We start from the raw sequence: 47,587 nt of genomic DNA, 5'->3' as shown, positions 1-47,587 counted from the left end.
TCCGTGAATGTTTACCCGTAATCGGGTGCGCATCCGCGTTGAGCGGAACCAGGAAGAGGAATAATCTTCCGGTTCACAGCGTCCTCGCTGATGTTTTCTTCAAAGGAACCTCGCCGTCAGAACAATGTTCCGACAGACGGGGTATCAACATATCTGGCGTTGACTTTTGGCACGCTGTTGAGTTCTCAAGGAACGGACGCTTCCTTTGTACTCACCCTCTCGGGCTTTCCTCCGGGCGCTTCCTTCGTTGTGTTCCAAACTCTATCAGGTCTTTTTCGACTCCCTGACCACTCATCTGCGAGCACGCAGAAGCTGACCCAGGGATTAGGATCTGACTTGATAGATGCCGCCGAGTCCGGACGCTTGACCGCGTCGCTTGCCTCAGGCAGGAGTCCGACTGTACATGGGGCGTTGGGCGGGCGCAAATCGTTTGTGCAGTGCCCCTAGTCAGTCAACCGGGACCTCTCACGCGGAACCGGGACTTTTTATGACTTACTCTTCTGCACAGTGCGTCGTCCCGGACAGGTAGTGACGGCGGCTACGACTCTCCACCCCCTGGGAGGCTTGCCATGACCACCGTGACGTCCCCGCTTGTCGGACGCGCCATCGGGCTCTCCGCTGTACCGGACCCCGTCTTCTCCGGCGCGATGGTCGGGCCCGGCACGGCCATCGACCCCGCGCGCGAGCCCTCTGAGGCTGTCGCCCCCGTCGACGGCATCGTCGTCTCGCTCCACCCCCACGCCTTCGTCGTCGTCGACGACCAGGGGCACGGCGTGCTGACGCACCTGGGCATCGACACCGTCCAGCTCAATGGTGCGGGCTTCGAGCTTCTCGTGAACAAGGGTGACACCGTGCAGCGCGGTCAGTCCATCGTGCGCTGGGACCCCGCGAGCGTCGAGGCGGCCGGCAAGTCTCCGATCTGCCCGATCGTGGCGCTCGAGGCCACTGCCGAGTCCCTCTCCGGTCTCGTGGAGGATGGCGACGTAAAGGCTGGGGACGCGCTCTTCAGCTGGAAGTGACGTCATCGCCGTCCCTGACGGCAGGTAGGACATCCACCGCGGCGGCTGGGCCCGTCGCTCTATCGGAGACGGGTGCAATGGAGACAACGCTGCGAGGCGTCGGCGTGAGCCACGGTGTGGCGATCGGCGAGGTTCGGCACATGGGGACGGCGGTGCTCGAACCGCCCGCCAAGCAGATTCCCGCGGAGGAAGCAGAGCGCGAACAGGGGCGCGCTCGCCAGGCCGTGGAAGCTGTGGCGGCCGACCTGAATGCGCGCGGAAACCTGGCCGGCGGTGAGGCGCAGGCGGTGCTCGAGGCACAGGCCATGATCGCCCAGGACCCCGAGCTCATGGCGGACGTCGACCGCCGCGTCACCGTCGGAAGCTCTGCGGAGCGCGCCATCTACGACGCGTTCTCGCACTACCGCGAGCTGCTCGCGGGCGCCGGTGAGTACATGGCCGGTCGCGTCGCCGACCTCGACGACGTGCGCAACCGTATAGTCGCCCGGCTTCTCGGCGTTCCGATGCCCGGTGTTCCGGACAGCGACGAGCCCTACGTCCTGATCGCGCGTGACCTCGCGCCGGCGGACACGGCGCTGCTCGACCCCGCGCTGGTACTCGGCTTCGTCACCGAGGAGGGCGGGCCGACCAGTCACAGCGCGATTCTCGCGCGGGCGCTCGGTGTGCCCGCCATCGTCGCCCTGCCGGGCGCGGGCGAGCTGGCCGAGGGCACGGTTGTCGCCGTGGACGGCAGCACCGGTGAGATCTTCGTCGAGCCGAGTGCCGAGAAGCGCGCTCAGCTCGAGGCGTCGGCCGCCGAGCGCAAGGCCGCGCTCGCCGCGTCGACCGGTCCGGGTGCGACGTCCGACGGGCACAAGGTGCCGCTGCTCGCCAACGTCGGCGGTCCCGCGGACGTGCCGGCGGCCGTGGAGGCCGGGGCCGAGGGTGTCGGTCTGTTCCGGACCGAGTTCCTCTTCCTCGACGACAGCACCAAGGCGCCGTCGGAGGAGAAGCAGGTCGAGGCGTACCGCGCGGTGCTCGAGGCCTTCCCCGAGGGCCGCGTCGTCGTGCGTGTGCTCGACGCGGGTGCCGACAAGCCGCTCGACTTCCTGACGCCCGCCGATGAGCCGAACCCGGCGCTCGGCGTGCGCGGTCTCCGTTCGCTGCTCGATCACCCCGATGTCCTGCGTACGCAGCTGACGGCGCTGGCCAAGGCCGTGGAAGGGCTGCCGGTCTACCTCGAGGTCATGGCGCCGATGGTCGCCGACCGTATCGACGCCAAGGCGTTCGCCGACGCGTGCCGTGAGGCGGGGCTGCAGGCCAAGTTCGGTGCCATGGTGGAGATTCCGTCTGCCGCGCTGCGGGCGCGCTCGATTCTCCAGGAGGTCGAGTTCCTCTCGCTCGGCACCAACGACCTTGCGCAGTACGCCTTCGCGGCCGACCGTCAGGTGGGCGCCGTGTCCCGGCTCCAGGACCCGTGGCAGCCCGCGCTGCTCGACCTGGTCGCGCTGTCCGCCGAGGCGGCAGCGGCCGAGGGCAAGAGCTGTGGCGTATGCGGTGAGGCGGCGTCCGACCCGCTGCTCGCTTGTGTGCTGACCGGTCTCGGTGTCACCTCCCTTTCGATGGGTGCGGCGTCCATTCCCTACGTGCGGGCGACGCTGGGCAAGTACACGCTGGCCCAGTGCGAGCGTGCGGCGTCCGCCGCGCGTGCCGCGGACAGCGCCGAGGAGGCCCGGAAGGCCGCGCAGGCGGTTCTGTCCGGCGAGTAGCCGGAAGCCAGGTCTGTGAGGGGCGCTCCATCCGACACGGGTGGGGCGCCCCTTCGGCGTTCAGTGCCGGTGTCCCCCTTCGGGCTCGTCCTCGCCGACGGGCGGTGCGGCGCAGTAGTCGACGCCGGATTCCGGGGCCACTAGGTCGCCTGACACCGCGTCGGTGCAGTAGGCGTCGAAGACTTCGGCCGCCGTGAGGGGCAGCAGTCGCTCGCCGTGCAGGCGCCAGCCCTGGACGCGGTCGGGCCTGCCGTCCGCGATGGTGCGCATGACCAGGCCGGCGGCGCTGTGGGTGGCGATGCCGACCGCGAGGACCGTGGTGAATTCGAGGGCTTCGGTCTCGTCGAGGGCTGCGTTGCCCTCGGTGTCCTGTGCGGCGTGCAGTGCGGCGAGAAGTGTCTCCGGGGTGGTGGGCACGCTGCAGACGAGGTGCCGGGTGCCGGGGCCGGAGATGTCGAGCAACTGGACCAGCAGGTCCGAGGCCCGGCTGAAGGCGTCCCGGCCGATGTCCTCGCCGCAGACCGCGCAGGTGCCGAGGCGGGCCAGGAGCATCGTCGCGTACTCCCAGGTGACCTGGCGGACCGCTTCGTCGACGAGGTCGGGGAGCAGATCGGAGAGGGGTCGGCCGTCGTACGGGAGGGTGGGCCCGGTGGCGGCCAGTTCCGCGGTGAAGCGGGTGCGGCTGGCCGGGGCGTCTGGGTTCAGGCCGGTGTCGGCGCAGTATTCCTCGTACTCCTCGGGGTCGAAGAGTGCGACGGCGGTGTGGCCGCCGTCGGACGCGAGGGTTCTGAGGAGGCCTTCGGCCTGCCGGAGGTAGGTCTCGTGGTCGTCGAAGGTGAAGGTGCGGTAGCGGCGCATCGCCGCGAAGTCGTCCTCGTCGGCCAACAGGCCGATGGTTCCGGCGACTTCGCGGCGTAGTGCCCGTCGCATGGTGGTGTGGTGTGCGCTGGCCATGATTCCCCCTGCGATCCGTTGATCAGTGCTCACTCACAGTAAGGGCGAGCACTGACAACGGCGGCGGGCGGAAGATCAGGAGCGGGCGCGGGCGCGGGCCAGGTCCTCGTAGAAGCGGAGCAGGTCGAGGTTGTCCACGGAGCCGGGGTTCACGGCCTTGTCCAGGGCGGTGCCTTGGAGCAGCCGCTTGACCGGGACCTCGATGCGCTTTCCGGTGAGGGTGTGCGGGATGGCGGGGACCTCGATGACCTCGTCGGGGACATGGCGCGGGGACAGCTGTGCGCGGATGGTCTGCTTGATGCGGTCGCGAAGTCCGTCGTCGAGGGTGGCGCCGGGGGCGAGGTGGATGAAGAGGGGCATCCAGTAGCCGCCGTCGGGCTGTTCGACGCCGATGACGAGGGATTCGCGGATCTCCGGGAGCCGTTCGACGGCCTCGTAGATGTCGGCCGAGCCCATGCGTACGCCCTGGCGGTTGAGCGTGGAGTCGGAGCGGCCGTGGATGACGACCGAGCCGTGCGCGGTCACGGTGATCCAGTCGCCGTGGCGCCAGACGCCGGGATAGGTGTCGAAGTAGCTGTCGTGGTAGCGGGTGCCGTCCGGGTCGTTCCAGAAGCGGATGGGCATGGACGGCATCGGGTTGGTGACCACGAGTTCGCCGACCTCGTCGATGAGGGGCTTGCCCTGGGGGTCCCAGGCCTGCAGGTCCGTGCCCAGGCCGGGGGCCTGCAGCTCGCCGATGTGGACGGGCAGGGTGGGGACGGCCCCGGCGAAGCAGGAGCAGACGTCCGTGCCGCCGCTGACCGAGGCCATCCACAGGCCGCCGGGGGTGTCCTCGAACTCGTCGTGCAGCCAGCGGAATCCGTCGGGCGGGAGCGGGGATCCCGTGGTGGCGACGCACTTCACGGTCGAGAGGTCGAAGTCGCGGGCCGGGTGCACGTCCGCCTTGCGGCAGGCCATGACGTACGCCGCCGATGTGCCGAAGAGGGTGGACTTCGTGCGTTCGGCGATGCGCCACTGTGCGCCGGTGTCGGGATAGCCGGGGCTGCCGTCGTACAGGACGATCGTGGTGCCGGTGAGGAGGCCGGAGACGAGGAAGTTCCACATCATCCAGCCGGTGGACGTGTACCAGAAGAAGCGGTCCTCGGGTCCCAGGTCGCAGTGCAGGCCCAGCTGCTTGAGGTGCTCGGCCAGGATGCCGCCCTGGGACTGGACGATGGCCTTGGGCAGGCCGGTCGTGCCGGATGAGTAGAGCACCCACAGGGGGTGGTCGAAGGGGACCGGCTCGAAGACGGGGGCCGTGTCCGACGCGGTGAGGGCGTCCCATTCCAGGGCGCCTTCGGGGGCCTCGGTGCCGAGCAGCGGGATGTGGACGACGGCGCGCAGGGTGGGCAGTTCGCTGCGGAGTTCCGCGACGGCGTCACGGCGGTCGTGCTCCTTGCCGCCGTAGCGGTAGCCGTCGACGGTGAACAGGACGACCGGTTCGACCTGCTGGAAGCGGTCCAGGACGCTGCGGGCGCCGAAGTCGGGGGCGCAGGAGGTCCAGACGCCGCCGACGGCCGCGGTGGCCAGGAGGGCGACGACGGCCTGCGGGATGTTCGGGACGTAGCCGCTGACGCGGTCTCCCGGGCGCACGCCGAGGGTGCGCAGTTCTGCCGCCAGGGAGCCGACTTGGCGGCGCAGCTCGCCCCAGGTGACGGTGGCCGGCTCGTGGGTCTCGTCCACATGGAGAAGCGCGGGGTCACCCGCGCGCGCGGGGTCTTCCGCCGCGCGCAGTGCGTGTTCGGCGTAGTTGAGCGTAGCTCCGGGGAACCATTGGGCGCCCGGCATCGAGCGGTCGCCGAGTACGCGCGCGTAAGGCGTGGAGAAGCGCACGTCGAACCAGTCGGTCACCGCCTTCCAGAACGTTTCCAGTTCGTCCACGGACCAGCGGTGCAGTGCCGCGTAGCCGCCGTCGGCGGGGGCTCCGTGGCGTTCGGCGGCCCACGCCTGGAAGCGGGTGACCTGCGCGGCGGCGATCCGTTCCTGGTCGGGCTGCCAGAGCGGTGAGGGGTTCGCTGAGGACATGGGTCGGCTCCCGGACTTTGCGCGTCGTATGCGTGTGCGGTGCGCGCGTGCTGGTTCGTGCGCGCGACACGGCTGACAGGGACGATGCCACGTGATCGATTTCGGCACCAGGGTGTGCCTCACACAGTCGGCGCGGCGACTATGTGCTGTCTCCCCAGGTGAACGGCAGTTGAACGATGCATACGGGCGGCATTTTCGGTGGCAGGGTGAGCAGCATGAACGGTCGTGACCTGGTGCGTTCGATGAAGGCGGTCAGCTTGGTCGGTACGGCGCAGGGGTTGCGTGCGGTGCGGTCCTCTTGGCGCAGGCGGCGGGTGGACGCTGCCGGGCTCGCCCCCCGGGGTGCCGAGCGCGCGCGGGTGCCGGGGCCGGTGACGGGTGTGGAGCCGGGGCCGGGGGGCGGGGTGGTCCGGTTCGCCCGCTCCGAGCTGCGGGTGCGGGTGACGACGGGCGGGGCGATCTTCTGGGGCTGGGACGGCGCGGAGCCCGATCCCTCGTACGCGCTCGTCAGCGGGAGTCCCGAGGCGGACCCGCGGGCCGTCCTGGAGCCGGACAAGGAGGGCGGCTGGCGGGTGGTGTCGGAGCGGGCGACGGTGGTCGTCTCGCGGCACGGCGCCGTGGAGCTGCGGACGCCCGGCGGTCTGATGCTGCGCCGGGATCTGCCGCCGCGCTGGTGGGAGCCGGTCGACGGGGGTGCGGCGCACTGGCTGCAGCGTTCGCAGGTGGCGGCGGACGCACGGTTCTTCGGCCTTGGGGGACGTGCGCAGGGGCCCCGGCTGCCGAACGGGACGTATCGCCTGTGGAACACCGATCCGGGGGGTTCTTTCGGGCCCGGTGACGGTCCCTTGTCGATCACCATGCCCGTGCAGTTCGTGGTGGCCGACGTGGGCTGTCATCTGGTGTTCCACGACAACACGTGGGACGGCACCGTGGCGCTGCGCGAGGGTGAGGAGGGTGCGGGGTCGGGACACGACAGGGCGGGTTCGTGCGAGGTGCGCATGGACGGCGGGCCGCTACGGTGCTGGGTGATGGTGGGCACCCCCGCGCGCGTGCTGCACACCTGGGCCTCGCTCACCGGGGCACCCGCGCTGCCTCCCGCGTGGGCGCTCGGGCACCATCACGCGCGGTGGGGCTTCGGCGGTGAGCAGGAGGTGCGGCGGATCGTCGCGGGCTACCGGGAGCGGGGGCTGCCGCTGGACGCCGTGCATCTGGACATCGATCACTACGAAGCGCATCAAGTGTTCACCGTCGACAAGGAGACTTATCCCCGCTTGCCGCAGCTGGCCGACGACCTGCTCAGGGACGGCGTGCGGCTCGTGTCGATCGTCGACCCCGCGGTGAAGGCGGAGGCTGGCAATGAGGTCTACGACAGCGGCAGGGCGGCGGACGTCTTCGTGCGGGATGCCGCCGGGCGGCCGGTGCACGGGGTCGTCTGGCCGGGGGTATCGGTGTATCCGGACTTCACGGACGCGCGGGTGCGGGCGTGGTGGGGCCGCCTCTACAAGGAGCGGCTCGCCCAGGGGTTCGCCGGCTTCTGGCACGACATGAACGAGCCGGTGTCCTTCGCCGCCTTCGGGGAGCCGACGCTGCCCCGCTCGGCCCGGCACTCCCTGGAGGGGCGCGGCGGCGACCACCGCGAGGCGCACAACGTGTACGGCCTGGCGATGGCCCGTGCCGGATACGAGGGGCTGTGTGAACTGCATCCCAAGGAGCGGCCGTTCTTGTTCTCGCGCTCCGGGTGGGCGGGAATGCAGCGCTACGGAGGGACGTGGTCCGGGGATGTGGCCACGGGGTGGCCGGGTCTGCGGGCGTCCCTGTCGCTGGTGCTCGGCCTGGGGCTGTGCGGTGTGCCGTATTCGGGCCCTGATGTGGGCGGGTTCGACGGCAGCCCGTCGCCCGAGATGTATCTGCGGTGGTTCCAGCTCGGGTCGTATCTGCCGCTGTTCCGTACGCATGCCGCTCTGCGGGCCGGGCGCAGGGAGCCCTGGGAGTTCGGTCCCGAGGTCCTCGAGCACGCGCGCGTGGCGCTCGTCGAACGCCGGCGGCTGTTGCCGTACTTCGTGACGCTCGCGCATCTGGCGCGGCGTACGGGGACGCCGTACGTGCGGCCCTTGTGGTGGGGCAGTCCGGAGGACCGGGCGCTGCGTGACTGCGAGGACGCGTTTCTGCTCGGCGACTGTCTGCTTGTGGCGCCCGTTTTCGAGCCGGGGGCCGTCCGCCGTACGGTGCGACTGCCTGCGGGCCGTTGGTACGACACGGCGACCGGCGAGGCGTACGAAGGGCCTGCCCGGGTGCTCGTCGAGGCCCCGCTGTCGCGTGTCCCGGTGTTCGCGCGGGCCGGGGCGGTGCTGCCGGTGCGGGGCGCGGACGGCGGGCTCGAACTGGAGGCGTGGGCGCCTGCTCCGGGGCGTACGGGAGGCGGTCTGGTGGTCAGGGACGCGGGTGACGGTTGGGAGCAGCCGGAGATCGAGCGGTTCACCACGCGGTGGGCCGACGGGTGCGTGGTGGTCGAGCGGGACGGCAGAACCGCCGAGGACGCCGACGAGGTGGCAAGCGAGGTCGGGCTGCGGGTGACGGTGCGGGGGATCCCCGAGCGTCAGGTGTAGCGTCCCGCCGCGTCAGACTCCGTGTTCCCGGTGTCAGGTGTAGCGTCCCGCGGCACCAGACTCCGCGTTCCCGGCGTCACACGTAGCGTCCCGCCGCGCCAGACTCCGCGTTCCCGGCGTCACACGTAGCGTCCCGCCGCGCCAGATTCCACGTTTCCGGCGTCAGATGAAGCGCCCCTCGAACCAGGAGCGCACCGCCAAGGTGTGCAGCGGGAAGGCCAGTTCGGTCGGGCGGCGCAGCAGGTGCCAGCCTTCCGTCTCGTCCGTCGGTGCGGGGTCGGGCAGTTGGGCCGCGGGGCGCTCGGGCAGGGCGCCGAAGAGCAGCAGGTATCCGTCGGGTGCGCTGAGCGCTTCGGCGAGGCGGACGTCGCGGCTCTCCGCGCTGATGCCGGTCTCCTCCCTGAGCTCGCGCACGACGGCGTCCCGCCAGTCCTCCCGGTCGTCGATGAACCCTCCGGGCAAGGCCACTCCCCCGCGCGCGGGTGCGATGGTCCGGGTCACGACGACGAGGGCAGTGCCTTTGTCGTCGTAGACGGGCTGCAGTGCCACCGCCACGGGCAGCGGGTTGCGGTAGGCGACCGTGCCGCAGGCGGTGCAGGTGCGGGGCCAGTCGGAGAGGTGTTCCCCGTGCGGCGCCCCGCAGTTCGAGCAGTGGGAGCCGGGTGCGGGGTCGGCGCGGTGCTGGGACGGAGGGGGCTGCGGGGGCTGCTGGGGTGATGGGGGTACGGACACGCCGCGGACTGTATCCGATCACTCCGGTGCCGGTCCTTCTCTCCGGTGCCGGTCCTTCTCTCCGGTGCCGGTCTTTCCCTCCGGTACCGGATCCTGATAAATGCAGGGTTCATGACAGGACTTGCCCCCGCCCTGCGGAATCTCGCCGTCACCGCCACCGCTCTGGTCGCCGTGGCCGCCGCCCCGGCACCCGCCCACGCCAAGCCCGAACCCAAGGCCCCTGATGAGTTCGTGGCGTTGCGTGACGTCGACCCGACGATCATCCAGGAGATGCGCTACTTCACCCCGCACAACTTCGTGGGTGTGCCGATCGACGGCTACAAGAAGCCGATGTGCATCCTCACGGAGCCCGCGGCGAAGGCGCTGCACAAGGCCCAGCGCACGCTGCTGCTCAAGGGCTACTCCCTGAAGGTGTACGACTGCTACCGGCCGCAGCGGGCGGTCGACCAGTTCGTGCGCTGGGCCGAGGACCTCGGCGACGAGCGCATGAAGGCGGAGTTCTATCCCCATGTCGACAAGTCGCGGTTGTTCGAGGACGGTTACATCGCGGCGAAGTCCGGTCACAGCCGGGGCTCGACGCTCGACCTGACGGTCGTGAAGCTGCCCGCCCTGCCCACCCGCCCCTACATCCCCGGCGAGAAGCTCACGCCCTGCTACGGGCCCAAGGCCGAGCGGTTCCCCGACAACTCCGTGGACATGGGCACGGGCTTCGACTGTTTCGACACCCTCTCCCACACCGACGATCCCCGGATCACCGGCAAGCAGCGCGCCAACCGCGATCTGCTGCGGAGCGCGCTGGCCAAGGTCGGCTTCGTGAACCTCCCCGAGGAGTGGTGGCACTTCACCTACAAGCCCGAGCTCTTTCCGGACACCTACTTCGACTTCCCCGTGACGCGCCGCTCGCTGAACGGGAAGTAGCGGGTACCGCGCTACTGACGCGATCCGGTTGCCCGTGCAACACTTCTGACGTTCCGTCAGATCCAGTGTCGTGGAGGAGCCTTGTCGCGTACGCGTACTCCCGTGGTGACCGGCTGGTTCGCCGGGGAGGGAGACAACTTCCGCCTTCTGGGCACGCGCTGCTCGGCCTGCGCCAGTGTCTTCTTCCCCCGCGAGGACGGCTTCTGCCGCAACCCCGGCTGCCAGGGCGGCGACCTCGACGAGGTGCCGCTCTCCCCGCGCGGCCGCGTCTGGTCGTACACGGACAGCCGCTACCGGCCCCCGGCACCCTACGTGTCCGACCCGGAACTTCCGTGGCAGCCCTACGCGTTGATCGCTGTAGAGCTGGAGACGGAGCGCATGGTGGTGCTCGGCCAGGCGGTCGAGGGGGTCACCGTCGCCGATCTGGAGGTCGGCATGGAGGTGGAGGTCGTCCCCGGCGTCCTCGACGAGGATGACGGGACGACCTGGACGACGTGGTTCTGGCGGCCGGTGGGGGTGGGCGCATGACCAGCGAGGTGGCGGTGCTCGGCGCGGGCATGCACCCATGGGGCAAGTGGGGCCGGAGCTTCATCGAGTACGGGACGGCGGCGGCCCGTGCGGCGCTCGCCGACGCCGGAGTGGACTGGCGCGACGTGGGTTCGATCGTCGGCGCGGACACGGTGCGCGGCGGCTATCCCGGTTACGTGGCCGGGGCGACGTTCGCGAAGGCACTCGGCTGGCAGGGCGCGCGGGTCGCGAGCGTGTACGCGGCGTGCGCCTCCGGGGCGCAGGCGATCAACACGGCCCGTACGCAGATCCTCGCGGGCCTCGCCGACGTCGTCCTGGTGGTCGGGGCCGACGCGGCGCCCAAGGGGTTCTTCCGGCCCGCGGGAGGCGACCGGCACGACGACCCGGACTGGCTGCGGTTCCGGGTCCTAGGCGCCACGAACCCCACGTACTTCGGCCTGTACGCGCGCCGCAGGATGGCGGTGCACGGCGACACGCTGGAGGACTTCGCCCGGGTCAAGGTGAAGAACGCGGCAGCGGGGGTGCTCAATCCGAACGCGCGCTACCGCAAGACCGTCACCGCCGAGGAAGTGGCCGCGTCGGCCGTCGTCGCCGACCCCTTGCGGCTGCTCGACATCTGCGCGACCTCCGACGGGGCGGCGGCGCTCGTGCTCTCCAGCATGGACTTCGCGCGGCGGCACGGCGCGGCGGACCCGGTGCGCATCCGCGCGGTGTCGACGGTGACGCCGACGTATCCGACCACCGTCCTGGACCTGCCGGACATCGCGACGGACTCCGCTGCCGCCGTGGCGCCGGCCGACGGGACGTTCCGCGCCTCCATCGCGCGGGCGGCGTACGAAGAAGCGGGCATCGGGCCCGACGAGCTCTCCTTCGCGGAGGTCTATGACCTCTCCACCGCGCTCGAACTGCAGTGGTACGAGGATCTGGGGCTCTGCGGTGAGGGAGAGGGGGCCAAGCTGCTGCGAGAGGGGGCGACCTCTCCGGGCGGGCGCATACCGGTCAACCCCAGTGGCGGACTCGCCTCCTTCGGAGAGGCCGTTCCGGCGCAGGCCATTGCCCAAGTGTGTGAGCTGACGTGGCAGTTGAGAGGGACGGCCGGGGCTCGGCAGGTGGCGGGGGCGCGTGCGGGGATCACCGCGAACCAAGGTCTCTTCGGGCACGGTTCCTCGGTCGTCGCGGTGCGCTGAGCGTCGACTCGGGCACGCCCTGAGCGTCGACTCGGGTCCGCCAGTGATCGTCACGGGGGAAGAGCACGGGCCCGCCGCACAGGAAGCGCTCACGCCGGTTAACCGTTGCCGTCCGCGACCTTGACGCTCCGTCACGGCCGGTGAACACTTCCGGTGTCAGTCGGCATCGCCGCACTTCGGCTCCGCGCCATTCAGGGCCCCTGTACGCGCGAAACGGCCCGCACGAAGGGCCTGTTCAGCGGGTCATCCCCCTCTGGGCGATTCGACTGCGACGGCACGCTCGCCATGGATGCCGGGTGGGGCGCGGGACACGCCTGCCTTCGGCTGACGTCACCGGGCACGGCCAGGCAGTAGTCGTGGGAAAGCACCCAGCACGGAGTACCGGGGCCACCGCCCCGGGCGAGGCCCTAGGAGCCGCCATGTACTCGAATGGGGACATCTTCGTCGGTGAGATCATCGGCACCGCGATCCTGATTCTCTTCGGCGCCGGCGTATGCGCCGCCGTCACCCTGAACCATTCCAAGGCGAAAGCCTCCGGATGGGTCGTCATCGCCTTCGGTTGGGGCTTCGGCGTGCTCGCGGGCGCGTACACCGCGGGCCCCCTCTCCGGCGGTCACCTCAACCCCGCCGTCACGCTCGGCATCGCGATCGACACCGACAAGTGGGACAAGGTCTGGATCTATCTGCTCGGGCAGATGGTCGGTGCGATGCTCGGGGCCGTCCTCGCGTACCTCGTGTACTACGCGCAGTTCAGCGCCAACGTCACCCGCAACGCCAAGGACAAGCTGTCCAGCGCGCACGAGCCGACGCCGACGCTGGGCATCTTCTCGACCATCCCGGAGATCCGTAACCCGGTCGCCAACCTCGTCACGGAGATCATCGCGACCGTGGCCCTGGTGCTGCCCATCCTCGCCTTCGGGCTCACCAAGGGACTCGGCGAGTCCGGTACGCAGACTCTGATCGTGGCGTTCCTGGTCGTCGGCATCGGCCTCTCGCTCGGCGGGCCCACCGGCTACGCCATCAACCCGGCCCGCGACCTGGGCCCGCGCATCGTGCACGCGTTCCTGCCGATCCCGAACAAGGGCACGTCCGACTGGAGTTACTCCTGGATCCCGGTGGCCGGGCCGCTGATCGGCGGAGCGCTCGCAGGTCTCATCTACAACGTAGCCTTCTGACCTCAAGGGGTAGCCATGCCGGACAACTCCGAGAAGTTCGTCGCCGCCATCGACCAGGGCACCACCTCCAGCCGCTGCATCATCTTCAATCACGCGGGCGAGATCGTCGCCGTCGACCAGCGCGAGCACCGCCAGATCTTTCCGAAGCCCGGCTGGGTGGAGCACGATGCCGCCGAGATCTGGTCCAAGGTGCAGGCCGTGGTCGCGGGGGCGATAGCCAAGGCCGGGCTCCGTGCCGACCAGCTCAGCGCGCTGGGCATCACCAACCAGCGCGAGACGACGGTCCTGTGGGACCGCGCCACGGGCAAGCCCGTGCACAACGCGATCGTCTGGCAGGACACCCGGACGTCGGCTCTCTGCAATGAACTGGGCGGCGCGGACGGCCAGGACCGGTTCCGCGAGCAGACCGGACTGCCCCTTGCGAGCTACTTCTCCGGGCCCAAGGCGGCCTGGCTGCTCGACAACGTGCCCGGCCTCAGGGCCCGTGCCGAGCGGGGCGAGATCGCCTTCGGCACCATCGACTCCTGGCTGATCTGGAACCTCACGGGCGGCACGGACGGCGGCGTGCACGTCACGGACGTCACCAATGCCGGGCGCACCATGCTGATGAACCTGGCCACCCTCCAGTGGGACCAGTCGATCCTGTCCGCCATGAACGTCCCCGAGGCGGTCCTGCCGGAGATCAGGTCATCGGCCGAGGTCTACGGCACGGCGGTCGGGCAACTTGCCGGCGTGCCGGTCGCCTCCGCTCTCGGCGACCAGCAGGCGGCCATCTTCGGGCAGGCCTGTTACGACACGGGGACGGCCAAGAACACGTACGGAACCGGCAGTTTCCTGTTGCTCAACACCGGTAACCGGCCCGTCCCCTCGAAGAACGGGCTGCTCACCACGATGGGCTACAAGATTGGCTCGGAGGCGCCCGTCTACTGCCTCGAAGGGGCGATCGCGATCACCGGCGCCCTGGTGCAGTGGTTCCGCGACCAGCTCGGCATCATCCGCAGCGCCGACGAGATCGAGCCCCTGGCCGCGAGTGTGGAGGACAACGGCGGTGCGTACATCGTGCCCGCGTTCTCCGGCCTCTTCGCGCCCTACTGGCGCTCCGACGCGCGCGGTGTCGTCACCGGACTCACCCGGTACGTGACCAAGGCGCATCTGGCGCGCGCCGTCCTGGAGGCGACCAGCTGGCAGACCAGGGAAGTCGTCGACGCCATGTACCAGGACTCCGGGGTGCAGCTGCGGACCCTGAAGGTGGACGGCGGCATGACCAAGAACAATCTGCTGATGCAGCATCAGGCGGACATTCTCGGGGTGCCGGTGATCCGCCCGAAGATCACCGAGACGACGTGTCTTGGTGCCGCGTACGCCGCCGGGCTCGCGACCGGCGTGTGGAACGACCTCGACGAGCTGAAGGCGCACTGGCAGCAGGACGCCGAATGGACGCCGTCGATGGAGACGGAGGCACGCGAGCGCGAGTACCACAACTGGCGCAAGGCCGTGGAGCGGAGCTTCGGCTGGCACGAGGACGGCGCGAGCTGAGCCGCGAGCCCGGCCGGGGGTGACCGCGGCCCGTACCCCGGTCGGTGGGGGTACGGGCCGCGGCTCTTCATGTCTTCACTCGCTCGCCGGGGCACCCGGTGACGTGCTCGCGTCGTCGCGGGCTCAGGTCGTCGCGGGCTCCCTGGCCGCGGCGGCGGCAGCCATCGCGTGCTGGACCACTCCGATGAGCACTTCCTTGACGGACTGCCGCTCGCGGGCGTCGCACATCACCACGGGGACGCCGGGGTCGAGGTCGAGCGCCTGCCGTACGGCGTCGGCGGGGTAACGGGAGGCCCCTTCGAAGCAGTTGACGCCGACGACGAAGGGTATGGAGCGGCGCTCGAAGTAGTCGACGGCGGCGAAGCAGTCCTCCAGGCGGCGGGTGTCGGCGAGGACCACGGCGCCAAGGGCACCGGTGGCCAGCTCGTCCCAGAGGAACCAGAAGCGGTCCTGGCCGGGGGTGCCGAAGACGTACAGGACCAGGTCCTCGCGCAGCGTGATGCGGCCGAAGTCCATGGCGACGGTGGTGGTGTGCTTGCCCGAGACGCCGCTGGTGTCGTCGACCGGGCGGCCCGCCTCGCTGAGCAGCTCCTCCGTGCGCAGCGGTTTGATCTCGCTGACGGCGCCGACGAGCGTCGTCTTGCCCACGCCGAAGCCGCCCGCCACCAGGATCTTCAGCGTGACCGGCTCGACGGGGGCCTTGCCGCGCTCAGAACGCTTGAAGATCATCGCTCGCTTCTCCTGGATCAGTTGCTTCGGGGGGTGCGTTTGTTGCGCGGGTTGTACCTGAAGGGGTTCCGCGCGTTTCACTGCTGTCGTGCGGGGCGCGTCCGTATCCGCCGCCGCCCGGGGTCTCGATCACGAGTACGTCGCCGGGGCCCGCGTCCGCGAAGTCGCTGCCCTCCAGCGTCCGGACCCGGCCGTCGGCACACTCCACGCGGCCCGCGCCGAGTGCTCCGGGGCTGCCGCCCGCCATGCCGTACGGCGCCACCCTGCGGTGCTGCGAGAGCGTGGACACCGTCATCGGCTCACGGAAGCGGATGCGGCGCACGGCGCCGTCTCCGCCGCGCCACTGCCCGGCGCCCCCGCTGCCCCCGCGTACCGCGAACTCCTCCAGGAGCACGGGCAGGCGCCACTCGAGCACTTCGGGGTCGGTGAGCCGGGAGTTGGTCATGTGGGTCTGGACGACGGACGCCCCGTCGAAGCCGTCACCCGCGCCGGAACCCGACGCCACCGTCTCGTAGTACTGGTGGCGGTCGTTCCCGAAGGTGACGTTGTTCATCGTCCCCGAGCCCTCGGCCTGGACGCCGAGCGCGCCGTACAGCGCGCCGGTGATCGCCTGCGAGGTCTCCACGTTCCCGGCGACGACGGCCGCCGGCGGCTCGGGCGCGAGCAGGGAGCCCGGCGGCACGACGATGTGCAACGGGCGCAGACAGCCGTCGTTGAGCGGGATGTCCTCGACCACCAGGGTGCGGAAGACGTACAGGACCGCGGCGTTGACCACCGCGAAGGGTGCGTTGAAGTTCGTGGCCAACTGGGGGGACGTACCGGTGAAGTCGATGGTCGCCGAGCGGGCTTCGCGGTCCACCGAGACGCGGACCCGGATGACGGCTCCCGAGTCGGTCGGATAGGCGAACTCGCCCTCCTCCAGGGCGTCGATGACCCGGCGTACCGCTTCTTCGGCGTTGTCCTGCACGTGCCTCATGTATGCCTGGACGACGTCGAGACCGAAGTTCTCGATCATGCGGGCGACTTCGTCGACGCCCTTCTGGTTGGCGGCGATCTGGGCACGCAGGTCGGCGAGGTTGGTGGCCGGGTTCCGGGAGGGGTACGGCGCTTCGGTGAGCAGGCTCTGGGTCTCGGCCTCGCGGAAGCGGCCGCCTTCTACAAGAAGCCAGTTGTCGAAGAGGATGCCCTCCTCTTCGATGGTGCGGCTGTTCGCCGGCATGGAGCCGGGGGCGATGCCGCCGATCTCCGCGTGGTGCCCGCGCGACGCCACGTAGAAGAGGATCCGTTCTCCGGGAGAGTCGAAAACCGGCGTGATGACCGTGACGTCCGGGAGGTGGGTTCCGCCGTGGTACGGGTCGTTGACGGCATAGGTGTCACCGGAGCGCATGCTGCTGCCGCGGCGCCGGATCACCTCCTTCACGCTGGTGCCCATCGAGCCCAGGTGCACGGGGATGTGCGGGGCGTTGGCGACCAGGTTGCCGTCGGGGTCGAAGAGCGCGCAGGAGAAGTCGAGCCGCTCCTTGATGTTCACCGACTGGGACGTGGACTCCAGGCGGGCGCCCATCTGCTCGGCGATCGACATGAAGAGGTTGTTGAAGACTTCCAGGAGTACGGGGTCGGCCGCGGCGCTCGCGTCGGAACCCCGGGGCACCGCCACGCGTTCCATGACCAGGTGCCCCTCGCGTGTCGTCGCCGCCCGCCAGCCGTCGTCCACGACCGTCGTGGCGCCGGCCTCGGTGATGATCGCGGGACCGTCGACGCTCTCGCCGGGCGGCAGCTCATCGCGGCGGTGCAGGAGCACGTCGCGCCAGGCGCCGCCCGTGTGCAGGCTCACGGTCTGCGCGGCGCCCGCGTCGCCGTCCCGGGCGAGCACGGAGAGGTCGGGCTGCTCGGTCAGGCCGGTGGCCTCCACGGAGAGCGCCTCGACGACGACCGGGCGGTCCAGGGTGAAGGAGTAGGTGGTGCGATGGCGCTCTTCGAAGACGCGGATCATGCGGTCCGGCTCGGTGAGCTCCACGGTGAGCGTGGTGTCGGTGCCGTCGTAGCGCAGCTGGGCCCGACGGGTCACGCGGATGCGGTCCTCGGGCACGTCCTCGGCGAGGAGTTCGGCGCGCGCCGCTTCCTCCAGGTTGGCGGCGGTCTTCAGGACGCGCGGCATCGCGGACGGTTCGAGACGCGCCTCCACGGACTGCTCGCGCATCGCGGTGGTGTCGGCGAGGCCGATGCCGAGCGCGGAGAGCACACCCGCCATCGGCGGTACGAGGACGGTGCGGATGCCCAGCGAGTCGGCGACCATGCAGGCGTGCTGGCCGCCCGCGCCGCCGAACGTCGTGAGGGCATAGCGGGTGACGTCGTGGCCCTTCTGGACCGAGATGCGTTTGACGGCGGCCGCGATGTTGGCGACCGCGATCCGCAGATAGCCCTCGGCGACCTGCTCGGCGGTGCGGTCGTCGCCGGTGCGTTCCCTGATGTCGCGGGCCAGGTCGGCGAAGCGGTCGCGTACGAGGGCCCCGTCGAGCGGCTGGTCGCCGTCCGGCCCGAACACCGGCGGGAAATGGGCGGGCTGGATGCGTCCGAGGGCGACGTTGGCGTCGGTGACCGTGAGCGGGCCGCCGCCCCGGTAACTCGCCGGGCCAGGAGCGGCGCCCGCGGAGTCGGGGCCCACGCGGTAGCGGCTGCCGTCGAAGTGCAGCACGGAGCCGCCGCCCGCCGCGACGGTGTGGATGTCCAGCATCGGCGCGCGCAGCCGGACGCCCGCGATCTGCGTGGTGAAGACCCGCTCGTACTCGCCCGCGTAGTGCGACACGTCCGTGGACGTACCGCCCATGTCGAAGCCGATGACACGGTCGAAGCCCGCGCGCTGCGACATACGGGCCATGCCGACGATGCCGCCCGCGGGCCCGGACAGGATCGCGTCCTTGCCGCGGAACCGGCCTGCTTCGGTGAGGCCGCCGTTCGACTGCATGAACATCAGCCGCACCCCGCGCAGTTCGGCGGCGACGTGCTGGACGTAGCGCTGCAGGACGGGCGAGAGATACGCGTCGACCACCGCCGTGTCACCGCGCGGGACCAGCTTCATGAGCGGGCTGACCTCACTGGAGAGTGAGACCTGCGGGAAGCCGGTGCGGACGGCGAGTTCGGCGATCGCCCGTTCGTGGGCGGGGTGCAGATGGCTGTGCATGCAGACCACCGCGACGGCCCGGATGCCGTCTTCGTAGGCCTCGCGCAGCGGCCCTGCGAGCTGCTCCAGGTCGGGTGCCCGCAGGACCTCGCCGTCGGCGGTGACCCGCTCGTCGGCCTCGATGACCCGGTCGTAGAGGAGCTCCGGGAGGACGATCTCGCGGGCGAAGATGCGGGGGCGGTTCTGGTAGGCGATGCGCAGGGCGTCGCCGAAGCCGCGGGTGATCACCAGGGCGGTGGGCTCGCCCTTGCGCTCCAGGAGGGCGTTCGTGGCGACGGTGGTGCCCATGCGGACGGTGTCGACGGGAGTGCCGGGGGCCTCGCCCAGGAGTTCACGGATGCCCGCGACGGCCGCATCCGCGTAGCGGGACGGGTTGTCCGACAGGAGCTTGTGCGTGAGCAGCCGCCCGTCGGGACGCCGCGCGACGATGTCCGTGAAGGTGCCGCCCCTGTCGACCCAGAACTGCCAGCCAGCCACGTCTCATTCCCCGCTTCCGCGCTGCTCAGAGCGCCCGGAGGCCGTTGATCACGTCGCGCAGAATACTCTCGTCCGGCAATTCCGCGGGGGGTACGGGACGTGTCACGTGCACCAGTTCGTCGTCGACGAGATCGCCGATGAGAACACGGATCACGCCGATGGGGAGGTCCAGTTCGGCCGCCAGTTCGGCGACCGACTGGGGGCTGTCACGGCAGAGCCCGACGATGTCCACGTGCTCCGGAGACAGCGTCCTGTCCGCCTCCGGGTCGCCGGCACGGGCTTCCGCGATGACGACCGCGATCAGATCGAGGCGGTGCTGGGCCGGACTCGTGGTCCGGCCGCGCGTCATCGCGTACGGGCGCACCACCGGTCCGGCGTCGTCGTCGAACCAGCGATGCGTCCCCTGTATCCCCTGACCGTCTTCGCTCATACCCTCCCGCTACCCTCCCGTGGGCAGGTCGGTGCGCGGCGCGGTACCCAGATGCACACCCACCCTCTTGACCAGCAGCGTCATTTCGTACGCGACCAGACCTACGTCGGAGTCAGCGTCCGAGAGGACGGCGAGACAGCTGCCGTCCCCCGCGGCCGTGACGAACAGGAAGGCATCGTCGAGCTCGACCACGGTCTGGCGGACCCTGCCCGCCTCGAAGTGGCGTCCGACGCCCTTGGCGAGGCTGTGGAAGCCGGAGGCGACAGCCGCGAGGTGCTCGCTGTCCTCCCTGGTCAGATCCTTCGACAGGCCGGTGGGCAAGCCGTCGCCGGAGAGCACGAGCGCCTTGCGGATGCTGGCGACCCGCGTCACCAGTTCGTCGAGGAGCCAGTTCAGCTCTCCCGATCCCCCCGGTCCCGCGGTACGTGCGTCGGCCTTCGGTGCGGTCATCGACCGTCCCCCTCAGATGTCGTTCCTGGTGCTGTGCCGTCGGGAGTGTCTTCGCCCGCGGCGTTTTCTTCACGGCCACGCTGCCAGCCGCGCTGGAGCGAAGCCATCCGGCTGCGGACCTCGTCGGCGTCGCGCTCTTCCGGCCTGGTCGAGGCAGGTGCCGAGGCGCGCTCCGTGCGGTGGTCCGGCCCGTCCTTCAACTGTGGGGCGAGATTGGCCTGGCGTACACGCCGGGGCAGTCCGCCGGGGGCGGCGGCAGGCGCGGGTGCCCGGCCTGCGCTGGCGTCGCTCTCCGCGCTCGGGGCCTCCGGGCGCGGGACTTCCGTTCGCGGTACCTCTGTGCGCGGAGTCTCCGTACGCGCGGATTCCGAACGCGCGGATTCCGTACGCCTGCTGCGGCGCGGGAGGTCCGGCGGTGTGTCGGACGCGGTGACGTCGCGGTGCGGCGGGGAGAGGTCGGGCCAGGCCGACTGCGGCTCGGGGCGGCGCGGCAGGTCGATGGGCTCGGTCGCGCCGCGGTCCCGGTCCACGGCGCCGCCCTGGGGGCGCCCCGCGGGGGCCTGAGAGCGCTCGGGGCGCTCGGGGCGCTCCGGTGCCGAGTCGTCGTCCTCCGCCGCGCCCCGCTGCCTGCTGTGCGTCACGGGGCGGCCGTGCGAGGAGACCAGCTTCGGGGTCCTGCGGCGGGGCAGCTGTATGGGGTCTTCGGGGGACGACTGGTCGCCGGGGTCGCCGAAGCCACTGCCGTTCCCGTTGCCGAAGCTCCTTCCGCTGCCGCTGCCGCCGGCCCGTGAGGGCAGGTCCTCGGGGTGGGTGGGCTCGCGCTCGCCCGTCTCCCGCTCGTCGCGGGCCTGCTGGTGCTGTTCGTCGCCCGGCACCCCCGTCATGCGGCGGCGCGGGCGGAAGAGCCCGCCGCGCTCGCTGTCCTCGTCACCGAGGTCGCCCAAGTCGCCGGGGAAGGGGTCGAGACCCGCCATGCCCACCGGCGCTTCCAGCTCGACGGGACCGTCCAGGACGGACGCGGGCAGCCCCGGCAGCTGCACGGGCACCTGGCCGAGCGCGGCCTGCTTGTCGCCCGCGGCGTCGCGGCCCAGGGCTTCCTTGGGCTGCGGCCTGTCGAGCCGGAACCCGACGCCGTTCGTGTCCGGTACGTCGTCCGTGAGCAGCGTCTCCGGGATGAACACGACGGCCGTGGTGCCGCCGTACGGAGAGGGCTGCAGGGAGACACGCACGCGCTGTCGCTGGGCGAGGCGGCTCACCACGAAGAGGCCGAGGCGGTCGGTGTCGGAGAGTTCGAACTCCGGGGTCTCCGCGAGGCGGAGGTTGGCGTCCAGGAGCGCGTCGGGTGCCATGCCCAGGCCCCGGTCGTGGATCTCCAGGGTGAAGCCGTTGGCGACGTGCTCCCCGAGAACCTGCACGGCCGTGTGCGGGGGCGAGAACACCGTGGCGTTCTCCAGGAGTTCGGCCATCAGGTGGGTGAGGTCGGCGACCGCGGGCCCGGTGACGGCGATGCGCGGCAGGCGGCGCACCTCGATGCGTTCGTAGTCCTCGACCTCGGCGACGGCCGCGCGGACGACGTCCATGAGCTGGACGGGCTTGCGCCACTGCCGGGAGGGGGCGGCGCCGGAGAGGATCACGAGGCCCTCGGCGTGCCGCCGCATGCGGGTGGTGAGGTGGTCGAGGCGGAAGAGGTCGGCGAGTTCGTCGGTGTCCTCGGTCCTGCGCTCCATGGTGTCGAGCAGGGTGAGCTGCTTGTGCAGGAGCACCTGGCTGCGGCGGGCGAGGTTGACGAACACCTCGGAGACGCCGCGGCGCAGGTCGGCCTGTTTGACGGCGGCCTCGACGGCGGCGCGCTGCAGGGTGTTGAGCGCCTGGCCGACCTGGCCTATCTCGTCCTTCTCGTACGTCAGACGCGGGGCCTCGGTCTCCACGTCGACCTGCTCGCCCGCCGCCAGGCGGCGCAGCACGCCGGGCAGCCGGACGCCGGACGCCTCATGGGCCTCCAGGCGCATGCGGCGCAGGTCACGGATGAGGCTGCTGCCGATGCGTACGGACATGAAGACCGAGAACAGCAGGGCGAGCAGACCGAACACGCCGGCCACGACGACGCGCACGATGACGCCGACGGCCACCGGCTCGACGCGGTCCTGGTAGCGGTCGCCCGCCGCCTTGTCGCGCTCGGCGAGTTCCTTGAGCGCCTTGCCCGACGCGGCGTCCCAGCGCGCCGACGTGACGGCGCGCGGGGTGCCGGGCGCGGATTCGACGACGGCCTTCTCGGCGGACCTCAGCTCCGTCGTCTGGGCGCCGTTCCAGTAGCGCTCGTAGCTGGCGCGCTCGTCCTCGGGCAGCAGCGCGAGGCTGTCCTCGTAGAGCAGCGTGCGCTGGGCCCTGAGATCGGATATCTCCCTGATCTCGGCCTTGGTGAGGCGGCGCGCGACGAGTGCGGAGCCAAGGAGCGCGTCCTCGCGGGAGAGAAGTTCGCGTGCGCGGGTCACGCCGACGAGCGCCCGGCCCTGCTGGTCCATCTTCACGTCGTCGAGGGCGTGCAGGGTGGTCAGGAAGCCGTAGCAGGGGTCGATCAGCTTCGTGTACATCTTCAGCGCGCTTGCGCGGGTGATCGTGCCTTCCTCGACCGTGCGGCGCAGCGACTCAAGACCCTTGAAGGAGTCGAGGAGCGACGCGAGCCGGTCGGCGGACTGACCGGTGACCTCGTCCCGCACGTCCGGGTGCGCCGCGCTCTCCTCGACCTTGGCGACCATGTCGTCGGTGGCCGTGCGGCTGCGGCGCAGCGCCGCGAGCGCGTCGGAGGCGCGCGGGTCGGCGAGATAGACGAGGGTCTGGCGGCGTTCCTGCTGGACGACCCTGGCTGTGTCCTCGATCGGGTAGCCGATCCTGTCGACGACGTTGGAGACGTCGATGAGTTCCTTGGCCGCCTGACCGGTGAGGTAAGTGGCGAAACCCCACATCGCGGTCAGGGAAATGAGCGGCACCAGCAGCAATGCCACGATCTTCCGGCGGATGGACTTCCCGCGAAAGCGCATGGCCTCCCCCAGATCGACCCCCTGCGGCCGCGCTAGGGCCGGGGGCACACATGTGCGTCAACAAACGGCGTGAGCCTACTACTGACCCACGAGCAACTCGAAGGCGTGTCCGGACCGATTTCAGCCGTGACGTGAAACAGACGTCCCCAGTTGTCCCTTCAATTCGGGAGATTGCATCCCGCGTGTGGCACATGCCACTCGGCACATTCCTTCTCGCCGATCGATCCAGTTGGCCTGAACTCTTCGCTTTTCCGAACCGGGCGGGAATCTTCCGGGCCTCTCGTTCGTCATTCGGTACGGGAGTTGGGGACTGCGGGCACGAGAGGTCCGCATGCCGTCACCAGGTGGCGTAAAGCTGCGTATACCGGGCACCCACTGGGGAGTCGGAACCGCCGACGTCTCATGGAACGGCCCGAGGGCATCGGGGGAGTGACGAGTTGATGGGCACGGCAGAGCGTCAGAGGGCAGACACGGAGACGGGCACGGAGGCGAGCGCGGAGACGGGCACGGATGAGCTCGGGACATCCGCGCGCCAGTCCGGCGAGGAACGCAGGGAGTTGTGGGTCGAGGAGCCGGCCCGCAAGCGGCGCCTGCCCGATCCGGTGCGTACGGCCGCGGTGCGAGCCGTGATCATCGTGGCGCTGACCTTGATACAGGCGATGACGGCGTTCCTGTGCGCGTTGGCCGGATCCTGGTTGTCCTTCCCGATGGTGCTCAGCAGCGTGGCCAGCACCGTTGCCGCCACGTGGGGCGTCCTGGACGTATGGGTGACCCGTCAGGTGTGGAACCAGCGGCACGGAGTGGTGTCGGTGCCGAGCAGCACGGCACGTCAGCTGCGGCGCGAGCGGCGCCGGGCCCGCCGACAGGCCCGGGCGGCGGGGCGCGGCGAGGACCGCATACGGCGGCGTGGGCGGACGGGACAGTTGTCGCACCCCTAGGCGCGGCCCGCTGGGTGCACGGCCTCTGGGCGCACGTCCTTCGTGTGCGCAGCCTCCGGGTGCACGTCCTCCGGGCGCGCGTCCTCCGGGAGCACTCCCACGCGCCCCCGCGAGAGTCAGGCCGCGACGGGCTCCGGCGTCGGCAGGCCGCGTCGCATCCGCATGAACGGGCGCGGACGGTTCACCGCGAGGACCGCCGTGGTGTGGCCGTCGCGCTCGTAGGCGGCGAGGAAACTGCCTTCCTCCGTCGAGCCTTCGACGATGCGCACGGCGTCCCCGGCCCGTCGCCGCCCCGCGAACTGGATGCGGGAGCCGTACTGGTCGGACCAGAAGTACGGCAGCGGGCGTACGGTCTCGGCGGTGCGGCCCGCCAGCAAGTTGCTCACGGCGACGCGGGGTTGCTCCGTGGCGCTCGTCCAGTGCTCGGCGCGGGCGGCGCCCACCCGGGCCACGTCGCCCACGGCGACCACGTGGGGCAGCGCGGTGACGCAGCCGTCGTCGCAGAGCACTCCGTCGTCAAGGGCAAGGGTCGAGCCCGCGAGCCAGCCGGTGTTGGGGATGGCCCCGATGCCGACGACGACCACATCGGCGGGGAGCAGCCGACCGTCGGCCAGCTCCACCCCGCGTACGGTCGTCTCGCCGTGCAGTGCGGCGACGCCGGTGCCCGTCACGAGCTCCGCTCCCCCGCGTGCGTGCAGCCCGGCGCACACGGCCGCCATCTCCGCGCCCAGTTGCGGGACAAGCGGCAGCGGGGCGGCCTCGACGACCGTCACGTCGTGCCCGAGGGCCACGCACGAGGAGGCGGTCTCGGCGCCGATGAATCCGCCGCCGATCACCACGACCCGGCGCGGCCCCGCGGTCAGCTCGGTGCGCAGGGCGCGGGCGTCGTCCAGGGTGCGCAGGGTGTGCACCCCCGCAAGGGAGGGCCCGGGCAGCCGGCGCGCGGATGCCCCCGTGGCGATGACCACCCCGTCGCTCGCGACGGTCCTGCCGTCCTCCAGGAGTACGGTGCGGCCACGCGGGTCCAGGCCGCGGGCGCGCACCCCGAGCAGCCACTCGGCGGCGAGTTCGCCGGTCTCCTCGGTATCGGACAGGGCGAGTTGGTCCTCGTCGGCCCTGCCGGAGAGGAAGTCCTTGGACAACGGCGGCCTGTCGTACGGTGGGTGCGGTTCGTCGCCGATGATCACGAGCCGTCCGTCGTACCCCCGGGCGCGCAGTTCGCGCGCCGCGTAGAGCCCGGCGAGCGAGGCGCCCACCACGGTGATGGTTCTCATGCGGCGGAACCCTCCTCGGCCACGAGGTGGACGTGGATCGTGCCGTCGTCGACGCTCACCCGGTGGGTGCGCACGGCGCGGCGGGCGGGCAGACAGGTCGGCCGCCCGGTACGGAGATCGAAGGAGGCGGCATGGAGCGGGCATTCGACCAGGCAGCCTTCGAGCCAGCCCTCGGAGAGGGAGGCGTCCTGGTGACTGCAGGTGTCATCGATGGCGTAGATCTCGCCGTCGGCGTTGAACACCGCGACGGGCGGTGTGGTTTCGACACGGACGGATTCGCCCGCGGGGAGGTCTTCAAGGCGGCAGACGGGAATCATTGGGCCCCCCTCTTGATCTCTCTCGGCCCGGTCCTGACACCTTCTCGGCCCAGGACCTATCGGTAACATGATGTTTCGCATGGCGCACGAGGGAGCGCTATGCGCAACAGAATCCGGTCGGGATGCCCACCGCGTCAAGGGCTTCCCGCAGATGCGGCTTCAACGGGCCGCGAGGTGGTGAGAGTTGAGATATGACCGGCACGCGGAAACAGCCTGATCAGAACGAGGAGCCGCACGGGAACCAGGCCGGGGACCAGGCCGGTGAACCCCGCGAGAAGCAGCCGAAAGGGGCCCCGGCTTCCGTCCAGTCCGTGGACCGCGCGGTCAGCGTCCTGGAGATACTCGCCCGGCTCGGCGAGGCCGGAGTCACCGAGATCGCCGACGAGTTGGGGGTGCACAAGTCGACGGCCTTCCGGCTGCTCGGCGTCCTGGAGAACCGTGGCCTCGTGGGCCAGGCCAAGGACCGCGGGAAGTACTTCCTGGGCGCCGGCGTACTGCGCCTCGCGGGGGCGGCGGCAGTGCGCCTCGACATCTCCCAGGAGGGCGGCCCGGTCTGCCGCGACCTCGCCGACGAGCTGGGCGAGACGGTCAACATCGCCATCCTGGACGACGACGCCGCGGTCAACATCATGCAGGCCCGCGGCCCCGCCTCCGTGACCGCGCAGAACTGGCTGGGCAGGCGCACCCCGCTGCACGCCACCTCCAGCGGCAAGATCCTCCTCGCCCACCTGCCCACCACGCTGCGCGAGGGTCTGATAGCGCGGACGCTGCCGCGCCTGACCGAGCACACGGTGACCGGGACGGTGGCGCTGCGCGGCGAGTTGGAGGCCGTCGTCGACCAGGGCTTCGCCATCGCCGTGGAGGAACTCGAGGTGGGCCTGGCCGCGGTCGCCGCGCCGGTGCGCGCGCACGACGGCAAGGTGATCGGGGCCCTCAGCGCGTCGGGGCCCGTGTACCGCCTGACCGAGGACCGTCTCACCGAGCTCGCCAAGCGCACGGTCGCAGCGGCCCTGGAGCTCTCGCGGCGGATGGGCTACGGCTTTTGACGTAGCGTCACTGGACACGGAGGACGAGGGCGGAACCGGGAAAACCTGGTTCCGCCCTCGTCGCGTTCCCGGGGCCGCGACGCCCCTTCCCCGCTCCCGCCCCGCTCCCGCCCCGGTCGCGTGTCGATCGTGTTTCGCCGTGCCCAGGGGATTTGCCGAGGGTTAACTCCCACCCCTTGACGGCCTCTTGATGGCGTTCCCAGTATGTCTCTCATAGCGCAACCCGTCGTGCAGTGCGCAACAGCAGAGGAGTCTGGCCGTGCCACACGAGGTCCGTGCCGTCGTCGCCATGAAGAAGGCCGCACCCGTCGAGGTGCAGACGATCGTCGTGCCAGATCCCGGTCCGGGAGAGGTACTCGTCTCCGTGCAGGCCTGCGGGGTCTGCCACACGGATCTGCACTACCGGGAAGGCGCGATCAACGACGACTTCCCGTTCCTGCTCGGTCATGAGGCCGCCGGCACCGTCGAGGCGGTCGGCGCCGACGTCACCGATCTCGCCCCCGGCGACTATGTGGTGCTCGCCTGGCGCGCCCCCTGCGGAGCCTGCCGCTCCTGCCTGCGCGGGCGTCCCTGGTACTGCTTCGACTCACGCAACGCCGCCCAGCCGATGACCCTCCTGGACGGCACCCCGCTGAGCCCGGCCCTGGGCATCGGCGCCTTCGCCGAGAAGACCCTGGTCGCCGCGGGACAGGCCGTGAAGGTCGACCCGGCGGCCCGCCCCGAGGCCGCCGGGCTCATCGGCTGCGGCGTGATGGCGGGCTACGGGGCCGCCGTGAACACGGGCCGGGTGGGCCGCGGCGACACCGTGGCCGTCATCGGCTGCGGCGGGGTCGGCAACGCCGCGATCGCCGGGGCCTCCCTTGCGGGCGCTCGCCGTGTCATCGCCGTCGACATCGACGAGGCCAAGCTCGACGGGGCGACCCGGTTCGGCGCCACGCACACCGTCAACTCCCGCGGCACGGACCCGATCGAGGCGGTGCGCGAACTGACCGGCGGTTTCGGGGTCGACGTCGCGATCGATGCCGTCGGCACCCCGTCGACGTACAAACAGGCGTTCTACATGCGCGATCACGCGGGTGTGCTCGTGCAGGTCGGTGTGCCCGACCCGGAGATGAAGATCGACCTGCCTCTGATCGACCTGTTCTCGCGCGGCGGCGCCCTCAAATCCTCCTGGTACGGGGACTGCCTGCCGACCCGCGACTTTCCGATCCTCGTCGACCAGTACCTCAGCCGCCGGCTCGACCTGGGCGGATTCGTCTCCGAGACCATCACGCTCGACGAGGTCGAGGAGGCGTTCGCCAGGATGCACCGCGGTGAGGTGCTGCGTTCGGTGGTGGTCCTGTGAGCGAGACCTCCGTGCCCGGCGGCCACGAGCCCCGGCCGCCCCGCGTGATCGTCATCGGCGCCGGCATCGTCGGCTGCTCCCTGGCCGACGAGCTGACCGCCCGCGGCTGGACCGACGTCACCGTCCTCGAACAGGGGCCGCTCCCCGCCCCCGGCGGCTCCACCTCGCACGCTCCCGGCCTGGTCTTCCAGACGGGTCCTTCCAAGACCCTGACCGCCTTCGCCACGTACACGGTCGAGAAGTTCGGGGCCCTGGAGGTGGACGGCCTCTCCTGCTTCAACCCGGTCGGCGGCCTCGAACTCGCCACCACGCCCGAACGCTGGGCCGACCTGCACCGCAAGGCGGGATACGCCGCTTCCTGGGGCATCCGGGCGGAGCTCGTGGGCCCCGCCCGGTGCAAGGAGATGTGGCCGCTCCTCGACGAGAGCAAGGTGCTCGGCGGCCTGCACACCCCCGACGACGGGCTCGCCCGGGCCGTGCTCGCCTGCCGTGCGCAGATCGAGCGGGCACGCGCGCGTGGCGCTCGTTTTCTCGACCGGCACACCGTCACCGGCATCGAGCAGGAGGACGGACGCGTCACCGCCGTCGTCACCGACCAGGGCACGTTCCCCGCCGATCACGTCGTGTCGGCCGCGGGTTTCTGGGGCCCGGTGATCGGGCGCATGGCCGGCGTCGACATCCCCCTCCTCCCCCTCGCCCATCAGTACGCGAAGACGGCACCCCTCCCCGACCTGGCGGGCGTCAACGACCCGCGCACGGAGGCCTCGAAGCCGATCCTCCGGTTCCAGGACCGCGATCTGTACTTCCGCGAGCACACCGACCGCATCGGCATCGGTTCCTACGCCCACCGTCCGCTGCCCGTGGACGCGTTCACCGTCCCGGCCTACGACGACGCACCGCACATGCCGTCCTCGTACCCCTTCACCGAGGAGGATTTCGCGCCGACCTGGCAGGACTGCGGCCGGCTGCTGCCCGCCCTGCGCGACTCCGAGGTCGCCGAGGGCTTCAACGGCGTCTTCTCCTTCACCCCTGACGGCATGCCGGTACTCGGTGAATCGCGGGCGCTGCGCGGGTTCTGGCTGGCCGAGGCGGTGTGGGTGACGCACTCCGCGGGCGTGGCCAGGGCGGTCGCCGAGTGGATGGTCGAAGGGCGGCCCTCCGTCGACGTACACGACTGCGACCTCACCCGCTTCGAGGACGCCCAGCGCTCCCCCGCCTACGTAGCCGACCGCGGCGCCCAGCAGTTCGTCGAGGTCTACGACGTCCTCCATCCCCTGCAACCCATGGAGCAGCCCCGGCCGCTGCGGGTCAGCCCCTTCTACGCCCGGCAGCAGGAACTGGGCGCCGTCTTCCTGGAGGGCGGCGGCTGGGAACGCCCGCACTGGTACGAGGCGAACGCCCCGCTCCTCGCGGACGTCGAGGTCCCCCCGCGCGACGCCTGGTCGGCCCGCCACTGGTCGCCGATCGCGGCGGCGGAGGCGAAGGCGACCCGCGAGAAGGTCGCCCTCTACGACATGACGCCCCTGCGCCGCCTCGAAGTCTCGGGGTCCGGCGCGCTCGCCTTCCTGCAGCGCATGACCTCCAACAACCTGGCCAAGAAGCCGGGCGCCGTGACGTACACCCTCCTCCTGGACGAGACGGGCGGCATCCGCTCCGACCTCACGGTGGCCCGGCTCGCCCCGGACCGCTTCCAGGTCGGCGCCAACAGCCCGGCCGACCTGGACTGGCTCCTCCGGCACGCCCCCGACGACGTGCACCTGCGCGACATCACGTCGGGGACCTGCTGCATCGGCGTCTGGGGCCCGCTCGCCAGGGAGCTCGTCCAGCCGCTCACCCGCGACGACTTCTCGCACGAGGCGTTCGGCTACTTCCGGGCCAAGGAGACGTACATCGGACATGTCCCGGTCACGGCGATGCGCCTGTCGTACGTCGGTGAGCTGGGCTGGGAGCTCTACACGAGCGCCGACACCGGGCTCCGGCTCTGGGACACGCTCTGGGAGGCGGGGCAGGAGCACGGCGTGATCGCGGCCGGGCGTTCCGCGTTCAACAGCCTGCGCCTGGAGAAGGGCTACCGCGCGTGGGGCCATGACATGACCGCCGAGCACGACCCGTACGAGGCGGGTGTCGGGTTCGCGGTACGCATGGACCGGGGCGACTTCGTGGGCCGTGCCGCGCTCGAACGGCTCGGCTCCCCCGCACGCAGGCTCACCCCGCTGCTGCTCGACGATCCGGCCGCCGTCGTCCTCGGCAAGGAGCCCGTCCATGTCGACGGGGTTCCGGCCGGTTACGTCACCAGCGCCTCGTACGGATACACGCTGGGCCGCTGTGTCGCCTACGCGTGGCTTCCGCCGCAGGAGACGGGCGGATCCGTGCACATCGAGTACTTCGGCGAGAAGGTCCCCGCGACGGTCGCCGAAGAGCCGCTGTTCGACCCGAAGATGACCCGCATCCGGCGCTAGAGGCCGTGCGGCCGCTGCTATGGAGGAAGCTCTGTGTCCCCCACCTCTGTGTCCCCCACCTATGACGTGATCGTGATCGGCCTCGGCGGCATGGGCAGTGCCGCCGCCCACCACCTGTCCGCGCGCGGCGCCCGTGTCCTGGGCCTGGAGAAGTTCGGTCCCGTCCACAACCGCGGCTCAAGCCACGGGGGTTCGCGCATCACCCGGCAGTCCTACTTCGAGGACCCGGCCTACGTCCCGCTGCTCCTGCGCTCGTACGAGCTGTACGCACGCCTGGAGCGCGACACCGGCCGCGAGATCGCCACCCTGTGCGGCGGCGTGATGCTCGGCCGCCCCGAGAGCCGCGCCGTCTCCGGATCGCTGCTCTCCGCACAGCAGTGGGACCTCCCCCACGAGGTGCTCGATGCCCCCGAGATACGCCGCCGCTTTCCCACCCTCAGCCCGCGCGACGACGAGGTGGCGCTGTACGAGGCGCGGGCCGGTCTCGTCCGCCCCGAGAACACCGTCGCCGCACATCTGCAGCTCGCCACGCAGCAGGGCGCCGACCTGCACTTCGAGGAGCCGATGACGCGCTGGGAGCCGTATCGGGACGGCGTCCGCGTGCACACCGCCGAGGACACCTACACCGCAGGGCAGTTGGTGATCTGCCCCGGCGCCTGGGCACCGCAGCTCCTGACCGACATCGGGGTGCCGTTCACCATCGAGCGGCAGGTCATGTACTGGTTCGAGCCGACCGGCGGCGTGCGGCCCTTCCTGCCGCAGAACCATCCGATCTACATCTGGGAGGACGCGGACGACGTGCAGGTCTACGGTTTCCCTGCCATCGACGGCCCGGATCTCGGCGCCAAGGTCGCCTTCTTCCGCAAGGGCACGCCCTGCACGCCGGAGAACATCGAACGCACGGTGCACGACCACGAGGTCGCAGCGATGGCCGAGCACATGGCGCGCCACATCCCGTCCCTGCCGGGACAGTTCCTCAAGGCCGCGACCTGCATGTATTCCAACACCCCCGACGAGCACTTCGTCATCACCCGGCACCCGGCCCACCCCGGATCGGTGACCGTCGCGGCCGGATTCTCCGGACACGGCTTCAAGTTCGTGCCGGTCGTCGGCGAGATCGTCGCCGATCTGGCGCTGAACGGCGCCACCGAGCACCCCATCGAGCTCTTCGACCCCGGCCGCCTGGCCGCCGCGCCCGCTTGAGGAATACGGACTTGAGCAGTACGGACTTGAGCAGTACGGAGGAGTACGCACCGTGACGACGACCCCCGAGGCCCCGTCCGCCGCCGGCAGCCTGATGACCACGCTGCCGGGCCACTTCTACACCGACCCGGAGATCTTCCGGCAGGAACAGGAACGCGTCTTCGAGTCGCTCTGGTTCTGCGCGGTGCGCTCCGCCGACCTCGGCAAACCCGGCGCGTTCCGCACCGTGCAGATCGGCCGCGAGAGCGTACTGATCACCCGCTCCCGCTCCGGGGAGCTGCGCGCGTTCCTCAACATCTGCCGCCACCGGGGCGCCCGGCTGTGCACGCAGGAGTCCGGCGAGGTGCGCCGCGCGCTCCAATGCCCGTACCACGCATGGACGTACGACCTCGACGGCAAGCTGATCGCCGCGCCGAACCTGACGAAGATGCCCGACGTCGACCGCGCCGCGTACGGCCTGGTCAAGGTCGCGCTGCGGGAGTGGCTCGGCTACGCCTGGGTGTGCCTGGCCGACGAGCCGCCCTCCTTCGAGGAGACCGTCATCGGCGCGGCCGTGGAGCGGCTCGGCGACACGGCGTCCATCGAGCGCTACGGCACCGAGCGGCTCGCCCTGGGCAAGCGCGTCACCTACGACGTGCGCGCCAACTGGAAGCTCATCGTCGAGAACTTCATGGAGTGCTATCACTGCGCGACCATCCACCCCGAACTGACCGAGGTGCTGCCGGAGTTCACCGACGGATTCGCCGCCCAGTACTACGTCGGGCACGGCGCCTCGTTCGGTGAGGAGGTCAGCGGCTTCACCGTCGACGGCAGCGCGGGCTTCGGGCGGCTTCCCGAGGTCGCCGAGGACCAGGACCGGCGCTACTACGCGATCACCATCAAGCCGTCGGTCTTCATCAACCTCGTCCCCGACCACGTGATCCTGCACCGGATGTTCCCGCTGGCCGAGGACCGTACGGTCGTGGAGTGCGACTGGCTGTACGCACCCGAGGTCGTCGCGTCCGGCGTCGACCTGGCCAAGTCCGTGGAGCTCTTCCACCGGGTCAACGAGCAGGACTTCGAGGCCTGTGAGCGCACCCAGCCCGCGATGGCCTCACGCGCCTATCGCGGGGGCGGGGTGCTCGTGCCGACCGAGCATCACATCGGCCTCTTCCACGAGTGGCTGACCGAGCGGCTGGCCTAGGACCTGCTGCCAGGCCTACGAGGTGGAGGCGGCGGGGCGCTTGTACATGCGCGTCGCCGTGATCTCCCCGTGCACCGTCTCCTCGGCCGGGTTCTGCTGCGGCAGCCCCGGCCGCAGGTGCTCCTCGACGCTGATGTACTTCAGGCCCGCACGCAGGTCCGCGTCGTTCCGCAAGCGGATGACCAGCGGGAACTCCGCGAGCGCGGTCGTGTCGAACAGGCCCGTGGTGTACAGCAGCTGCACCCCGAGCGCGTCCGACACGGCCCGCTGGAGCTCCAGGAGATACGTGGCGTTGGCGCGGCCGATGGGGTTGTCGAGGAAGAGCGTTCCTGCGTGCCGGTGCTTGTCGCGGCCCCGGTCGTTGCTGCGGAGGGCGGCCATCGTGCAGTACAGGGCGATGGCCGCGGTGAGCAGCTGGCCGCCGGAGAAGACGTCTCCCATCTGGCCGACCGGCACCCGCTCGGCGCGCAGCACGGCGTCCGGCTTGAGGATCTCGACGGCGATGCCGCGCGGCTCCAAGGCGGCCTGAACTCCGCGCAGGAGCAGGGACATTCCGTCCCGCCGCAGGTCGGAGTTCTTCTTGACGGCGGCCCTGGTGGCTTCGTCGATGACCTCGCCGAGGCGCTCGGTGAGCGTCGCCTGGTCGGGCTCCTCGAAGCGCACGCGCAGGAACTCCTGGCCCGACCACTCCCCCAGGCCCTCGGGCAGCTGCGAGAGGCGCTGGGCGGAGCGGAGCGTGGCGAGCGAGGACTCCACCAGCCCGCGCAGGCGGTCCACGATGCTGTCGCGGTTGCGCTCCAGCTGCTCCAGCTCGTCGGTGAGCACCCGCAGGCGCGGCGCGAAGGCGTCCGCCCACTTCTTGGCGTGCTCCGGAAGCGCGGACGCGGGCAGTTCGCGGATCTGCTGGCGGGCGGGGGTGCGCACCTGCTCGTACCGGGTGGAGTTCGCGTGCCGTACGAGGATGTCGCTGGCCTCGCGGACGGCGGCCTCGGCGGCGGAGAGGTCGGCGGCGCAGCCGCGCAGGGAGCGGCGGGCCTCGGACGCCGACTGGCGGGCCTCTTCGAGGGAGCCGGGATAGGGCTCGGGCTCTTCGGAGGCCTCCTCATCGTGGTGCTGTTCGCGCAGCAGGTCCCGCAGGAGGGCGGCCGTCTCGTCGAAGCCTCCGGCGGCGTCCTCAGTGGCGCGGTGGGTGTGCAGGAGTGCGGCGTGCGCGTCCTTGGCCTGGCTCAACGCCTCGGTGTGGGCGGCCAGTTCGCCGGTGGCGGTGCGCAGGAGGGCCTGTGCCTGCTCGGCGTCGGCGGGGACGAGCTCTTCGGGGAGCTCGGTGTGCGCGTCGGCGTCGTCCTGCGGGGCGAGGCGCTCGGCCTCGCCGCGGAGCCTGCCGAGCTGCTCGCTCGCGGCGGAGGCGCGGGTCTCGATGAGCTGGACCTGGGCCTCCGCGCGGGCGGACGCGGCCTGGCGGGACGGGCCGTCGGAGCCGTCCGTGCCCTCCAGGAGCAGGGCGGCGCGGGTGCGGACCTTGTTGCTGAGCCGGTCCAGTTCGGCCAAGGCGCTGGTCTCGTCGCTCTCGGCGCGGGCCTGTTCGGCGCGCAGGTCGGCGCCGACACCGACCTTTTCGTAGAGCTGGGACGCGGCGCGGTATGCCTCGCGCAGGGCGGGCAGCGAGGACTTGGGGGCGGCGGGGTCCTCGGTGCCCTCGGGCACGTCCTCGGGAGCGCCCGCGATCTCGGAGCGCTCGGCGCGCAGGGCGCGTGCGGTGCGGCGGGCGTCGTCCGCGGCGCGCTGGGCGGAGCGGCGGTCCTCGTCGGCGGCGCGGGCGCGGTCCAGGCAGGTCTGGGCGCGGGCCTCCGACTCGACGGCGTCATCGGCGAGTTCGCGCAGCTTGGTCTGCCAGCCGGCGCGCTCGCGAAGGCGGAAGGCGAGTCCCGCCAGAGCGTCGGCGACGCGCCGGGCGCGCTGGGCGGCTTCCTGGCGCTCGTCACGCGCGCGTGCCGCTTCGGCCGCCGTCTCGTCGGCCTCGGCCCGGACCGTACGGGCCTCGGCGAGTTCGGACTCGGCCTCCTCGGCGAAGGCGCGTGCGCTGCGTGCGGCGGCGGCGAGCTCTTCGATGCGGCCGGCGGGGCAACCGCCGCGCCAGGAGGCGAGCCGCGCGGCGAGCTCGCGGTCCTTGGTGAGGCGGACGGCGAGCGCCCGGATCTCCTCGTCGCGCCCGGCCGCCCGCGCGCGCAGCGCCGTGCGCTCCTCGTCGGCGGCGTGCTCGTCGTGCATGGCGGGGTTCGGCGGTACGAGGAAGACGCTTTCGTCGCCGCCGCCCGCTTCCTCGCCGGGTGTCGGCGCGAGGAGGGCGGCCGCGGTGCCGACGGCGACCGCGGAGCGGGGCAGCAGGGCGGCGCCGGCGAGGGCTTCGCGGGCGCGGACGTGCGTGGCGGGGTCGGTGATGACGACGCCGTCCACGAGCTCGGGCCGGGCGGCGAGCACACGCGCGTGGTCGGCGGGGTCGACGGCCTGCGCGAGATAGCGCCAGCCGGGCAGTGCGGGGATGCCGTGCTCGCCGAGGAACTCAACGGTGGCCAGGACGTCCGGGCCGGGCGGAAGGAGGCCGCCGTCACCGAGGGCGCCCAGGATCCGGGAGTCGTCGGCGGCGGCGGTCCGCAGGTCGAAGAGCTGCCGCTCGGCGGAGGCGACTCCGTCCTCCAGGAGCGTGCGGAGGTCGTCGGCGCTGCGGTCGAGCTCCGCGAGGGAGAGGGGGCCTTCGGCCAGGGGGCGGCTGCCGATGGCGGCGCGGGCGGATGCCGCGGCGCTGCCCTCGGTGGCCGCGTCCGTCCGGTCGCCGTCGGCCGTCTCCGTCGTCGCCCGGCGGGGCAGCGGCACCCCGGCGGGCGTGCTCGCCCCCGGCAGACCGAGCAGTTCGGCGAGGCGCTCGTCCCCGGCGATCGACTCCGCGGCGCGGCGTTCCGCGTCGTACGCGTGCTCGGCGGCGTCCGCCGCGTCCGAGGCGCGGGCCGCGGTGAGTTCGGAGCGGGCCTCGGCGGCGGCTGCCTCCTTGGCGTGCTCGGCGGCGCGCAAGGAGGTCTCGCGTGCGGTGTCCCAGGCGGCCGCGGCGGTCTTCTCCGCGTCGCTCGCGGCGAGCGCGGCGCGCGCCGGGTCGGCGTCCGGTGCGGTGTCGTCGAGCCAGCCCGAACGGACCGCCTCGGCGGTCTCCTGCTCGACTTCGGTCAGGCGCTGGCGCAGGTGTCCGGCCTCGCTGCGGGCGCGCTGCGCCTCGGTGGCGGCGACCGTGGCGTCGCGGTGGGCGGCCTCGCCGGTCTCCTGGAGCGCGGCCGAACGCTCCTCTTCCTCGTTCGCGAGTGACTCGGCGCCTTCGGCCGCGGTGTGCAGGACCCGTACGAGGTCGGCGGCCGCCTTGGCGCGTGCGGCGAGGGCGGGCGCCGCGTCCCGCTCGGCCTCCAGGATCGCGGAGGCCACGCGCGCGGAGCGGTCGGCCGCCGCGCGGTGGCGCAGGACGGCTTCGGCGGCCTGCCAGGCGGAGTGCAGCTGGCGCGCGTCGGCGAGCTCGCGGCGCTGCGCGGCGGCGGCCTTCTCGGCGACGGTGAGCGCCAGGGAGGCGTGCCGGAAGGCTAGTTCGGCGGAGATCAGGGCGGACCTGCCGCGCGCTTCCTCCGCCGTGGTCACCGTCTGCGCGGCGGCGGTGACCCGCTCGGCGAGCTCACCGGCGCGGCCCCGCTCGGCGACGCCGCGGGCGGAGAGGCGGCGGGCGAGCGTCCGGGTGCGCCGCTCGGCCCCGGCGTGGACGTCACGCGCACGCGCACGCGTGTCGGCGGCGTCGACGATCCGGCCCAGGAGGTCGACGGAGCCCGCGGTGAAGTCCCGTTCGGCGATGAGCTCGGAGCGGCGGCCCAGCTTGTTGCCGAAGCCGTGCACGAGGTCGGCGAGGCCGTCCGTGTCACGGGTGTCCGTGACGGCGCGCAGCAGCAGGTCGGTGAAGTCGGAGTCCTTCTTGACCGCGAAGAGGCCGGCGGCCTCGCCCTCGTCGGCGTTCATCTCCCGCTGGTAGCGGAAGAGTTCGGGGTCAAGGCCGAGCTCGCCGAGGTGTTCGTTCCAGCGGTCGTGGCCCTCCTCCCAGTGCACGTCGAGGTGGGGGTACGCCTTGCCCGCGTCGGTCAGCGCGTCACGGAAGCCCTTCATGGTGCGCCGGCGCCCCTGGGCGCCCGAGACGCCCTCCACTGGGGGCCGCACCGCGCTGGACTCGGCGACCGGCAGCGAGTCCAGGCTCATGCCGGGTCCGGGCCGGAAGGAGTACCAGGCCTCGGCGAACTTCCGCGGGTCGTTGGAGACCTGCCGTCCGCGCCATTCGCTGACCTTGCCGACGACGACGCACTCGCCGGTCAGCGTGTGCTGCCACTCCAGGGCGACGTGCCCGCAGTCGTCGGCGAGCAGGAACTTGCGAAGCACTCCGGAGCTCGCGCCGCCCAGCGTGTTGCGGTGGCCCGGCAGCATCACCGAGAAGATCAGCTTGAGGAGGACGGACTTGCCGCCGCCGTTCTCCAGGAAGAGCACGCCCGCGGGCGCCGGGCGCAGCGGAGGGCCGCTCGGCTCGTCCTGGAAGAACTCAGCCTGGGCGGGAGCGGGGTCGGGCACCTCCGCGCCGACGCCGCGCAGGTCAAGCACGGTGTCGGCGTAGCGCGCACCGGCGGGGCCGATGGAGTAGAGGCGGACCCGGGACAGCTCGTACATGGCGGCGGACTCTCGTCGTAAGTCGTGCGGAACAGCAGGAAGGGTTCAAGCGGGTGGGGCGGGACTGCGCGAGAGACTCAGGAGTGGAAGGGCAGGCCCGCGTCGGCGGCCAGCTCCAGATCGTCGGTCTCGTCGGGGGGCAGCAGGGTCGCGGACCCGTCCGTGACGGGCACGATGCCGAGCTCCAGGAGCTCGGCCATGGCGGCGCCGCCCGCCATGTCGCGCACCTGCAGTTGATACCGGGCGGTCGTGCGGTACGTGCCTCCGGAGTCGTCGCCCGTGCGCTGCAGGAACCCGGAGTCGGTGAGGAACGCGACGGCCTTGCCGATGATCCCGGTGGTCGATCCCGCGAGGCGGCGGGCGTCCTTCGTGGCGCCCGTCGAGCTGCGCCGTGTCCAGATCCGCCAGGCGGCTTCGAGGCCCGGGGCGTCGGTCGCCGGGTCGGAGTTCTCGCCCTGTTCCTCGGCGCGCTCCTCCAGGCGGTGGCAGGCCTGGCGCACGAAGGCGTCGACCCCGTTGACCGTGACCCGGCCGATGTAGCCGTCGTCGGCGAGGTCCTCGGGGCGCGGGAAGGCCAGGGCGGCGACGGCGAGATGGGCGAGGCCGTGCAGGAAGCGGTCGGTGGAGTCGGCGGCGGTCCGCCGTGCGTAGTCGCCCATGCGGACGGCGAACACGGAGTCCTCGGCGGCCGTCACGGCCATCCCCGCGCGCGGGGAGACCTCGAGGACGACGAGCCCGAGCCCGGCGGCGACGGCGTCGGCGAGCCGCGCGAACGGCGGGTCCTCGCGGTACCGGCGCAGCAGTTCGGCGTACTCCTGGTCGCGGGCGGGCTGGAGCTTGGGCTGGAGCCCGAAGGCGACCAGACGCGCGGCGTCGGCGGCGTCGGCCGGGGTGATCGCGGCGGTCGCGGCGGTCGCCGCCGCTGCCTCCGGCTCGCCCCACGCGGTGTGCTCTGCGGGGTGCTCGGTCACGGCTTGTGCTCCTTGCGGCGGTCGTGCTGGTCGTACTGGAGAAGGTCGGGGGTGCTCATGCTGACTCCGTCCGTCCGGCCGCCATGCCGGCGGCGTCGAGCAGGGCCGTGCCCACGATGAGGTCGGCGCCGCCGAATTCCTCGTCGTCGAGTTCGGTGCCGTCGTCCACGGCGAACAGGAGTTTCTCCTCGCCCTGGCGGTAGGCGGTGCCGACCGGCGGGCTGGCCGCGTGGACGGCGAGCAGGGCGACCAGATAGGGCAGTTCGGTGTCGCGGAGCCGGGCGTCTGCGAGGAGTCCGGAGAGGCGCCGGGGAGCGTCGGCCGGCAGGTCGAGCAGCTCCATGGCGTCGGCGAGCTGCGCCTCGCTGAAGCGGCTGTCGTCGGGTGTGGCGATGAGGTCGGGCTCGGGCATCTCCACGCCCAGGTGCTCGCGCTCCTGCGGCGGCGTGAGCAGTATGTCGACCAGGTCGCCGACGCGGACGGAGACGGGCGTGCGCAGTCCCGTCCCGCGGGCGAAGAACGCGCCCGTCACGCGGCTCGCCTGCTCGACAGGGAGCGGCAGGAGCGGGGCGACGAGCTGGCCGTACAGATCGAGTCCGGCGCGTGCGGTGGGGGTCGCGAAGGCCTGGCGGTCCTGCTCGGCGCGGAACAGCGGGCCCGCTTCGAGGAGCCGGGACTGGAGCTGGGTGTGGCGGCGGATGCAGTCCTTGACGATGTCGACCAGCTCGGCGGCGCGGCGCTTCTGCTCGGGGTCCTCGGACTCGTCGCGTGCCTTGCGGATGTTCGTCAGGATCGCGTTCTCGTGGCGGTAGCGGTCGGCCACGTGGTCGAGCGCCTCCGCGATCATGTCGGGGACGGCCTGGAGCCAGTCCACCGCGCGGACGTTGCGCCGGGTGGCGTCCAGGGCTCTGCGGAGGGTCTCCGAATACTGCACCGTGCGGTACCGCGCCTGCTCAGCGGCGAGCTGGGCGTCGGCGAGGCGGCCGCGGTTGATGAGCACCTCGAGCTTGACCTCGGCGGCGATCTGGGCGCTCGTGACGTCGGTGTCGAGGGCGCCCACGAGGACGTTGACCGCTTCGTCCGTCGTGCGGAGATAGACACCGCCGCCGTACCCGGGCACTTCTTCGATCAGCTTGAAGTCGTAGTCCCTGCGCACATAGGAGCCGTCGGGCGCGAAGGTTCCGTACACCGCGCGGAAGCCTCGGTCGACGCTGCCGACGTTGATCAGGTTCTCCAGGACCCAGCGGGCGACGCGTTCGTGCTCGGCCACGGGGCGCCGGGGGGCCTGGGCGCCGACGCGCGGGAGCAGCCTGGCCACTATCTGCTCGTGATCGGCGCCGGTGTCGAAGTCCATGTTCAGGGTGACCAGGTCGATGGCGGAGAGGGCCACCTCCGCCATCGCGTACACCGAGTACTCGCCCGCGAGGTTGGCCTTGCGCACGTCCAGGTCGTGCAGCGGAGCCGTGCAGGCGAGCGCGCGCAGGCGCCGCGCCAGGCCCTCGTCGGCGGCCGGGCCCATGGCGGGCCTCGGCCCCGCGCTGAGCTGGGGCGGAACGGTGTCCGTAACGGCAGGCGAAGTCACGGTGCACAGACTAGATCCTCGGTCTGACAACGGTCGAAACGGCGCAGATCTGACAGCGTCCTTCCGCGGCACCGCCGGGGTTCAGGACCCTTCCGCCACGCGCTGGCCGTAGACCTCGACGAGGCCGCGCCGCGAGTCGTCGAGGTAGACCGCGAGCAGCTGTTCGGCCTCCGCGGCGTCTCCGCCCTGGAGGGTTTCCAGGATCTGCCGGTTGCGTGCGAGGTAGGGCTCGTGCAGCCGGCGCGGGTCGTCCACCACGTGGAAGGCCAGGCGCAGTTCGGCGAAGACGCTGCGCATCACCTCGTCGGTCCGGGCGCTTCCGGCGAGGGCGACCAGTTCCCGGTGGAAGTGGATGTTGGCGGTGGAGACGCCCTTCCACTTGCGCTCGCGCGCCGCCTTCGTGCCGTCCGCGACGGCGCCGGCGAGTCCGTCGAGAGCGAAGGGCGGATCGCCGAGTCCGCGGACGACCGCACATTCGACGAGGCGCCGGGTGCGGTAGATGTCCTCCACATCCTCAATCGTGAGAACTCGGACAAATACCCCGCGATTGAGCTGATGGATCAGCAGCCGTTCATGCGTGAGCAGGCGAAAGGCCTCGCGCAGCGTGTTGCGCGAGACGCCGAGCGCGCCGCCGATGCTGTCCTCCGACAACCGCGCCCCGGGCGGGAAGTATCCCTCCGCGATGCGGCTGCGGAGGATGTCCGAGACCCGCTCCGCGGTGCTGGTGCGCCCCAGGAGCGCACGGTCGTCGGCCAGTCCGCTCGCGTCAGCCATTCCCTCAGCCATGCCCGGATTCAATCGCAGATACAAGAACGAGACAACATGGGTATTGAGGGATCGTTCAACGATCCTCTACCTTGGCGGGCACGGCACAGTCCCCGCCCGTGCCCCATGCCCTGCCCGCTCCCCTTCTCTCCCTGCCCGCTCCGCACCCTCCGTCCCCCCTCCTGCGAGGTGCCCATGAGCACACCCCCTACGCCCCGGACCCTGCCGACCGACCCACGCCCCGTGGACGGCGAACCCGTCGGCGACAGCGGCGCGTTCGGCTGGCTGCGCGCCCTCGGCCCGCGCGGCCGCCGCGCCTTCGGAGGCGCCTTCGGCGGCTACGCCCTCGACTCCTACGACTACTTCACGCTGCCGCTGAGCATGGTCGCGATCGCCGCGTACTTCGGCCTGGACAGCGGCCAGACCGGCCTGCTCACCACGGTCACGCTGGTCGTCTCCGCCATCGGAGGCGCCATCGCCGGGGTGGTCGCGGACCGGATCGGCCGGGTCAAGGCGCTGATGATCACGGTCATCACGTACGCCGTCTTCACCGTCGCCTGCGGCTTCGCGCCCAACTACGAGACGCTGCTGGTCTTCCGCGCCCTCCAGGGTCTCGGCTTCGGCGGCGAGTGGGCGGTCGGCGCGATCCTGGTCGCCGAGTACGCCACCGCCAAGAACCGCGGCCGCACCCTCGGCGCGATCCAGAGCGCCTGGGCGGTCGGCTGGGCGCTCGCGGTGATCGTCTACACCGTGGTGTTCCAGTTCATGGACGCGGACACCGCCTGGCGCGTGCTGTTCTGGACCGGCGCGCTGCCCGCCCTCCTCGTCGTCTACGTACGACGCAACGTGCACGACGCCCCCGAAGCGGCCGAGGAGCGCAAGAAGAGCGCGGACAAGGGGTCGTTCACCGCGATCTTCAAGCCGGGACTCCTGCGCATCACGCTCTTCGCGGTCCTGCTGTCCACCGGCGTGCAGGGCGGCTACTACACGCTCGCCACCTGGGTGCCCACGTACCTGAAGAGCGAACGCGGGCTCACCGTGGTCGGCACGGGCGGGTACCTCGCGTTCCTGATCTCCGGGGCCTTCATCGGCTATCTGGCGGGCGGCTATCTCACCGACATACTCGGCCGCAAACGGAACATCACGCTCTTCGCGTTCCTCTCCGCGGCCAGCATCCTGGCGTACACGAACATCCCGGACGGGGCCAACGGCCTTCTCCTTGTGCTCGGTTTCCCGCTCGGCTTCTGTATGTCGGCCATTTTCAGCGGCTTCGGCTCGTTCCTCAGCGAGCTCTATCCGGCGGCCGTGCGCGGCACCGGGCAGGGCTTCACGTACAACACCGGCCGCGCCGTGGGCGCGATCTTCCCCACCATGGTCGGCTTCCTGGCCGACAGCTGGGGCGTGGGCGGCGCGCTGGTCTTCGGCGCGATCGGCTACGCGCTCGCCGTGCTCGCCCTGCTCGGGCTGCCCGAGACCCGCGGGAAGGAGCTGGTGTGAGCCCCACGACCACGGCACTGCAGAGCCCCGGGGAAGCCCGCGCGCTCTTCCGTGCGGGCACGAGCGGGCCGACCGCGGGCTGGGCGGCCGGTCACACCCAGGCCAATCTGATCGCCGTGCCCGCCGACTGGGCGTACGACATGCTGCTGTTCTGCCAGCGCAACCCGAAGCCCTGCCCGGTCCTCGACGTCACGGACGCGGGCTCCTGGTCCACTCCCCTGGCCCCCGGCGCCGACCTGCGGACGGATCTGCCGCGCTACCGAGTGTGGGAGAACGGCGAGTTGACGGACGAGCCCACGGACGTGACCGACCGGTGGCGGGACGACCTGGTGTCGTTCCTCATCGGCTGCAGCTTCACCTTCGAGTGGGCGCTGACCGAGTCCGGCGTACCGATGCGCCACGTCGAGCAGGGCCGCAACGTCTCCATGTACGTGACCGCGCGGCCCTGCCGGCCGGCGGGCCGGCTGCACGGCCCCATGGTGGTGTCGATGCGCCACGTGCCGCCCGAGCACCTCTCGGCGGCGATCAAGGAGACCTCCTTGTTGCCCGCAGTGCACGGCAGTCCGGTGCACTGCGGCGATCCGGCGGGGCTCGGCATCGAGGATCTGAGCCGTCCCGACTTCGGCGATCCGGTGGCCGCCGAGCCCGGTGACATCCCGGTGTTCTGGGCATGCGGAGTGACACCGCAGGCCGCGGTGATGGCCTCGCGGCCGCCCTTCGCGATCACGCACGCGCCGGGCCAGATGTTCATCACCGACGCCCGTGACGAGCAGTACCGGGTGGCCTGAGCAGGCCCAGCAGGCCCAGCAGGCACCCGTACGGAAACCGGAAACAGGAGAACCACCCGCATGACCGAAGTCATGACCGACGCCGTGATCGCCCCCGTGGCAGTCCCCGTGGCAGATGCCGTCTCCGTTGCGGCGCCCGACGCGGTGATCGATCTCAACGCCGACCTCGGTGAGGGCTTCGGCCGCTGGCGCCTGACCGACGACGAGGAACTGCTCTCCGTCGTCACGAGCGCCAACGTGGCCTGCGGCTTCCACGCGGGAGACGCGGCCACCATGCGCCGCGTGTGCGAGCAGGCCGCCGCGCGCGGCGTACGGATCGGCGCCCAGGTCTCCTACCGCGACCTGGCGGGCTTCGGGCGCCGCTCCATGGACGTACCGGCCGATGAGCTGGCGGCCGAAGTGGCCTACCAGATAGGCGCCCTGGAGGTCTTCGCGCGGGCGGCCGGCACGCGCGTGTCCTACGTGAAGCCGCACGGCGCGCTCTACAACCGCATCGTCCACGACGAGGACCAGGCACGCGCCGTCGTCGAAGGCGTCCTGCTCGCCGATCACACGCTGCCCGTCCTCGGTCTTCCGGGATCGCGCTTCCTGGAGACGGCCGGCAAGGCCGGACTTCCCGTCGTCGCCGAGGCGTTCGCGGACCGTGCGTACACCCCGCAGGGGACGCTCGTACCGCGCGGCACCGACGGCGCCGTCATCACGGAGGCCGACGCCGTCGTCGAACGCTCGGTGGGCATGGCCCGGTCCGGGACCGTCACCGCCCTGGACGGACAGCGGATCGGCGTAAGCGCGCGCTCGTTGTGCCTGCACGGCGACACCGCGGGTGCGGTGGCCCTGGCCCGGCAGGTCAGGGCGCGCCTCGAAGCGTCGGGCGTCCGGGTGGAGGCCTTCGCGTGAGGGTGCTTCCGGTCGGCGACCTGGCGCTGCTCGTCGAACTCGCCGACGGCGACGAGGCGCAGGCCCTCCACGCCGAGCTGCTGCGCCGCAGGGCCGCGGGCCTGGTCCGCGTACGGGAGATCGTGCCCGCGGCCCGCACGGTGCTCCTGGACGGCCTCGACGACCCCGAGCGCGTCGGCGCGGAGCTCGCCGCCCTGGAGATCCCGCCTCTTCCGGCGCGCGCGGAGGACGTACGGGAGATCCCCGTCCGTTACGACGGGCCCGACCTGGCGGATGTGGCGGCGCACTGGGGTGTGCCCGTGACGGAGGTGGCGCGGATCCACTCGGCGGCCGAATTCCGGGTCGCCTTCTGCGGGTTCGCGCCCGGCTTCGGCTATCTCACCGGACTGCCGGAGCGCTACGAAGTGCCCCGGCGGGCCACACCGCGCACAAGCGTCCCGGCCGGCAGCGTCGCCCTGGCGGGACCGTACACAGGGATGTACCCGCGCTCGTCGCCCGGCGGCTGGCAGCTGATCGGCACGACCGATGCCGTGCTGTGGGACCACGCGCGCGTGCCTGCCGCGCTGCTCACGCCCGGACTGCGGGTGCGCTTCGTGCCCGTGACCGGGGTTCTCGGCGCGGAGGCACCATGACCGACCGGGCCTTCGCCGTCGTACGGGCCGGGGCGCTGACCACCGTGCAGGACCAGGGCCGTCCCGGACACGCGCACCTCGGAGTGCCGCGCTCCGGAGCGCTCGACCCGGCAGCGGCCCGCCTCGCCAACCGCCTCGTCGGCAACCCGCCCGGTGCGGCCGTCCTGGAGACCACCCTGGCCGGCTGTTCCGTGCGGCCGCGTTGCGCGGTGACGGTGGCAGTCGTGGGCGCGCACTGCCCGGTGACGGTCGACGGCCGCCCGGTGGCCTGGGGAGCGCCGGTACGGGTACCGGCCGGTGCGCTGCTCGACGTCGGAACGGCCGTCTCCGGAGTACGTTGCTACGTCGCGTTCGGCGGCGGAGTCGCCGTCGACCCGGTGCTCGCGAGCCGCTCCACGGACCTGCTCTCCGGGCTCGGTCCTCCGCCGCTCGCGGACGGCACCGTCATCGCGCTGGGGCATGCCGCCGCGCCCCACGCGCGCGTGGACACCGTCCCGCATCCCGCGCCGCCGCGCGAACTGATCCTGAGGGTGACGAACGGGCCGCGCGCCGACTGGTTCACGGCATCGGCCCTGCGCACGCTGACCACGCGCGCGTACCGGGTGTCCTCGGCGAGCAACCGCATCGGGCTGCGCACCGAAGGGCCCGCCCTGGAGCGGGAGTGCGCCGATGAACTCCCCAGCGAGGGCGTGGTCCTCGGCGCAGTCCAGGTGCCGCCGGACGGCCGTCCCGTGGTCTTCCTCGCCGATCACCCGACGACCGGGGGCTATCCGGTGATCGCGGTGGTGAGGGAGGCCGATCTGGCCGGGGCGGCTCAGGCGGTGCCGGGCACGCCGGTGCGTTTCGTCCCGGCGGGGCGGCGCTGAAGCCTTCCATGGTGTTCTACGCCGCGTCCGGCCGAGCGGCCACAGCGAGGGCGGCGAGGGCCGCCGTCACCGCGTCGGTGGCGTTCAGGTCGAGCCGGGCGCTGCTGCCCCGCACCTGATGGCGCACCTCGTCGGCCGCGAGGGTGAGCAGCTGGGGCAGCAGATCGGTGCACCGGCGCGCCACCCAGCCGGTGCCCGCGGTGGCGAGCCACAGCAGGCCGGCCGACCTTGTGGGCGACGGCAGTTGGGGCTCGCACGAGGGCGGGCTGCCCGACGCGATTCCCCGTGCCGTGAGCAGTCCGTGGAAGCGGGCGGCCACCAACCGGTGGCCGCGCTCGCCGGGGTGCAGCCGGTCCGCGCTCCACAGGGTGCGGTCGGCGACCCACTCGTCCGCGGCCAGATGCAGGTGGATGGCGTCGTACCGCTCGGACAGCGCGTGTACGACGGCGTTGACCGCTCGTTGCCGCCGGGCGAGGGGGCGGGCCAGGGCGCCGGGGAGGCCGAGCATGGCCCCCGGGTCGGGGAGGCAGGCGGTGAGCAGTTGGGCGCCTTGCCGCGCGGCGGCGGCGTAGACCGTGTCGAGGCTCGGCGCCACGGCCCGGATGTCGAACGTGCAGCGCAGGGTGTCGTTGACGCCGACGATGACGGAGACCAGGTCGGGGCGCAGCTTCAGTGCATCGGGCAGTTGCCGGTTCAGGACGTCGCGGGTCTGGGCCCCGCTGCGGGCGAGGTTGTGGAACTGCGCCTCCCCCTCAGGCCCTGCCAGCCCCGCGGCCAGCAGCGCCGACCATCCCCGCCAACCTCCGCCCACGGGGTCTCCGATGCCCTCGGTGAGGGAGTCGCCCAGGGCCACGAAGCACGGCGGCTGCTTCACGACGCACGTCCCTCGCGGGGCGCCGCCCCGGATACCCCTCCGCCTGGCCAACAGGCACCCGGCATCAGGGTTGTGCCCGCCTCTCCCCAAGCTCTCGACTCCGCTCGAGCAGGGGAGACCCCAATCGCCCTCCGAGACTCCTGCCCACGACCGGGACCCGTAGCAGCCTCATGCGCCCCCAAGAACCCCGCCACAGCCCCCTCCCACCCGAAGCACTCCGCACGCGCGCGTGCCGCATCCCGGCGTATCCGATCGGGACGCAGGAGGACTGCCTGGACGGCGGACGCGAACGACTCACCGGTGGGCGACGCCACCGCGCCCGCCCCGCCGACGATCTCCGGCAGCGCCGACGACGCGTCGGCCACCACGGGCGTACCGCATGCCAGCGCCTCCAGGGCGGCGAGGCCGAACGTCTCGCAGGGCCCCGGCGCCAGACAGACGTCGGCCGTGGCCTGCAGTGCGCCCAGAGCGGCCCGGTCCTCGACGTGCCCCGCGAACGTCACCGGCAACCGCCGCTCGCGCGCCCGCAGTTCGAGGCGGGTACGGAGCGGCCCGTCCCCCGCCACCACGAGCGCCGCCGGCACACCCCGGCCGCGGAGCGCCTCCAGGACGTCGAGGGCCAGGCCCGGCCGCTTCTCCACGGACAGCCGGGAGCAGAGCAGCAGCAGAACCTCGTCCACGCGCGCGTGGCGCTCGCGTACGCGTGGATCGCGCAGACCGGGGTGGCTGCCCACGAGGTCGACGCCGAGCGGCGCCCTGACCACATTGCGCGCCCCGATGCGGACGAACTCGCGCTCGGCCCACTCCGTGGTGCACACCACGCGCGCGTAGGCGTGCGCCGTACGGGAGTTGAGTGCGTCGGCCGCGCGCAGGGCCGCCTGCCGGGGCATGCCCCAGGACCTGAGGACGCCGTCCGCCGTCTCGTGGGAGACCATCACGGCCGGGATCCTGCGGTGCCGGGCCCACGCTCCGGTCCAGCGCAGGGTCGTGCGGTCGGAGACCTCGATGCGGTCGGGGGCGAGGCCTTCGAGGAGCCGGGCCACCCTTCGCCGGTCGGTGAGGACGCGGTAGCCGCCGGTGCCGGGCAGCAGCGTCCCCGGCAGGGTCACGACGCGGCCCTGGTCGGTGTCACGGACCCCGGCCCGCTCACCCGGCACGACAAGCACGGGCTCGTGCCCGGCCGCACGGTAGCCGCGCCCCAACTCCCGCAGTGCGGTGCGCAGTCCGCCCGACGAGGGGGTGACGAAGTTGGCGAGCCGCACGATGCGCAGCGATGCCGGCTCCCGCGCGCCGGCGCGGGCCGCTGCCGCGCGGTAGGCCGCTTCCCTGTACAGGGCCGCCTTCATGCCGCCCTACCTTCTTGAGTGCGTCCCGTGAGTTCGCGACTCTGGGTCTGCGCGGGTGGGGCAGGGATGGTTTTCATGCTGGCTGCCCTCCATGGCTT

The 47,587-nt window shown here is 71.7% G+C and carries 35 protein-coding genes; 19 read left to right on the top strand and 16 right to left on the bottom strand.

Translation table 11 applies throughout. The features are described 5' to 3' along the window. The first annotated feature begins 569 nt into the window (after positions 1-569). Entirely contained in the window at positions 570-1,019 is a 450-nt protein-coding gene (locus tag ACWFR3_RS36410) for a PTS sugar transporter subunit IIA (protein ID WP_453738977.1), read from the top strand. Positions 1,020-1,096: 77 nt separating this feature from the next. Further along, positions 1,097-2,767, top strand: coding sequence for a phosphoenolpyruvate--protein phosphotransferase (ptsP, locus tag ACWFR3_RS36405; protein ID WP_453738976.1), 1,671 nt, complete (start codon positions 1,097-1,099; stop codon positions 2,765-2,767). 60 nt (positions 2,768-2,827) lie between these two features. Here ptsP and ACWFR3_RS36400 read toward each other — a convergent pair whose 3' ends face one another. Both ACWFR3_RS36400 and ACWFR3_RS36395 read right to left on the bottom strand, forming a co-directional pair. Beyond that, positions 2,828-3,721 carry a hypothetical protein gene (locus ACWFR3_RS36400; RefSeq protein ID WP_453738975.1) on the bottom strand — a complete coding sequence of 298 codons (894 nt, stop codon included), beginning with the start codon at positions 3,719-3,721 and terminating at the stop codon, positions 2,828-2,830. A 75-nt stretch (positions 3,722-3,796) separates the two neighbouring features. Then, positions 3,797-5,785, bottom strand: a complete 1,989-nt coding sequence (locus ACWFR3_RS36395; protein WP_453738974.1) for an acetoacetate--CoA ligase — start codon at positions 5,783-5,785, stop codon at positions 3,797-3,799. A 215-nt stretch (positions 5,786-6,000) separates the two neighbouring features. Between ACWFR3_RS36395 and ACWFR3_RS36390 the strand changes: the two genes are divergently transcribed. After that, entirely contained in the window at positions 6,001-8,391 is a 2,391-nt protein-coding gene (locus tag ACWFR3_RS36390) for a glycoside hydrolase family 31 protein (protein ID WP_453738973.1), read from the top strand. 162 nt (positions 8,392-8,553) lie between these two features. On the opposite strand, the gene ACWFR3_RS36385 is transcribed toward ACWFR3_RS36390, so the two are convergent. After that, positions 8,554-9,123 (bottom strand): NUDIX domain-containing protein, encoded by a 570-nt coding sequence (locus ACWFR3_RS36385; protein ID WP_453738972.1) that lies wholly within the window; start codon positions 9,121-9,123, stop codon positions 8,554-8,556. A 111-nt stretch (positions 9,124-9,234) separates the two neighbouring features. Here ACWFR3_RS36385 and ACWFR3_RS36380 point away from each other — a divergent pair, with 111 nt between their 5' ends. The 5 genes from ACWFR3_RS36380 to glpK all read left to right on the top strand — a co-directional run bounded on the left by ACWFR3_RS36380 (position 9,235) and on the right by glpK (position 14,467). Beyond that, on the top strand, positions 9,235-10,041 hold the full coding sequence (locus tag ACWFR3_RS36380) for a M15 family metallopeptidase (protein ID WP_453738971.1): 807 nt from the start codon (positions 9,235-9,237) through the stop codon (positions 10,039-10,041). A gap of 102 nt (positions 10,042-10,143) precedes the next feature. After that, positions 10,144-10,569, top strand: a complete 426-nt coding sequence (locus ACWFR3_RS36375; protein WP_453738981.1) for a Zn-ribbon domain-containing OB-fold protein — start codon at positions 10,144-10,146, stop codon at positions 10,567-10,569. After that, positions 10,566-11,756, top strand: a complete 1,191-nt coding sequence (locus ACWFR3_RS36370; RefSeq protein ID WP_453738970.1) for a lipid-transfer protein — start codon at positions 10,566-10,568, stop codon at positions 11,754-11,756. The genes ACWFR3_RS36375 and ACWFR3_RS36370 overlap by 4 nt, the downstream gene beginning before the upstream one ends. A 419-nt stretch (positions 11,757-12,175) precedes the next feature. Then, positions 12,176-12,931 (top strand): MIP/aquaporin family protein, encoded by a 756-nt coding sequence (locus ACWFR3_RS36365; protein WP_453738969.1) that lies wholly within the window; start codon positions 12,176-12,178, stop codon positions 12,929-12,931. Between the two features lie 15 nt (positions 12,932-12,946). After that, complete coding sequence (glpK, locus tag ACWFR3_RS36360) at positions 12,947-14,467, top strand: glycerol kinase GlpK (protein WP_453738968.1); 1,521 nt, start codon at positions 12,947-12,949, stop codon at positions 14,465-14,467. 123 nt (positions 14,468-14,590) lie between these two features. Here glpK and ACWFR3_RS36355 read toward each other — a convergent pair whose 3' ends face one another. Genes ACWFR3_RS36355 through ACWFR3_RS36335 form a run of 5 tightly spaced genes read right to left on the bottom strand, consistent with a single transcriptional unit; the run spans position 14,591 to position 22,772 of the window. Continuing rightward, positions 14,591-15,196 (bottom strand): GTP-binding protein, encoded by a 606-nt coding sequence (locus ACWFR3_RS36355; RefSeq protein WP_365864099.1) that lies wholly within the window; start codon positions 15,194-15,196, stop codon positions 14,591-14,593. Further along, complete coding sequence (locus tag ACWFR3_RS36350; RefSeq protein WP_453738967.1) at positions 15,177-18,854, bottom strand: hydantoinase B/oxoprolinase family protein; 3,678 nt, start codon at positions 18,852-18,854, stop codon at positions 15,177-15,179. The genes ACWFR3_RS36355 and ACWFR3_RS36350 overlap by 20 nt, the downstream gene beginning before the upstream one ends. A 25-nt stretch (positions 18,855-18,879) precedes the next feature. Beyond that, the gene (locus ACWFR3_RS36345; protein ID WP_453738966.1) at positions 18,880-19,284 is read right to left on the bottom strand and encodes a DUF742 domain-containing protein; all 405 of its coding nucleotides are present in this window, start codon (positions 19,282-19,284) and stop codon (positions 18,880-18,882) included. Between the two features lie 9 nt (positions 19,285-19,293). Next, complete coding sequence (locus tag ACWFR3_RS36340; RefSeq protein ID WP_453738965.1) at positions 19,294-19,734, bottom strand: roadblock/LC7 domain-containing protein; 441 nt, start codon at positions 19,732-19,734, stop codon at positions 19,294-19,296. Further along, positions 19,731-22,772, bottom strand: a complete 3,042-nt coding sequence (locus ACWFR3_RS36335) for a nitrate- and nitrite sensing domain-containing protein (RefSeq protein ID WP_453738964.1) — start codon at positions 22,770-22,772, stop codon at positions 19,731-19,733. Before ACWFR3_RS36335 ends, ACWFR3_RS36340 begins: the two co-directional genes overlap by 4 nt. Positions 22,773-23,212: 440 nt before the next feature. On the opposite strand from ACWFR3_RS36335, the gene ACWFR3_RS36330 reads away from it, so the two are divergent. After that, positions 23,213-23,710, top strand: a complete 498-nt coding sequence (locus ACWFR3_RS36330) for a hypothetical protein (RefSeq protein WP_453738963.1) — start codon at positions 23,213-23,215, stop codon at positions 23,708-23,710. A 116-nt stretch (positions 23,711-23,826) separates the two neighbouring features. Here the strand turns inward: ACWFR3_RS36330 and ACWFR3_RS36325 are convergent, their stop codons facing one another. Together ACWFR3_RS36325 and ACWFR3_RS36320 are read right to left on the bottom strand one after the other, a co-directional pair. Continuing rightward, positions 23,827-24,984 carry an NAD(P)/FAD-dependent oxidoreductase gene (locus tag ACWFR3_RS36325; protein WP_453738962.1) on the bottom strand — a complete coding sequence of 386 codons (1,158 nt, stop codon included), beginning with the start codon at positions 24,982-24,984 and terminating at the stop codon, positions 23,827-23,829. Further along, the gene (locus tag ACWFR3_RS36320) at positions 24,981-25,301 is read right to left on the bottom strand and encodes a bifunctional 3-phenylpropionate/cinnamic acid dioxygenase ferredoxin subunit (RefSeq protein WP_453738961.1); all 321 of its coding nucleotides are present in this window, start codon (positions 25,299-25,301) and stop codon (positions 24,981-24,983) included. Before ACWFR3_RS36320 ends, ACWFR3_RS36325 begins: the two co-directional genes overlap by 4 nt. A 191-nt stretch (positions 25,302-25,492) precedes the next feature. Here ACWFR3_RS36320 and ACWFR3_RS36315 point away from each other — a divergent pair, with 191 nt between their 5' ends. The 5 genes from ACWFR3_RS36315 (at position 25,493) to ACWFR3_RS36295 (ending at position 32,537) form a co-directional block, all read left to right on the top strand. Then, positions 25,493-26,347 carry an IclR family transcriptional regulator gene (locus ACWFR3_RS36315; protein WP_453738960.1) on the top strand — a complete coding sequence of 285 codons (855 nt, stop codon included), beginning with the start codon at positions 25,493-25,495 and terminating at the stop codon, positions 26,345-26,347. A 259-nt stretch (positions 26,348-26,606) separates the two neighbouring features. Further along, on the top strand, positions 26,607-27,692 hold the full coding sequence (locus ACWFR3_RS36310) for an S-(hydroxymethyl)mycothiol dehydrogenase (protein WP_453738959.1): 1,086 nt from the start codon (positions 26,607-26,609) through the stop codon (positions 27,690-27,692). Continuing rightward, complete coding sequence (locus ACWFR3_RS36305) at positions 27,689-30,151, top strand: GcvT family protein (RefSeq protein WP_453738958.1); 2,463 nt, start codon at positions 27,689-27,691, stop codon at positions 30,149-30,151. Before ACWFR3_RS36310 ends, ACWFR3_RS36305 begins: the two co-directional genes overlap by 4 nt. 48 nt (positions 30,152-30,199) lie before the next feature. Then, complete coding sequence (gene solA, locus ACWFR3_RS36300) at positions 30,200-31,354, top strand: N-methyl-L-tryptophan oxidase (RefSeq protein ID WP_453738980.1); 1,155 nt, start codon at positions 30,200-30,202, stop codon at positions 31,352-31,354. 52 nt (positions 31,355-31,406) lie between these two features. Next, positions 31,407-32,537, top strand: a complete 1,131-nt coding sequence (locus tag ACWFR3_RS36295; protein WP_453738957.1) for an aromatic ring-hydroxylating oxygenase subunit alpha — start codon at positions 31,407-31,409, stop codon at positions 32,535-32,537. 15 nt (positions 32,538-32,552) lie between these two features. Here the strand turns inward: ACWFR3_RS36295 and ACWFR3_RS36290 are convergent, their stop codons facing one another. The 4 genes from ACWFR3_RS36290 to ACWFR3_RS36275 form a co-directional block, all read right to left on the bottom strand. After that, positions 32,553-37,271, bottom strand: a complete 4,719-nt coding sequence (locus ACWFR3_RS36290; RefSeq protein WP_453738956.1) for a hypothetical protein — start codon at positions 37,269-37,271, stop codon at positions 32,553-32,555. A 77-nt stretch (positions 37,272-37,348) separates the two neighbouring features. Continuing rightward, positions 37,349-38,167 (bottom strand): hypothetical protein, encoded by an 819-nt coding sequence (locus ACWFR3_RS36285; RefSeq protein WP_453738979.1) that lies wholly within the window; start codon positions 38,165-38,167, stop codon positions 37,349-37,351. Between the two features lie 130 nt (positions 38,168-38,297). Further along, the gene (locus ACWFR3_RS36280) at positions 38,298-39,824 is read right to left on the bottom strand and encodes a hypothetical protein (RefSeq protein ID WP_453738955.1); all 1,527 of its coding nucleotides are present in this window, start codon (positions 39,822-39,824) and stop codon (positions 38,298-38,300) included. Between the two features lie 81 nt (positions 39,825-39,905). Then, on the bottom strand, positions 39,906-40,610 hold the full coding sequence (locus tag ACWFR3_RS36275; RefSeq protein WP_453738954.1) for a GntR family transcriptional regulator: 705 nt from the start codon (positions 40,608-40,610) through the stop codon (positions 39,906-39,908). Positions 40,611-40,784: 174 nt separating this feature from the next. On the opposite strand from ACWFR3_RS36275, the gene ACWFR3_RS36270 reads away from it, so the two are divergent. From ACWFR3_RS36270 to ACWFR3_RS36250, 5 genes are all read left to right on the top strand, one after another. Next, on the top strand, positions 40,785-42,086 hold the full coding sequence (locus ACWFR3_RS36270) for an MFS transporter (protein WP_453738953.1): 1,302 nt from the start codon (positions 40,785-40,787) through the stop codon (positions 42,084-42,086). Next, a complete protein-coding gene (locus ACWFR3_RS36265; protein ID WP_453738952.1) occupies positions 42,083-42,874 on the top strand; it encodes a putative hydro-lyase in 792 nt (263 codons plus the stop codon). Before ACWFR3_RS36270 ends, ACWFR3_RS36265 begins: the two co-directional genes overlap by 4 nt. Before the next feature lie 144 nt (positions 42,875-43,018). Then, entirely contained in the window at positions 43,019-43,771 is a 753-nt protein-coding gene (locus tag ACWFR3_RS36260; protein ID WP_453738978.1) for a LamB/YcsF family protein, read from the top strand. Further along, positions 43,768-44,403, top strand: coding sequence for a 5-oxoprolinase subunit B family protein (locus ACWFR3_RS36255; protein ID WP_453738951.1), 636 nt, complete (start codon positions 43,768-43,770; stop codon positions 44,401-44,403). Before ACWFR3_RS36260 ends, ACWFR3_RS36255 begins: the two co-directional genes overlap by 4 nt. Next, positions 44,400-45,269 carry a 5-oxoprolinase subunit C family protein gene (locus ACWFR3_RS36250; protein ID WP_453738950.1) on the top strand — a complete coding sequence of 290 codons (870 nt, stop codon included), beginning with the start codon at positions 44,400-44,402 and terminating at the stop codon, positions 45,267-45,269. The genes ACWFR3_RS36255 and ACWFR3_RS36250 overlap by 4 nt, the downstream gene beginning before the upstream one ends. Positions 45,270-45,285: 16 nt before the next feature. Here ACWFR3_RS36250 and ACWFR3_RS36245 read toward each other — a convergent pair whose 3' ends face one another. Both ACWFR3_RS36245 and ACWFR3_RS36240 read right to left on the bottom strand, forming a co-directional pair. Beyond that, positions 45,286-46,143 (bottom strand): SGNH/GDSL hydrolase family protein, encoded by an 858-nt coding sequence (locus ACWFR3_RS36245; RefSeq protein WP_453738949.1) that lies wholly within the window; start codon positions 46,141-46,143, stop codon positions 45,286-45,288. After that, entirely contained in the window at positions 46,140-47,489 is a 1,350-nt protein-coding gene (locus tag ACWFR3_RS36240; protein ID WP_453738948.1) for a glycosyltransferase, read from the bottom strand. Before ACWFR3_RS36240 ends, ACWFR3_RS36245 begins: the two co-directional genes overlap by 4 nt. Positions 47,490-47,587 lie beyond the last annotated feature (98 nt).

This window comes from Streptomyces sp. NPDC055189 (genome assembly GCF_053606765.1).
Note: the sequence above shows the minus strand (reverse complement) of the source record. Positions and strands in the feature narration are given on the sequence as shown.

Excerpts from the sequence above, each read along its gene's own strand:
- ACWFR3_RS36345 (WP_453738966.1), bottom strand. The coding sequence starts at position 19,284 with ATGAGCGAAGACGGTCAGGGGATACAGGGGACGCATCGCTGGTTCGAC.
- ACWFR3_RS36275 (WP_453738954.1), bottom strand. The coding sequence starts at position 40,610 with ATGGCTGAGGGAATGGCTGACGCGAGCGGACTGGCCGACGACCGTGCG.
- ACWFR3_RS36400 (WP_453738975.1), bottom strand. The coding sequence starts at position 3,721 with ATGGCCAGCGCACACCACACCACCATGCGACGGGCACTACGCCGCGAA.
- ACWFR3_RS36325 (WP_453738962.1), bottom strand. The coding sequence starts at position 24,984 with ATGAGAACCATCACCGTGGTGGGCGCCTCGCTCGCCGGGCTCTACGCG.
- ACWFR3_RS36315 (WP_453738960.1), top strand. The coding sequence starts at position 25,493 with ATGACCGGCACGCGGAAACAGCCTGATCAGAACGAGGAGCCGCACGGG.
- ACWFR3_RS36270 (WP_453738953.1), top strand. The coding sequence starts at position 40,785 with ATGAGCACACCCCCTACGCCCCGGACCCTGCCGACCGACCCACGCCCC.
- ACWFR3_RS36240 (WP_453738948.1), bottom strand. The coding sequence starts at position 47,489 with ATGAAGGCGGCCCTGTACAGGGAAGCGGCCTACCGCGCGGCAGCGGCC.
- glpK (WP_453738968.1), top strand. The coding sequence starts at position 12,947 with ATGCCGGACAACTCCGAGAAGTTCGTCGCCGCCATCGACCAGGGCACC.
- ACWFR3_RS36380 (WP_453738971.1), top strand. The coding sequence starts at position 9,235 with ATGACAGGACTTGCCCCCGCCCTGCGGAATCTCGCCGTCACCGCCACC.
- ACWFR3_RS36370 (WP_453738970.1), top strand. The coding sequence starts at position 10,566 with ATGACCAGCGAGGTGGCGGTGCTCGGCGCGGGCATGCACCCATGGGGC.
- ACWFR3_RS36365 (WP_453738969.1), top strand. The coding sequence starts at position 12,176 with ATGTACTCGAATGGGGACATCTTCGTCGGTGAGATCATCGGCACCGCG.
- ACWFR3_RS36395 (WP_453738974.1), bottom strand. The coding sequence starts at position 5,785 with ATGTCCTCAGCGAACCCCTCACCGCTCTGGCAGCCCGACCAGGAACGG.
- ACWFR3_RS36410 (WP_453738977.1), top strand. The coding sequence starts at position 570 with ATGACCACCGTGACGTCCCCGCTTGTCGGACGCGCCATCGGGCTCTCC.
- ACWFR3_RS36290 (WP_453738956.1), bottom strand. The coding sequence starts at position 37,271 with ATGTACGAGCTGTCCCGGGTCCGCCTCTACTCCATCGGCCCCGCCGGT.
- ACWFR3_RS36335 (WP_453738964.1), bottom strand. The coding sequence starts at position 22,772 with ATGCGCTTTCGCGGGAAGTCCATCCGCCGGAAGATCGTGGCATTGCTG.
- ACWFR3_RS36355 (WP_365864099.1), bottom strand. The coding sequence starts at position 15,196 with ATGATCTTCAAGCGTTCTGAGCGCGGCAAGGCCCCCGTCGAGCCGGTC.
- ptsP (WP_453738976.1), top strand. The coding sequence starts at position 1,097 with ATGGAGACAACGCTGCGAGGCGTCGGCGTGAGCCACGGTGTGGCGATC.
- ACWFR3_RS36250 (WP_453738950.1), top strand. The coding sequence starts at position 44,400 with ATGACCGACCGGGCCTTCGCCGTCGTACGGGCCGGGGCGCTGACCACC.
- ACWFR3_RS36320 (WP_453738961.1), bottom strand. The coding sequence starts at position 25,301 with ATGATTCCCGTCTGCCGCCTTGAAGACCTCCCCGCGGGCGAATCCGTC.
- ACWFR3_RS36330 (WP_453738963.1), top strand. The coding sequence starts at position 23,213 with ATGGGCACGGCAGAGCGTCAGAGGGCAGACACGGAGACGGGCACGGAG.
- ACWFR3_RS36340 (WP_453738965.1), bottom strand. The coding sequence starts at position 19,734 with ATGACCGCACCGAAGGCCGACGCACGTACCGCGGGACCGGGGGGATCG.
- ACWFR3_RS36390 (WP_453738973.1), top strand. The coding sequence starts at position 6,001 with ATGAACGGTCGTGACCTGGTGCGTTCGATGAAGGCGGTCAGCTTGGTC.